The 57671-nt window shown below is 54.8% G+C and carries 56 protein-coding genes (2 of these 56 only partly in view); 27 read left to right on the top strand and 29 right to left on the bottom strand.

The genetic code is table 11. From position 1 onward, the window contains the following. The 7 genes from hsdR to LG198_RS01400 all read right to left on the bottom strand — a co-directional run. Window positions 1–255 carry the 5' end (the start) of an EcoAI/FtnUII family type I restriction enzme subunit R gene (gene hsdR, locus LG198_RS01430; protein ID WP_456085630.1) on the bottom strand. It extends 2139 nt beyond the left edge of the window, so 255 of the gene's 2394 nt are visible here — the first part of the coding sequence; it begins with the start codon at window positions 253–255; the stop codon falls past the left edge of the window. A gap of 106 nt (window positions 256–361) precedes the next feature. After that, window positions 362–1528: a pseudouridine synthase gene (locus tag LG198_RS01425; protein WP_230341389.1), complete on the bottom strand. Its 1167-nt coding sequence runs from the start codon at window positions 1526–1528 to the stop codon at window positions 362–364. 69 nt (window positions 1529–1597) lie between these two features. Next, on the bottom strand, window positions 1598–2152 hold the full coding sequence (gene scpB, locus LG198_RS01420; protein WP_230341388.1) for an SMC-Scp complex subunit ScpB: 555 nt from the start codon (window positions 2150–2152) through the stop codon (window positions 1598–1600). A 7-nt stretch (window positions 2153–2159) separates the two neighbouring features. Then, window positions 2160–2960, bottom strand: coding sequence for a segregation and condensation protein A (locus LG198_RS01415; RefSeq protein WP_230341387.1), 801 nt, complete (start codon window positions 2958–2960; stop codon window positions 2160–2162). A gap of 114 nt (window positions 2961–3074) precedes the next feature. Further along, the gene (locus LG198_RS01410; RefSeq protein ID WP_230342038.1) at window positions 3075–3716 is read right to left on the bottom strand and encodes a site-2 protease family protein; all 642 of its coding nucleotides are present in this window, start codon (window positions 3714–3716) and stop codon (window positions 3075–3077) included. Continuing rightward, the gene (locus LG198_RS01405; protein WP_230341386.1) at window positions 3716–4345 is read right to left on the bottom strand and encodes an L-threonylcarbamoyladenylate synthase; all 630 of its coding nucleotides are present in this window, start codon (window positions 4343–4345) and stop codon (window positions 3716–3718) included. The genes LG198_RS01410 and LG198_RS01405 overlap by 1 nt, the downstream gene beginning before the upstream one ends. Window positions 4346–4357: 12 nt before the next feature. Beyond that, the gene (locus LG198_RS01400) at window positions 4358–5212 is read right to left on the bottom strand and encodes a 3',5'-nucleoside bisphosphate phosphatase (RefSeq protein WP_230341385.1); all 855 of its coding nucleotides are present in this window, start codon (window positions 5210–5212) and stop codon (window positions 4358–4360) included. A gap of 113 nt (window positions 5213–5325) precedes the next feature. Here LG198_RS01400 and LG198_RS01395 point away from each other — a divergent pair, with 113 nt between their 5' ends. The 6 genes from LG198_RS01395 (at window position 5326) to LG198_RS01370 (ending at window position 11179) form a co-directional block, all read left to right on the top strand. Further along, window positions 5326–5865 carry a septation protein A gene (locus LG198_RS01395; protein ID WP_230341384.1) on the top strand — a complete coding sequence of 180 codons (540 nt, stop codon included), beginning with the start codon at window positions 5326–5328 and terminating at the stop codon, window positions 5863–5865. Next, window positions 5865–6167 (top strand): YciI family protein, encoded by a 303-nt coding sequence (locus LG198_RS01390; protein ID WP_230341383.1) that lies wholly within the window; start codon window positions 5865–5867, stop codon window positions 6165–6167. Before LG198_RS01395 ends, LG198_RS01390 begins: the two co-directional genes overlap by 1 nt. A 14-nt stretch (window positions 6168–6181) precedes the next feature. Next, window positions 6182–6460 carry a BolA family protein gene (locus LG198_RS01385; RefSeq protein ID WP_230341382.1) on the top strand — a complete coding sequence of 93 codons (279 nt, stop codon included), beginning with the start codon at window positions 6182–6184 and terminating at the stop codon, window positions 6458–6460. 19 nt (window positions 6461–6479) lie between these two features. Beyond that, window positions 6480–7334: a peptidylprolyl isomerase gene (locus LG198_RS01380; RefSeq protein WP_268866757.1), complete on the top strand. Its 855-nt coding sequence runs from the start codon at window positions 6480–6482 to the stop codon at window positions 7332–7334. 105 nt (window positions 7335–7439) lie between these two features. Beyond that, entirely contained in the window at window positions 7440–9197 is a 1758-nt protein-coding gene (locus LG198_RS01375) for a M61 family metallopeptidase (protein ID WP_230341380.1), read from the top strand. A gap of 44 nt (window positions 9198–9241) precedes the next feature. Then, the gene (locus LG198_RS01370; protein ID WP_230341379.1) at window positions 9242–11179 is read left to right on the top strand and encodes a cytochrome c/FTR1 family iron permease; all 1938 of its coding nucleotides are present in this window, start codon (window positions 9242–9244) and stop codon (window positions 11177–11179) included. A 64-nt stretch (window positions 11180–11243) separates the two neighbouring features. On the opposite strand, the gene LG198_RS01365 is transcribed toward LG198_RS01370, so the two are convergent. The 7 genes from LG198_RS01365 to sucC are packed head-to-tail and all read right to left on the bottom strand — an operon-like array spanning window position 11244 to window position 17094. Beyond that, window positions 11244–11624, bottom strand: coding sequence for a VOC family protein (locus LG198_RS01365; protein WP_230341378.1), 381 nt, complete (start codon window positions 11622–11624; stop codon window positions 11244–11246). 30 nt (window positions 11625–11654) lie between these two features. Then, window positions 11655–11999: a DMT family protein gene (locus LG198_RS01360; protein WP_230341377.1), complete on the bottom strand. Its 345-nt coding sequence runs from the start codon at window positions 11997–11999 to the stop codon at window positions 11655–11657. A 16-nt stretch (window positions 12000–12015) separates the two neighbouring features. After that, window positions 12016–12354 (bottom strand): P-II family nitrogen regulator, encoded by a 339-nt coding sequence (locus LG198_RS01355; RefSeq protein WP_230341376.1) that lies wholly within the window; start codon window positions 12352–12354, stop codon window positions 12016–12018. A 45-nt stretch (window positions 12355–12399) separates the two neighbouring features. Continuing rightward, window positions 12400–14007 carry an NAD+ synthase gene (locus LG198_RS01350; RefSeq protein ID WP_230341375.1) on the bottom strand — a complete coding sequence of 536 codons (1608 nt, stop codon included), beginning with the start codon at window positions 14005–14007 and terminating at the stop codon, window positions 12400–12402. Window positions 14008–14051: 44 nt separating this feature from the next. Beyond that, window positions 14052–15005, bottom strand: a complete 954-nt coding sequence (locus LG198_RS01345) for an ankyrin repeat domain-containing protein (RefSeq protein WP_407659116.1) — start codon at window positions 15003–15005, stop codon at window positions 14052–14054. 43 nt (window positions 15006–15048) lie between these two features. Beyond that, entirely contained in the window at window positions 15049–15927 is an 879-nt protein-coding gene (gene sucD, locus LG198_RS01340) for a succinate--CoA ligase subunit alpha (RefSeq protein WP_230341374.1), read from the bottom strand. Window positions 15928–15930: 3 nt separating this feature from the next. Then, window positions 15931–17094 carry an ADP-forming succinate--CoA ligase subunit beta gene (gene sucC, locus LG198_RS01335; RefSeq protein WP_230341373.1) on the bottom strand — a complete coding sequence of 388 codons (1164 nt, stop codon included), beginning with the start codon at window positions 17092–17094 and terminating at the stop codon, window positions 15931–15933. A 149-nt stretch (window positions 17095–17243) separates the two neighbouring features. Between sucC and serB the strand changes: the two genes are divergently transcribed. Beyond that, window positions 17244–18119, top strand: a complete 876-nt coding sequence (gene serB, locus LG198_RS01330; protein ID WP_230341372.1) for a phosphoserine phosphatase SerB — start codon at window positions 17244–17246, stop codon at window positions 18117–18119. 10 nt (window positions 18120–18129) lie between these two features. Next, entirely contained in the window at window positions 18130–18687 is a 558-nt protein-coding gene (locus tag LG198_RS01325; RefSeq protein ID WP_268866756.1) for a peptidylprolyl isomerase, read from the top strand. Between the two features lie 55 nt (window positions 18688–18742). Here the strand turns inward: LG198_RS01325 and LG198_RS01320 are convergent, their stop codons facing one another. From LG198_RS01320 to fabA, 3 genes are all read right to left on the bottom strand, one after another. Then, the gene (locus LG198_RS01320; RefSeq protein WP_230341371.1) at window positions 18743–20161 is read right to left on the bottom strand and encodes an aminotransferase-like domain-containing protein; all 1419 of its coding nucleotides are present in this window, start codon (window positions 20159–20161) and stop codon (window positions 18743–18745) included. Window positions 20162–20230: 69 nt separating this feature from the next. Beyond that, on the bottom strand, window positions 20231–21454 hold the full coding sequence (gene fabB, locus LG198_RS01315) for a beta-ketoacyl-ACP synthase I (protein ID WP_230341370.1): 1224 nt from the start codon (window positions 21452–21454) through the stop codon (window positions 20231–20233). A 58-nt stretch (window positions 21455–21512) separates the two neighbouring features. Further along, complete coding sequence (fabA, locus tag LG198_RS01310) at window positions 21513–22028, bottom strand: 3-hydroxyacyl-[acyl-carrier-protein] dehydratase FabA (RefSeq protein WP_230341369.1); 516 nt, start codon at window positions 22026–22028, stop codon at window positions 21513–21515. 249 nt (window positions 22029–22277) lie between these two features. Here fabA and LG198_RS01305 point away from each other — a divergent pair, with 249 nt between their 5' ends. From LG198_RS01305 to LG198_RS01265, 9 genes are all read left to right on the top strand, one after another. Further along, entirely contained in the window at window positions 22278–23294 is a 1017-nt protein-coding gene (locus tag LG198_RS01305; protein ID WP_230341368.1) for an AAA family ATPase, read from the top strand. 4 nt (window positions 23295–23298) lie between these two features. Beyond that, window positions 23299–24159 (top strand): DUF58 domain-containing protein, encoded by an 861-nt coding sequence (locus LG198_RS01300; protein ID WP_230341367.1) that lies wholly within the window; start codon window positions 23299–23301, stop codon window positions 24157–24159. A gap of 2 nt (window positions 24160–24161) precedes the next feature. Beyond that, complete coding sequence (locus LG198_RS01295; RefSeq protein WP_230341366.1) at window positions 24162–25109, top strand: hypothetical protein; 948 nt, start codon at window positions 24162–24164, stop codon at window positions 25107–25109. Further along, entirely contained in the window at window positions 25110–26090 is a 981-nt protein-coding gene (locus LG198_RS01290) for a vWA domain-containing protein (protein ID WP_230341365.1), read from the top strand. Then, a complete protein-coding gene (locus LG198_RS01285; RefSeq protein ID WP_230341364.1) occupies window positions 26081–26617 on the top strand; it encodes a hypothetical protein in 537 nt (178 codons plus the stop codon). Before LG198_RS01290 ends, LG198_RS01285 begins: the two co-directional genes overlap by 10 nt. A gap of 56 nt (window positions 26618–26673) precedes the next feature. After that, on the top strand, window positions 26674–27600 hold the full coding sequence (locus tag LG198_RS01280) for a vWA domain-containing protein (protein WP_230341363.1): 927 nt from the start codon (window positions 26674–26676) through the stop codon (window positions 27598–27600). 308 nt (window positions 27601–27908) lie between these two features. Next, on the top strand, window positions 27909–28910 hold the full coding sequence (locus tag LG198_RS01275) for a DnaJ C-terminal domain-containing protein (RefSeq protein ID WP_230341362.1): 1002 nt from the start codon (window positions 27909–27911) through the stop codon (window positions 28908–28910). A 22-nt stretch (window positions 28911–28932) separates the two neighbouring features. Continuing rightward, a complete protein-coding gene (locus LG198_RS01270) occupies window positions 28933–29253 on the top strand; it encodes a chaperone modulator CbpM (protein ID WP_230341361.1) in 321 nt (106 codons plus the stop codon). Between the two features lie 263 nt (window positions 29254–29516). After that, window positions 29517–29891, top strand: coding sequence for a hypothetical protein (locus LG198_RS01265; RefSeq protein ID WP_230341360.1), 375 nt, complete (start codon window positions 29517–29519; stop codon window positions 29889–29891). Between the two features lie 77 nt (window positions 29892–29968). Here LG198_RS01265 and LG198_RS01260 read toward each other — a convergent pair whose 3' ends face one another. The 3 genes from LG198_RS01260 to LG198_RS01250 all read right to left on the bottom strand — a co-directional run bounded on the left by LG198_RS01260 (window position 29969) and on the right by LG198_RS01250 (window position 32192). After that, on the bottom strand, window positions 29969–31213 hold the full coding sequence (locus tag LG198_RS01260) for a type II toxin-antitoxin system HipA family toxin (RefSeq protein WP_230341359.1): 1245 nt from the start codon (window positions 31211–31213) through the stop codon (window positions 29969–29971). Beyond that, the gene (locus LG198_RS01255) at window positions 31203–31547 is read right to left on the bottom strand and encodes a helix-turn-helix domain-containing protein (RefSeq protein ID WP_230341358.1); all 345 of its coding nucleotides are present in this window, start codon (window positions 31545–31547) and stop codon (window positions 31203–31205) included. Before LG198_RS01255 ends, LG198_RS01260 begins: the two co-directional genes overlap by 11 nt. A gap of 174 nt (window positions 31548–31721) precedes the next feature. Further along, window positions 31722–32192: a protein YgfX gene (locus tag LG198_RS01250; protein ID WP_230341357.1), complete on the bottom strand. Its 471-nt coding sequence runs from the start codon at window positions 32190–32192 to the stop codon at window positions 31722–31724. 26 nt (window positions 32193–32218) lie between these two features. On the opposite strand from LG198_RS01250, the gene ygfZ reads away from it, so the two are divergent. The 3 genes from ygfZ to LG198_RS01235 all read left to right on the top strand — a co-directional run bounded on the left by ygfZ (window position 32219) and on the right by LG198_RS01235 (window position 35937). Then, window positions 32219–33223: a CAF17-like 4Fe-4S cluster assembly/insertion protein YgfZ gene (gene ygfZ / locus LG198_RS01245; protein WP_230341356.1), complete on the top strand. Its 1005-nt coding sequence runs from the start codon at window positions 32219–32221 to the stop codon at window positions 33221–33223. A gap of 113 nt (window positions 33224–33336) precedes the next feature. Beyond that, on the top strand, window positions 33337–35475 hold the full coding sequence (locus tag LG198_RS01240) for a TonB-dependent receptor plug domain-containing protein (protein ID WP_230341355.1): 2139 nt from the start codon (window positions 33337–33339) through the stop codon (window positions 35473–35475). 3 nt (window positions 35476–35478) lie between these two features. Then, window positions 35479–35937, top strand: a complete 459-nt coding sequence (locus tag LG198_RS01235; protein WP_230341354.1) for a TlpA family protein disulfide reductase — start codon at window positions 35479–35481, stop codon at window positions 35935–35937. Here LG198_RS01235 and LG198_RS01230 read toward each other — a convergent pair. The 7 genes from LG198_RS01230 to mtnA form a co-directional block, all read right to left on the bottom strand. Continuing rightward, on the bottom strand, window positions 35934–37382 hold the full coding sequence (locus tag LG198_RS01230) for a sensor domain-containing diguanylate cyclase (protein ID WP_230341353.1): 1449 nt from the start codon (window positions 37380–37382) through the stop codon (window positions 35934–35936). The two genes, LG198_RS01235 and LG198_RS01230, sit on opposite strands and share 4 nt — an antisense overlap. 20 nt (window positions 37383–37402) lie before the next feature. Then, the gene (gene ftsB, locus LG198_RS01225) at window positions 37403–37729 is read right to left on the bottom strand and encodes a cell division protein FtsB (RefSeq protein WP_230341352.1); all 327 of its coding nucleotides are present in this window, start codon (window positions 37727–37729) and stop codon (window positions 37403–37405) included. After that, complete coding sequence (gene eno / locus LG198_RS01220; protein ID WP_230341351.1) at window positions 37726–39009, bottom strand: phosphopyruvate hydratase; 1284 nt, start codon at window positions 39007–39009, stop codon at window positions 37726–37728. Before eno ends, ftsB begins: the two co-directional genes overlap by 4 nt. Window positions 39010–39051: 42 nt before the next feature. Further along, on the bottom strand, window positions 39052–39891 hold the full coding sequence (gene kdsA, locus LG198_RS01215) for a 3-deoxy-8-phosphooctulonate synthase (RefSeq protein ID WP_230341350.1): 840 nt from the start codon (window positions 39889–39891) through the stop codon (window positions 39052–39054). Between the two features lie 2 nt (window positions 39892–39893). Continuing rightward, the gene (locus LG198_RS01210; RefSeq protein WP_230341349.1) at window positions 39894–41531 is read right to left on the bottom strand and encodes a CTP synthase; all 1638 of its coding nucleotides are present in this window, start codon (window positions 41529–41531) and stop codon (window positions 39894–39896) included. Window positions 41532–41713: 182 nt separating this feature from the next. Beyond that, entirely contained in the window at window positions 41714–43186 is a 1473-nt protein-coding gene (locus tag LG198_RS01205) for an NAD(P)H-hydrate dehydratase (protein ID WP_230341348.1), read from the bottom strand. A 12-nt stretch (window positions 43187–43198) separates the two neighbouring features. Continuing rightward, window positions 43199–44302: an S-methyl-5-thioribose-1-phosphate isomerase gene (gene mtnA / locus LG198_RS01200; protein WP_230341347.1), complete on the bottom strand. Its 1104-nt coding sequence runs from the start codon at window positions 44300–44302 to the stop codon at window positions 43199–43201. Between the two features lie 439 nt (window positions 44303–44741). On the opposite strand from mtnA, the gene LG198_RS01195 reads away from it, so the two are divergent. After that, entirely contained in the window at window positions 44742–45263 is a 522-nt protein-coding gene (locus tag LG198_RS01195) for an RNA polymerase sigma factor (RefSeq protein ID WP_230341346.1), read from the top strand. Window positions 45264–45299: 36 nt separating this feature from the next. Then, a complete protein-coding gene (locus LG198_RS01190) occupies window positions 45300–46346 on the top strand; it encodes a FecR family protein (protein ID WP_230341345.1) in 1047 nt (348 codons plus the stop codon). A gap of 65 nt (window positions 46347–46411) precedes the next feature. Here the strand turns inward: LG198_RS01190 and LG198_RS01185 are convergent, their stop codons facing one another. Further along, window positions 46412–46831, bottom strand: a complete 420-nt coding sequence (locus LG198_RS01185; protein WP_230341344.1) for a type II toxin-antitoxin system VapC family toxin — start codon at window positions 46829–46831, stop codon at window positions 46412–46414. Further along, entirely contained in the window at window positions 46828–47088 is a 261-nt protein-coding gene (locus LG198_RS01180; protein WP_230341343.1) for a type II toxin-antitoxin system Phd/YefM family antitoxin, read from the bottom strand. Before LG198_RS01180 ends, LG198_RS01185 begins: the two co-directional genes overlap by 4 nt. Before the next feature lie 298 nt (window positions 47089–47386). Between LG198_RS01180 and LG198_RS01175 the strand changes: the two genes are divergently transcribed. From LG198_RS01175 to LG198_RS01155, 5 genes are all read left to right on the top strand, one after another. Then, window positions 47387–50935: a TonB-dependent receptor domain-containing protein gene (locus LG198_RS01175; protein ID WP_230341342.1), complete on the top strand. Its 3549-nt coding sequence runs from the start codon at window positions 47387–47389 to the stop codon at window positions 50933–50935. A gap of 184 nt (window positions 50936–51119) precedes the next feature. Further along, a complete protein-coding gene (locus LG198_RS01170) occupies window positions 51120–52220 on the top strand; it encodes a hypothetical protein (protein ID WP_230341341.1) in 1101 nt (366 codons plus the stop codon). Between the two features lie 86 nt (window positions 52221–52306). Beyond that, entirely contained in the window at window positions 52307–54457 is a 2151-nt protein-coding gene (locus LG198_RS01165; RefSeq protein ID WP_230341340.1) for a calcium-binding protein, read from the top strand. 70 nt (window positions 54458–54527) lie between these two features. Next, window positions 54528–56243 carry a type I secretion system permease/ATPase gene (locus LG198_RS01160; RefSeq protein WP_230341339.1) on the top strand — a complete coding sequence of 572 codons (1716 nt, stop codon included), beginning with the start codon at window positions 54528–54530 and terminating at the stop codon, window positions 56241–56243. Then, window positions 56240–57671, top strand: partial view of a type I secretion system permease/ATPase gene (locus tag LG198_RS01155; RefSeq protein ID WP_230341338.1) — the 5' portion only. It continues 281 nt past the right edge of the window; the window shows 1432 of its 1713 coding nt (coding positions 1–1432); the start codon lies at window positions 56240–56242; its stop codon lies beyond the right edge, outside the window. The genes LG198_RS01160 and LG198_RS01155 overlap by 4 nt, the downstream gene beginning before the upstream one ends.

Here is a 57671-nt window from a genome sequence, read left to right as displayed (position 1 = left end):
GCCCGAACCGATGGCATGCTTGTTGTCCTTTGCTTCGATGACAGCAATGGGCAGGTTGGGCTTGTGGAACAGCACATAGTCGGCGCGCTTGTGCTGACCACGTATGTGCAGTTTGCCGCGCACGATGATGCGCCCCTTGGTTAGCTGGAACTCTTCTCGTACTTGGGTAAGAACATCCCATCCGGATTTTTCCAGAGCCGGCGTGATGAACTTGGTGCAAATATCTCTTTCAGAGAGATTTTTCTTGTTCATGATTTGAATATCACAGTTACCAATCCCAACTCACACTATGCAATAGATTCCCAGTAATTACTATCGGGACCAAAATCATGAGTTCTATAAAAATTAGAATTGCTACTGCTTATTTTTTACGGCGCGTTTTGCTGGGTACTGGTATATCTTCAGCCTGGCGGATACGGCGATTTGCCGGTTTGCGTGCTACTGGCTTGGCAGGCTGTCGTTTGGAGCGTCGCGCATCACCAGACTCCACCTCTATACCTTGCCTGCTGTTGACGTTACGCCCTGATGGACGCCCTTGAGATTGCCGGCCTAATTCCTGCCTGACGTTTTCCTCCCGTGTCTTGGTCACTCGACGTGGCCCGCGGCTTTCCAGCGTCGCTTCTACATCAAAGCGTGATCTGTGGGCTTTGGGAGTAAAGACTTGGCCCAACTTTTCCTTTTCGCGTGGACTTAGTTGGCGCAGCGGCCCTTTGGGCAGCTCCAGCTCCGCCCACTCCATCAGTCCGGTCACTTCCTTGGGATCCAGATGCAGCATCTGCCCGCGCTTGAGGCGCGGCGGCAGGTTGACCGGGCCGAAACGCACGCGGATCAGGCGGCTTACGGGTTTCTGGAATGCCTCGAACAGGCGGCGCACTTCGCGGTTGCGGCCTTCGCGCAGGATGACTTCGTACCAGTGGTTGGCGCCCTCGCCGCCTTGCGGGCGTATGCTATCGAAGTTGGCCGGGCCATCGTCCAACTCGATGCCATAGGTCAGTTGCGCCATCTCACCTTCGGTCAGCTCGCCGAAAATGCGCACGGCATACTCGCGCTCCACTTCATAGCGCGGATGCATGAAGCGGTTGGCAAGTTCGCCCGAGGTAGTAAAAATCAGCAGGCCAGAAGTGTTCATGTCCAGGCGGCCTATGGCAATCCATTTGCCGTTGCGGATGCGCGGCAGCTTGTCGAACACGGACGCGCGTTTTTCCGGGTCGTCCTGGCTCACAATTTCGCCTTCGGGTTTGTGATACAGCAAGACTTGCGGCAACTCAGGCTCAAACGGCAGGTTCAGGGGACGGCTATCCAGCCTGACCACGTCGCTGGGCACGACGCTTGCCCCCACTGCGGCGGTCTTGCCATTGATCGTGATGCGCCCGCCGGCAATCAGCGTTTCCATCTCGCGGCGTGACCCCAGCCCTGCCAGCGCCAGCAGCTTGTGCAGCCGCTGAGGCACGGCATTGGGATCGACCGCCACAACCTTGCTGGGACGGGGATTACGTGGATTTTGCTGTTGCTTGAATGGGCGTGCCATGAAGTAAACCTTGAGGATATTGCGCGTATTATAAGCCAGAGCGCCCCTGTTCCGCCGCGCTAGTTCAGATTATCCAATATCGAGTGGGATTTCCTGCTGAGTGAAATGCTGGATGGGCGGCAGCTCGGACAGGGAGCGCAGGCCCAGGTCGTCGAGGAAAGTCTTGGTGGTGGCATAGAGCGAAGGCCGGCCCGGCACGTCCCGCTGGCCCACGACATCTATCCAGTTGCGCTCGATGAACTGACGCATGATGTTGGGATTGACCGCGACGCCGCGTATTTCTTCAATATCGCCCCGCGTCACCGGCTGGCGGTAGGCGATGATCGCCAGCGTTTCCAGCGCCGCGCGCGAATAACGCGCGGGCCGCTCAGGAGTGAGTCGCGCAATGAAGGGGGCTAGGTCGGCGCGGGCCTGGAAGCGCCAACCGCTGGCCACCTGCACCAGCTCCATACTGCGGCCCTGCCACTCCTGGCGCAGTTCGTCGAGCAGCATGCGCAAGGTGGCGCGTTCCATGCGCCCGTCAAATGGCCGCAGCAGCATGTCCAATGACAAGGGCTCGCCTGCCGTGAGCAATACGGCTTCGAGCACCTGCTTTATTTCATCGATGTTTTGCATCTCGCTCATGGCAAACTCAGCTTGCTGCCAGCAGCGGCGCATCCGCCGCCTGCAGGTAAATCGGGCTGAACGGTTCCTGCTGGGTGATGCGTACCAGGCCCTCGCGCGCCAGTTCAAGAATGGCAAGAAAATACACCACCAGCTTGGGCAGGCCTTCATTTATCACATCGAACAGGCCGGTAAACTCCACGAGCGACTCCTGTTGCAACCTGCGCAGCACCAGGCTCATATGTTCGCGCACGGAAAGCTCGGCACGCCCCACCTTGTGATGCTGAAAATGGCTCGCGCGCTTGAGCACGGATTGCCAGGCCGCCATCAATTCATCAAAGCTGACCTCGGGCCAGCTCGTCTCGGCAATATGCTCGTAATACGCCCGCGCCACCTGGATTTCCCGCCCTGCTTGCGGCAAGGTGTCCAGCCGCTCTGCCGCGAGCTTGATCGCCTCGTACTCCATCAGGCGCCTGACCAGCTCTGCACGCGGGTCTTCCTCCTGCTCCATGGCCTCAGGCTTGGGCAGCAACATGCGGGACTTGATCTCGATCAGCATGGCCGACATGAGCAAATAGTCGGCAGCCAGCTCCAGCCTGCTTTCGCGCATTTTCTCCACATACACCATGTACTGGCTGGTCAGCTGCGCCATGGGAATATCGAGGATATCGAGATTGTGCTTGCGGATGAGGTAAAGCAACAGGTCCAGCGGGCCTTCAAAAGCTTCCAGGTACACTTCCAGCGCATCGGGCGGAATATAGAGATCCTGCGGGATGGTATCCAGCTGTTCACCATAGATGCGGACATCGAATGCAAGCTGGGTGGACATGGTTAGAGAACGGAATGCAGGCGCACTATCGCCACGAGAGATTGAGTCCGCACACGATTGACAACCTGCATTTTCATAGCCATATCCCCAGTAAAACCAGATATTAAAGTGAAGTCAGCTGAAAATGCCGGCAAACATCGCCAGCAGCAGCATGATGAACGGCATAATAATCTTGGACAAGACGCCGGTGAACATCAGTACCAGCAGAATGATAAAGCCATAACGCTCGACCTGGGCAAATTTGTACGCCATCTGGTTGGGCATCAAGCTGACGGCTATCCGGCCGCCATCCAATGGCGGCAATGGCAGCAGGTTGAGCACCATCAACACCACGTTGACGAGGATGCCCGCCTGCCCCATCAGGCTGAGTGGCATGGCAAAATCACCCGATAGCGTGGTGGAAAATTTATAAACCATCGCCCAGAAGATCGCCATGAGGAAATTGGAGGCAGGCCCTGCGGCCGCCACCCAGCGCATGTCCTGCTTGGGATTGCGCAAGCGCGCATAATCCACCGGCACCGGCTTGGCCCAACCGAACAGGAACCCGGTGCCGGACAGCACCAGCAGGGCCGGGACCAGGATGGTGCCTATCGGGTCAATGTGCTTGATCGGGTTGAGCGTGATGCGGCCCAAGCTTTCCGCCGTGGTATCGCCGAAATAGCGGGCAATGTAGCCGTGCGCTGCCTCATGCACGGTAATGGCGAAAATCACCGGCAAGGCGTAGATGGCAATTTTCTGGATCAGCGTCAGTTCCATCATGCCTCCAATCCGAACGGAGCGGGATCGCCCGCGCCTAGCCTGATCAGGCTAGGCGTGTCCCCTGTGAGGTCGATTACTGTCGTCGGCTCAATCGAGCAAGCGCCAGCATCAATGACCAAGTCCAGTTGGTGCTCCAACCGGTCGCGGATTTCCCACGCCTCGTTCAGAGGCGCTTCATCACCAGGCAGTTGCAGGGTCATGCTGAGCATGGGCTCATTGAGTTCTTCCAGCAATGCCAAGGTTACTGCATGCAGGGGTACACGCAGCCCGACAGTACTGCGCTTGGGATGCTGCAAACGGCGCGGCACCTCGCGCGTCGCCTTGAGGATGAAGGTGTATTGGCCCGGCGTATTGGCCTTCAGCAGGCGGAACTGGCTGTTATCCACCTGGGCATAAGTTGCCAGTTCCGCGAGATTGCGGCATACCAGGGTGAAATGGTGGTCGTCATCCACGCCGCGAATGGCACGAATGCGGTCCTGTGCGTCCTTGTTGCCCAACATGCAGCCCAATGCATAGCTGGAATCGGTTGGATACGCGATCACGCCGCCATTACGCAAAATAGCCGCCGCCTGATTAATCAGGCGTGTCTGCGGGTTTTCAGGATGAATAACAAAATATTGCGCCAAATTGACTCTACCTTAACTGTTAAGTAAGCGGACTTCCGGCCAGTCTTGCCACACTGGCGTACAGCCACGTGGCAAGTCGGGCAGTCGCCCCATTTCCATATAACCATGGCCCGGGCCATGGTAATCCGATCCCATGGAAGATTTCAGCCCGAACATATGCGCAAGCCGCGCATATTCCTGGAACTGCTCTACCGTATGGCTACCGGTCACTACTTCGATGGCGGCACCACCCAGGTTGCGGAACTCTTCCAGCAGCAACAGCATATTGCTGCGCCCGATATCGTAGCGGCCGGGATGCGCGAGCACCGCCACACCGCCGCTGCCATTGATCCAGGCAACCACTTCCTCGAGCGTGGCCCATTCATGTTCGAAATAACCGGGCTTGCCCTTGACCAGGTAACGCTTGAATATACTCTTGATATTCGAGGCGTAGCCCTTTTCCATGAGATAGCGCGCAAAATGCGCCCTGCTGATGATGCCCTGCTTGGCATGGGCATAGGCGCCTTCCAGGCTGCCTTCGATGCCGAATTTTTCCAGGCTTGCCGCGATGCCTTCAGCGCGTACATGGCGTCCCGCGCGGATTTTTTCAAGCCCGCTGCGCAGGGGCTCATAGTCCGTATCCACCCTCAGCCCCACCACATGGATGGTACGCCTGCGCCAGGTAACGGAAATTTCCACACCATTGATAAACTGCATGCCATGCTCTGCCGCCACCCTGGTTGCGGCTGCCAGGCCGGCCGTGTCATCATGGTCGGTCAGCGCCAGCATCTTGACGCCATGCGCGGCCGCATGCTGCACCAGGGCTTCTGGTGCCAGCAATCCATCGGAAACCGTGGAGTGACTATGCAGATCAATAAGGGAAGGCATAAAGGGTAAGGAAGAAGAACGGCTTGTTAGTCTTGCCGAATCATAGCAAAATACCGTATCAACTAAAACCTAACCCCCGGCGCAACCAAAGCGCGCGGTCTGCGGACATCAACATGAAGTTTCTTTACGACTTATTCCCGGTCATCCTGTTTTTCATCGTTTACAAGTTTTTCGGCATCTACGAGGCTACCGCCGCCGCCATTGTCGCCACCATAGGCCAGATCGTCTGGGCCAAGGTCACCAAGGGCAAGGTGGATGGCGCCCTGATCATGAGTGGCGTCATTATCGTGCTGTTCGGCGGCGCAACGCTCTGGCTGCATGACGAAAGCTTCATCAAATGGAAACCCACCATCCTCTACTGGCTGTTTACCATCGGCCTGCTCGTCAGCCCGTGGCTGTTCAAGCGCAACCTAATTCGCAGTTTCATGGAAAAACAGATTTCCCTGCCAGAGCCGATCTGGGGCCGTCTCAACCTGGCCTGGGCTATCTTCTTCCTGTTGCTTGGCTTTCTCAATCTTTATGTCGCGTTCAACTATTCCACCGACCTTTGGGTTGACTTCAAGCTGTTCGGCACCATGGGCCTGATGTTTATTTTTGTGATCGGCCAGACCCTGTTGCTCAACAAGCACATTGCCGAACAGGATAAACAATAATGTGGTACGCCATCATTGCCGAAGATCATCCCAACAGCCTGGAAAAACGCCTGGCAGCGCGGCCGCCTCATCTTGCACGCTTGCAGGCACTGCAGGAGGAAGGCCGGCTGTTGCTGGCAGGCCCGTTTCCCGCCATCGACAGTACCGACCCGGGCCCGGCAGGGTTCACTGGCAGCCTGATCGTAGCGGAGTTTACGAGTTTGGAAGCCGCACAAGCCTGGGCCAATGATGACCCTTTCGTGAACGCAGGCGTCTATTCTGCTGTCACAGTCAAACCTTTTCGCAAAACATTGCCAGCTTGACTGTTGAAAACCGCATGACCCTGATAGAAGAAATCCGCAACAGACTCTCGGTATTGGAGCCAGCCCAGCTGGATATCCGCGATGACAGCGCCTTGCACCGGGGCCATGCGGGCAATAATGGCGGTGGCCATTTTTTTCTGGCCATCACCAGCGCAACATTTTGCGGCAAGTCTCACATCATGCGTCACCGCCAGGTTTATGCGGCATTGGGCGACCTTATCCCGGGGAGGATACATGCGCTGAGCATTCAGGCTTTTGCCACGGATGAACCACGTCCTGTCACAATTGCCTGATACGTTAGCGCATGTTTTTATGACATCAATTTTAACCAGCCAAGGAATTCTCATGAAACTCACTACCAGCGCCCTGATTGCCACGGTCGCCTTCGGTGTTCTGCAACCAGCTTTCGCTGCTGGCGCAAATGGCGGCGTTGCCACAGTCAACGGCAAGCCCATCAAGCAATCCCTTTACGATTACATCGCAAAAGAAGCATCCTCGCGTGGCCAGACCGTGGATGACAACGTCAAGAATGTCATCATCAACAAGCTGATCGGCAGCGAGCTGATCTACCAGGAAGCCCAGCGCACCGGCCTGGACAAGCAACCTGACTACATCGCCAAGGAAGAGCTGACCCGCCGCGAACTGCTGGTCAATTCCTTCCTGCAGGACTACATCAAGAAACATCCCGTCAGCGAGGCCGACACCAAGCTGGCCTACGAGAAATACAAGCAGGAACTGGGCGACAAGGAATACAACGCCCGCCACATCCTGGTGCCGACAGAAGCTGAAGCCAAGGACATCATTGCCCAGCTCGGCAAGGGCGGCGACTTTGCCAAGCTCGCCAAGGAAAAATCCAAGGATCCAGGCTCACAGGAAAAAGGCGGCGACCTGGGCTGGTTTGCCCCCGCTGGCATGGTCAAGCCGTTCAGCGATGCCGTGAGCAAGCTGCAAAAGGGCAAATACACCACAGCCCCCGTGCAAACCCAGTTCGGCTGGCACGTCATCAAACTAGAAGACACCCGCAACACCCAGCCGCCATCCTATGACGACGTCAAGGAAGGCCTGCAAAAGCAATTGCAGCAACGCAACCTGGAAAAGCTCCTGACCGAGTTGCGCAGCAAGGCCAAGATCGAGGCGCCTGCCGGTACAGCCGCCGCTGGTAAATAAGATACTGGCTTGAGGAAAAAGCCCGTCCTGCGGCGGGCTTTTTTTCATGCGCCATCGCCATCCGCGTTACTGTTGCCGTTAACACCTGATTGAAGATACTTGCCGATGAAGCCACACCACATCCACTATGACGTGCGTTTCAATGCGCCGCAAACCCATGTGTTCGAGCTGGAATGCCATATTGCCAACCCAGCGAACGAAGGCCAGCATGTATCGCTTCCCGCCTGGCTGCCCGGCAGCTATCTCGTGCGGGATTTTGCGCGCCATATCGTCAGTATCAGTGCCAGCGCCAATGGCAAGCCGGTAACGCTGCAAAAGCTTGATAAAAGCAGCTGGCAGGCCGCCCCTTGCAAAGGGCCGCTGGCCATCCGCTACCAGGTCTATGCCTATGACCTCTCGGTGCGTACCGCCTATCTGGACCATACCCGTGCCTATTTCAACGGCAGCAGCCTGTTCCTGCAAGTGGCAGGGCAAGAGCATGCCGCTTGCAGCGTGGAAATCCACCATCCAGGCAAGGCCTACGCCGACTGGCAGATCGCCACTACCCTGCCGGCACGCAAGACCGGCAAACATGGTTTTAGCTTATATGAGGCAGAAAACTATCAGGCACTGATAGACTATCCTGTAGAAATCGGCACGCTGGCGATTGCAGAATTCAAGGCCATGGGCGTGCCGCACCGGCTGGTGATTTCCGGCAGTCATAACGCCGACGTCAAGGCTATAAGCCGCGACCTCAAGACTCTATGCGAACACCATATCCGCTTTTTCGGCACAGCCCCGTTCCAGCGTTACGACTTCCTGCTTTATGCCGCGGCAGACAACCAGTACGGCGGCCTGGAGCATAGCGACTCCACCAGCCTGATCTGCCCGCGCAGCTGGCTGCCGGTCAAGCATGAAAAACACGATAAGCAGCAATACCAGGACTTCCTCGGCCTGTGCAGCCATGAATATTTCCACGCTTGGCACGTCAAGCGCATCCGCCCCAGCGCCTTTGCCAGCCCGGACTTGAGCCGCGAGGCTTATACCCGTCTGCTCTGGGTTTTCGAGGGCTTCACCGCGTATTACGACACCCTTGCCCTGGTGCGTTGCGGCCTCATGAACGAACAGGAATATCTAGCTGCATTGAGCAAGGATATCAACCGCTTCCTGCGCACTCCGGGCCGGCAGGTGCAGGCACTGGAAGAATCCAGCTTCGATGCCTGGATCAAGCTCTACAAGCCGGATGAAAACACACCCAATAGCCAGATCAGCTACTACCTCAAGGGCTCATTGGTTGCATTGGCAATGGATTTGAGCCTGCGTCTCAAGGGCCGCTCGCTGGATGAAGTCATGCATGCATTATGGCAACGCTACAGCGATCATGGACAACTGGTTGATGAAGGCAGCATGCAAGCCCTAATCAAGGAGGTTTGCGGAGAAAGGCTTGCGAACCTCTTCCGCGATTGCGTGCAAGGCAGCGATGATCCTCCCTTGAAAAAACTGCTGTCTAGTTTTGGTATTGACCTTGCGCCCTCAGCGACAGGCGATGCCGACCTGGTGCGTCAATGGCTGGGCTTGCAACTCGCGAATGACGAAACCCGCATCGCCCATGTTTTCAATGGCAGCGCCGCTGAGCAGGCAGGCCTGGCCGCGGGAGACGTGATTGTTGCCCATGATAGCCTCAAGGCCAGTGCCAAGAGCCTGAAGCAGCAGCTAAAGCGCGGACGCAAGACCATGGCCTTGCATTTCTTCCGGCGCGATGAGCTCATGACAGCCGAAATCCAGCCGCGTGACCACGACCTTGCAAGCTATGCGCTGACTACCAGCGCCAGGCGCAAGCCGGAACAAGATGCATTGCGGCAGGACTGGCTGGCCGCAAATTGATAAAATAGACAATCGCAATTGCACCGCACAAGGTTCTGACACCCATGACGCCAACTTCCCTGTCCCGCCTGCTCACGCCCGTACGCGCAATTGCGCTGGGCAGCCTCATATGGCTGGCTGGTTTCACCCCTGCCTTCGCCGTTACAGACGAGGAAAAAGCCCAGACCGCCGTGCACATGCTGGACTATGTCAGCGTGGACTATCCCGAATTTGTGCAGAATGGCGAGGTGCTCAACCCCGAGGAGTATGAGGAACAGCTTGAGTTTGCCACCCAGTCAGCCAGCCTGATTGCGGAACTGCCCGCCGTTGACCAGCAAGCAGAACTTTTAAAACAGGCGGAGAAACTGCGGCAACAGATATTGGCCAAGGCAGCAGGCGAAGCCGTATCCGCGACCGCCAACAGCCTGCGCCTCGCTGTCATCCAGGCATACAAGATCACCGTGGCGCCCAAGGACATCCCCGACCTCAACCGCGGCGCCCAGCTTTTCGGCGAAACCTGCGCCGCCTGCCACGGCGCCACTGGCCATGGCGACGGCCCGCTGGCAAAAGGGCTGGAACCTGAACCCAGCAACTTCCACGACCAGGACCGCATGCGCATGCGCAGCATCTATGGCCTTTACAACACCATCACGCTGGGCGTGAATGGCACTCCTATGCAGTCCTATGCGCAACTGCCCGAAACCGACCGCTGGAGCCTGGCTTTTTACGTCAGCACCCTGCGTGCCACCGGAGAGCAGAAAACCGCCGGCGAGCAATTATGGCAACAGGGCCGGGGCAAGGCAGAACTTGGCAATCTAAAGCAACTGGTCATGCAGGCGCCTGCCGAACTGGAAACAGCAGGCCTTGCCGATGTGCAAACTTATCTCGCTGCACAGCCTTCTGCATTACAGGCCTTGGCAGGCAATCCGCTCAATATTTCACGCAGCAAGCTTACCGCCACGCTGGAATCCTACCGCGAAGGCGACTATGCCAGCGCGCGCCAGCATGCGATCAGCGCCTATCTTGAAGGCTTTGAACTAGTGGAAAACAGCCTCAACAATGTAGACAAGGCGTTGCGCCTGGAAGTTGAGCGCGAAATGATGGACCTGCGCAGCGCAATTGCCAAGAACGCCAGCACAGACGAAATCACGGCACAGATCGCCAAGATCAATGACCTGCTGGACGAGGCCGATGAGAAGCTTGGCGCAGGCAGTCTTACCGGCGCTACTGCGTTTGTCAGCTCACTCCTGATCCTGCTGCGCGAAGGCCTGGAAGCCATCCTGATTCTCGCAGCGTTAAGCGCCTTTATCAGCAAGACCGGCAGGCGCGATGCCCTGCCCTATTTCCACCTGGGCTGGATTTTTGCCGTAGTGCTGGGCGGTGTCACCTGGTTTGTGGCGAGCTACCTGCTCACCATCTCCGGCGCAGGCCGCGAAATGACCGAAGGCATCACCGCATTGGTTGCCGCAGCCATGCTGCTTTACGTGGGCTACTGGCTGCACAGCAAATCGCACGCCCACGCCTGGCAGCAATTCATCAGCAGCCATGTAACGGCAGCCCTAAACAAGCGTACCTGGTGGGCCATTGCCGGCGTTTCATTCCTCGCGGTTTACCGCGAACTGTTTGAAGTCATCCTGTTCTACCAGGCGCTCTGGGCGCAAGCGGGACCTGAAGGCCAGGGAGCCGTGGTTGCAGGCATTGTGGCTGCAGCGGTACTGCTGGCTATTCTGTCCTGGGCCATCCTCAAGTACAGCGTCCGGTTGCCATTAGGCAAGTTCTTTGCCACTACCGCAGGTTTGCTGGCGCTGCTGGCCGTTATCTTTGCGGGCAATGGCATTGCCGCGCTGCAAGAGGCCGGCGTGATTACGGCGGAGCGCGTCCATTTCATCAGCGCGCCTTTGCTGGGCATACACCCAACCATCCAGACGCTGACTGCGCAAGGCATTGTGATTGCCCTTATCCTGGCTGGCATGTTGCTAAGCAGGGAACAAGAAAAACGCTAGCACTCGCAAACGAAAAGCCTGGCAGTGCCAGGCTTTTCTGTTTACTTGTCGGTTTACTTGATCCCTAATCCATCTTGACCGCAGAGAATTCCAGCGCATTCCCATCCGGGTCACGGCAGAACAAGGCGGCGCGGCCAGACATGCTCATGGTGTATTCCACGCCGGCCGCATCAAACGCCTGCTTGATTTCCATCACGTCATCGACGGAAAACGCCACATGGTAATCACGACCGCCATGTTCGGGAAGCACCGCGTCAGAATATGGGTTGGGCACTACCATCAGGTGCAATTGATTGGCGCCAATGTCGTACCAAACCCCTTCAAAACTCAGGGGAGGACGTTTGTCGCTAGGCACAAAACCAAGCAGGCCTTCGTAAAAAGCGCGTGAACGCTGGATATCAGCAACGATGATGCCAGTGTGCAGCATCCGGTTGACCTTGATCATATTAGCCTCCTGTCAAGCAACCATTCCGGTTTAAATCGTACGGAACATGAAATAGACAGCACCCACCAAGCATAATCCGGCCCAGAGAAAGTCGAGCTTGACTGGCTGCTGCATATAAAATATCGCAAACGGCAGGAACACCGTCAGCGAAATCACTTCCTGCAATATTTTGAGCTGCGGCAAAGATAAAGCCGTATAGCCAATGCGGTTGGCAGGCACCTGAAAAAGATACTCCACTAGCGCAATGCCCCAGCTTAATAAAGCTGCGATATACCAGGGCTTGTCGTTAAGGTTCTTCAGGTGGGCATACCAGGCAAATGTCATGAAGACATTGGAAACGCTCAGCAGCAACACTGTCTTCAACACCACCGGCATATGGCAGGCTCAGCGGCTAGATTGCCGCTTCGTCAGTCTCGCCGGTACGGATACGGATGATCTGTTCCACTGGCGTCACAAAAATCTTGCCATCGCCGATCTTGCCAGTGCGGGCAGCCTTGATAATGGACTCTACCGCGGTATCGACAATATCGTCAGTCACCACGAGTTCGACCTTGATCTTGGGCAGGAAGTCCACCACATATTCCGCACCGCGATAAAGCTCGGTATGGCCTTTCTGCCGGCCAAATCCCTTGACCTCGGTCACAGTCAAGCCGTTGGCGCCGATCTCGGAAAGCGCTTCACGCACTTCATCGAGCTTGAATGGTTTGATGACAGCCTCGATTTTTTTCATAACTTGATCCTTCTCCTGTTTACTTTCCGTCTTGAAGTGCACTTGCTATTCATTGAACACATACTTATTGGTCAATGGATAGCGCCTATCCTTGCCAAAACCGCGCTGGGTCACCCTTACGCCCACGGGTGCCTGGCGCCGCTTGTACTCATTTCTGTCAATCAGCCTGGTGACCCGTATGACATCCTGCTCGCGGTATCCCAGACCAATAATTTCTTCCCAGCCATAATCATGCTCGACGTACGCCTCCATGATTGCATCCAGCACGGCATAGTCTGGCAGGCTGTCCTGATCGGTCTGCCCGTGGCGCAATTCTGCTGATGGCGGACGCAGGATGATGCGCTCGGGAATCACCCGGCTGATCGTATTGCGGTAATTGGCAAGTTGATAAACCAGCGTCTTGGACACATCCTTGAGCAGGGAAAAACCACCCGCCATATCACCATACAAGGTGGAATATCCAACCGCAATCTCACTCTTGTTACCGGTCGTCAGCACAATACCGCCAAACTTGTTGGAAAGCGCCATCAACAGCGTGCCGCGAATGCGTGCCTGCAGGTTTTCCTCGGCAGTGTCGAATGGCTTGCCTGCAAACGCAGGGGCTAATGTAGCGCAAAACGCTTCAAATAATGTGTCTATCTCCATTTCGCTATAGCGAATATTGAGATTGGCCGCCATGGTACGGGCATCATCCAGGCTGATGGGTGCAGTAAACTCTGAAGGCATCATCACTGCCTGCACCCTGTCTGCGCCAAGCGCATCCACGGCAACGGCAAGCGTCAGGGCAGAATCGATTCCGCCGGACAGGCCCAGCAGCACGCCAGGAAAATTATTCTTCAACACATAATCCCGCAAGCCCAGGCTCAACGCCTGGTAAACCGCGGGTTCCAATTCAGGCACCAGGCTGATTTGAGCGGGCTCGGGAGCGCCATTGCTGAAAGTCACAATGCCTAATGCCTCTGCAAAAGACGGCAACTGCTGGGTCAATGCGCCCTCATCATTCATGACGAAGGAAGCACCATCAAACACCAATTCATCCTGCCCACCCACCAGGTTGGCATAGATAACAGGCAAGCCGGTTTCCTTGATGCGGTCGCGCACAACCTCGTAACGCTCTTTCTGTTTGTCGATATGATAAGGCGAGGCATTCAGCACTAACAGCAACTTTGCCCCGGCATCGCGCGCGCGCCGCGCCGGCTCCGGCCCCCAGACATCGGCGCAGATCACAATACCCAGTTTGTGTCCCTGGTGCTCAATGACCAGGGCTTCGCTGCCCTCACTGAAATAGCGCACTTCATCAAATACGCTGTCATTGGGCAACAGTTCCTTGTGGTAGGTATGAGAGACCTTGCCCCCTTCAATTACCGAGGCTGCGTTATAACAATTGCCAAGATGTTTGCGCGGATGGCCAACCACTACGGTTAGCTGCGGAGGAAGCGCAAGCGCCAATGCTTGCAGTGCACGCTCACAGGACAGGTTGAAATCATTGCGCAGCAAAAGATCCTCAGGCGAATAACCGGACAACACCAGTTCCGGGCAAAGCAGCAAGCTGGCCCCCGCAGCCTCGGCACGCCTGGCATAGTCGATGATCTTGGCACAGTTACCTGCAAGATCACCTGCCGTGGCATTGATTTGAGCAATCGCAATCTTCATTTCAGGCTTGCCACTCAGTAGGTACAAATGAAAAGCTGCTGCGCTTAATAGCTGCCACCCGCATCCTTGATCAGCTGCACAATTTCAGGCTTCTTGCCTTTCAAGGCATACACCAGGGCGGTCAGACCATATTGATCCCGCACCTTGACATCCGCCCCACTGGTGAGCAGCAACTTGACCAGTTCAACATTGCCATCGCTCACCGCGTATTGCAGGATAGGCGTGCCCTCGGAATCCTTGTGATTGACATTGGCCCCCCTGTCAAGCAACAGCTTGGCAACATTGGTTTGGGATTTCTTCACCGCCCAGGCCAGCGCCGTCCATTTTGTCTTGTCCTGGTCATCCACCTTGGCACCTTTATCGAGCAATAACCCTGTTGCCTCGGTATTGCCCTCACGCGCAGCATACATCAGCGCAGTCAGGCCGAAACGATCGCGTGCCGCGATATCGGCACCCTCTGTCAACAGGGTATTGATCGTGCCAAGATCGCCATTTCTTGCGGCATACATGAGAATGCTCTTGCCGTCATCACTCTTGCTGCTTGGGTCAATGCCATGTTGCACCAGCAGGCCGACCATTTCGCTATAGCCTGACGTCGCCGCCATGCCGAGCGCGCTCCAACCGGATTCGTCGCGCACTCTGGCATCGGCGCCATGCTCAAGCAGCACCTTGGCCGTGGCAACAAAATTCTTCTTGGCTGCAAACATCAGGGCCGTCCAGCCGCCTTCATCCTTGGCGTTGATATCGGCACCCTTCTCCAGCAAGGCCCGCGCCACATCTGCCTTATCCTTGCGCGCCGCATACATCAGGGCGGTGATACCCTCTGCATCCCGGGTGTTGGGGTTCACGCCGCTGTTGAGGAGCGACTTGACGGTTGCCACGTCCCCCTTTGACGAAACCGTCAGCAGATAAGGCACCTGGTCCTGCGCAACGGCTGGCATGCCAGCCATACCCAGTAAGGCACTACAGAGCACCACAGCAGTTAAATGACGCAACATAATGTTTCCATGGCTGATAAAGATTGAACCCGCATTGTCCTGCTTACTGCTTGGCCTTGATGGCGGCCTGCACTGCCTCGCCCAGTCCTGCCGGCGAGCTTGCCACCACGACCCCGGCCTGCTCCAGCGCCCTGATCTTGTCTGCCGCCTTGCCGCTACCGCCGGAAATAATCGCACCAGCATGGCCCATGCGCTTACCTGCAGGCGCAGTCTGCCCGGCAATATAACCTGCCACCGGCTTGGTGACATGCTGCTTGATGTATTCAGCCGCCGCCTCTTCATCGCTGCCGCCGATCTCGCCCACCATGATGATGGCCTCGGTTTCCGCATCAGCCTCGAACAATTCCAGGCAGTCGATGAAATTCATGCCGCGAATCGGGTCGCCGCCAATACCGACGCAGGTGGATTGCCCCAGGCCCAGCGCTGTCGTCTGGTGCACAGCTTCATAAGTCAACGTGCCGGAACGGGACACGATGCCGACCTTGCCACGCAAGTGGATGCTGCCGGGCATGATGCCGATCTTGCATTCATCCGGTGTGATCACGCCTGGGCAATTGGGCCCTACCAGGCGCGCACCGTTGGCCTTGAGCGCCGCCTTGACGTTGAGCATGTCCAGCACCGGAATGCCTTCCGTGATACAGACAATCAGTTCAATGCCTGCATCACAGGCTTCCAGGATGGAATCCGCCGCAAATGCAGGCGGTACATAAATCACCGAGGCATTGGCACCGGTTTCACTCACCGCTGCCCGCATGGTATTGAAAACGGGCAAGTCGAGATGGCGTTGACCGCCCTTGCCCGGCGTGACGCCGCCCACCATCTTGGTGCCATAGGCCAGCGCCTGTTCGGAGTGGAATGTGCCCTGCTTGCCGGTAAAGCCCTGGCACAGCACCTTGGTATTGTTATTGACCAGTATTGCCATTATTTACGCCTTTACTGCTGCAACTGCCTGCTGGGCAGCATCGGTCAGCCCGGCAGCAGAGATAATCGATAAACCGCTTTCACTCAGCATCTTGCGGCCAAGTTCAACATTGGTGCCTTCCAGGCGCACCACGACAGGAATCTGGATGCCGACTTCCCTGACCGCAGTAATGATGCCTTCGGCAATGATGTCGCAGCGCATAATGCCGCCGAAGATATTGACCAGGATGGCCTTGACATTGGGATCGGCGAGAATGATCTTGAATGCGCGCGCTACTGTGGTCGCGGTCGCGCCACCTCCCACATCGAGGAAGTTGGCTGGCGCGCCACCATGCAATTTGATGAGGTCCATGGTCGCCATCGCCAGACCGGCGCCATTCACCATACAGCCGATATTACCGTTGAGTGCGATATAGTTGAGCCCGGCGTTGTGAGCCTCTGCCTCCTTGGCATCATCCTGGCTCCAGTCGCGCTGCTCCGCAAGCTCGCGGCGACGGTAGAGCGCGTTGTCGTCCACGCTCATCTTGCAATCCAGCGCCACCAATGCGCCTTCCGCGGTCACGATCAAGGGATTGATCTCAAGCAAGGCCAGGTCATTTTCCTTGAACAAACGGTACAGCCCCTTAGCAAGACGGGTGAATGCTGCAATCTGGTCGCCTGCCAGGCCAAGTGCAAAAGCGATATTGCGCGCCTGGTAATCCACCAGCCCATTGAGCGGATCACAGACCTCCTGCAGAATTTTCTCAGGGCTGTCCTTGGCAATCTCCTCGATCTCCATGCCGCCGGCCGCAGAGGCCACCAGCACCACGCGTTCCAGAGAACGGTCGACCAGCATGGATACATAAAGCTCACGTGCAATCGGCAGGGTTTCCTCCACCAGCACTTTCTCTACAGGTTGGCCATCCGGAGCATTTTGATAGGTGACCAAACGCTTGCCAAGCAAACTGACGGCAATATCCTGCACCTCATCCAGATTGCGTACCAGCTTGACCCCACCCGCCTTGCCGCGCCCGCCGGCATGCACCTGGGCCTTGACCACCCAGGCATCCCCTTCCAGGGCTCTTGCAGCTTCCACCGCTGCCTGGGCCGTTTCCGCCACCTGGCTGCGCGGCACGGTAACACCGTAACGCTGCAATAAAGCCTTGGCCTGATACTCATGCAGATTCATGTTTCTACTTTTGTGATGGACTAATAGCGTATTTTCGCGCAAATCCCCTTATTGCGCCAGCTTGGCTGGCCGGCAGCAAGATGAAGTCCGGCAATACGCCAGGCCATGTATAATTAAGTCCAACTTTTTCCATCCCGACAGTTTCTCATATGCGCCTCGTCATTCAGGGCCCAGTTATCAGCTTCCAGCAGCTAGCCCACATTCACCAGCTTACAAGCGCCAGCCACCACCAGCAGTTCATCCAGACCGGCGAGCATGCCTACACCCTGCCCAACCAGCAGGAAATTCCCCGGGAACTGCATGCTTTCTGCCTGGAACAAAATATCGATATAGCCCTGGTGGACGACAGGCACACGCTGAATAACCTGGGCCTGGCCGTGATGGACATGGATTCCACCCTGATCACCATAGAATGCATAGACGAGATTGCCGACATGCAGGGCCTCAAGCCGCAAGTCGCTGCGATTACTGAAAGCGCCATGCGTGGCGAGATCGAATTTGCCGAGAGCCTACGCCGCCGCGTGGCACTGCTACAGGGGCTGGATGCATCGGCATTGCAACACGTGATTGATGAACGCCTTCAATTGACCCCCGGCGCCCAGGCCTGGATTGCCGCCTGCAAGCAGCACAATATCAAGACCATGCTGGTCTCAGGCGGCTTTGACTTCTTTGCCGATCGCGTCAAGGCAATGCTGGGCCTGGACGTTGCCCGGGCCAACTCACTTGAGATCGTAGATGACAAGCTGACTGGCCGTTTACTCGGCAATATCGTCGATGCCCAGGCCAAGGCCGATTACCTGGAACGCTTCCGCCAGGAACTCGGTCTCAGGCATGACCAGGTGGTCGCCATCGGCGACGGGGCCAACGACCTCAAGATGATGTCAGCCGCAGGCTGCGGGGTTGCCTATCATGCCAAGCCCGTTGTCCAGCAACAGGCTACCTATGCCCTCAATCATGTCAACCTGGAAGGACTGGTGTATTTGTTTACTCCATTGTCCGCGTCTTCAGCTCAAACTTGTCATTAAGGAATTGTCTATGTTGTCAAAACTACTGCGCCTGCCAACACTCTTGATGCTGCTGGCGGGTTCCATCTCCGCCATGGCGCAACCGCTAGCCGAAATCCAGACCAATCAGGGATTGATTGTGGTAGACCTCAATAGCGAGAAAGCCCCCAACAGCGTTGCGAACTTCATCCGCTATGCCAAGGAGGGCCACTACGAAGGCACCATCTTCCACCGCGTGATTGCAGGCTTCATGATCCAGGGCGGCGGCATGGATACCAACTTCGAACTCAAGCCTACCCACCCGCCGATCAGGAACGAGGCCGACAACGGCCTTACCCATGCCACCGGCACAATTGCCATGGCGCGTACTGGCGACCCGCACTCGGCTACAGACCAGTTCTTCATCAATGTTTCCAACAATGCGTCGCTCAATTTCAGCGAACGTTCGGAAACCGGCTGGGGCTACACGGTATTCGGCCGCGTGGTCAAGGGCATGGATGTGGTGCAGCGTATCGCGCTGATGCCGACCGATGGCGGCGATGCGCCCTTCCAGAACATCATCATCGAATCGGTCACGATCAAGGAATAACCCGTCCGCTTGCCTGCAACAAACAAGAGCAAGCATTTCATTACCTGAACAGGCTTTAGGGCTGCATTGTGGCTATCAGGCGCCCCAGGGTCCTGAATGCCTGTTCCACGTCTGCATCAACCGGCTTGCTGTAATTGATGCGAATGCAATGGCAGCATTGGTGCCTGGCAGAGAAAATCGGGCCTGGCGCAATGCTGACTCCCTGCTCCAACGCCTGCTGGAACAAGGCTAGCGCATCGACATAGTCCGGTAATGCCACCCAGAGGAAATAACCGCCATTGGGACGCGTCACCTGCGTTTCCGGCGGGAAATATTGCGCAACCAAGTGCAAATATTGGTGCTGCTGCAACTCAAAGCGCGTGCGCAGCTTGCGCAAATGGCGGTCATAGCCGCCATGCTGCAGGAAATCGGCAATCGCCGCCTGGGCAATCGTGCTGGTCGACAATGAGGTGATTACCTTGAGCCGCTCGACTTCACGCTCAAAGCGCTGCGGCAGCAATGTCCAGCCTATGCGGTAACCCGGCGCCAGGGTTTTGGAGAATGAACTGCAATGCATGACATAGCCTTCGCTGTCATAGGCTTTGGCGGGCTTATGCTCCTGGGTGCCAAAATACAGCTCGCCATAGACGTCATCCTCGATCAACGGAATCTGGTAGCGCGTCACCAGTTCGACCAGCGTCTGTTTACGTTCAGCCGGCATGGAAACCCCCATGGGGTTCTGGAAGCTGGTCATGCTCCAGCAGGCGCGTATCGGGCATTTCTCCAGCATTTGCTGCAAATAATCCAGGTCCATGCCTAACACCGGGTCCACCGGAATTTCCACAGCCTTGAGCTGCAAGCGTTCCAGCGCCTGTAAGCAGCCATAGAATGCCGGCGACTCTATTGCCACCAAGTCACCTGGCTTGGTCACCGCCTCCAGGCACAAATTCAGCGCCTCGAATGCACCATTGGTAATGACGATGCTATCAATATCAGCCTCGATACCCTGCATGAGATAGCGCCGTGCAATCTGCCTGCGCAGGTCGTGGTTGCCAGGCGGCAGGGACTCGACAATAGCGGCCGGCCCCATATCCCGCGTGACATGCGCCAACGAGCGCGAGAGGCGTTCAAGTGGGAACAATGCAGGCCAGGGGAAGGCTGAACCCAGCGGTACGGTATCGGGGTCCTTGATCGAGCCCAGGATGGAGAACACCAAGTCAGAAATACTGACCGCGGTACTTTCCTGTTCTGGCAAAGGGGTGCTTTTTGATGCCAGCTGCCTGATCGCATGATTGCTGACGTAATAGCCGGATTTGGGCTGGGCGCGGATAAGGCCGAGGTTTTCCAGTTCGTAATAAGCCCTGAAGACAGTTGCCGGACTCAGCTTGTGGTTGAGGCAGGCCTGACGCACAGAAGGTAGTTTTTCTCCAGGTGCCAACACGCCGGAGCGAATGGCAGTCGCAACGTCATGCACCAGTTTTTCATAAAGTTTCATGCCGGCTGCCATTCGTACATTGTTCCAGAAGCCAAAACGACAACGGGGCACCAGGCCCCGTTTTTCAGATCAATCAAGCTGCCGGCGCGAGAACGTCAGCGTGGCATTGGTACCGCCAAAACCGAAACTGTTGGAAACAGCGGTCTGGATATTGGCATTATCAATGCGCTCGCGCACTATATTGAGCCCTTCGGCTGCGGGGTCGAGATTCTCGATATTGGCTGAAGCCGCAATGAAATTGTGCTCCATCATCAGCAAGGTATAAATTGCTTCATTGACGCCAGCCGCCCCCAGCGCATGGCCGGATAGCGACTTGGTCGAAGCAATCGCAACATCGCTACCGCCAAACACGGCACGAATCGCCTCCAGCTCCTTCACATCGCCGACAGGTGTGCTGGTGCCATGGGTATTGATGTAATCCACCGGGCCCTCAACATCCTGCAAGGCCAAGCGCATGCAACGCTCTGCGCCTTCTCCGCTAGGCGCTACCATATCGTAGCCATCAGAGGTGGCGCCATAACCGACGATTTCGGCATAGATCTTTGCACCACGCGCCTTGGCATGCTCGTACTCCTCAACCACCACAATGCCGCCACCGCCAGAAATCACGAAACCATCGCGATCCACATCGTAAGTACGCGAGGCTTTTTCAGGCGCGTCATTGTACTTGCTCGACAATGCGCCCATCGCATCGAACATGAAGGACAAGGTCCAATGCTCTTCTTCACCACCACCGGCAAAGACAATATCCTGCTTACCAAGCTGGATCTGCTCCACGGCAGCACCAATACAGTGGGCACTGGTAGCGCAGGCAGAGCTGATGCCATAGTTGATACCCTTGATTTTGGCACCGGTCGCGAGACATGCGGAAACACCGCTTGCCATCGCCTTGGTCACCATATAGGGGCCGACACGGCGCACGCCTTTGGCACGCAGAGTATCAACTCCAGACAGGATATTCTCATGTGAAGCGCCGCCCTGGCCCACGATCAGGCCAGTGCGCACATTCGAGACCAGTTCGGGCGGCAAGTTGGCATCTGCAATGGCTTCCTGCATGGCCAGCCAGGCATAGGCATGCCCATTGCCCATAAAGCGCAACAGCTTGCGGTCAATGAGGGCTTCCAGGTCAAGGTTCTCAATCGAGCCAGCGACATGCGAGCGCAGGCCCTGATCAACATATTCCTGTTGAAAGCGAATGCCTGAACGGCCTGTTTTCAGGCTATCCAGGACTTCAGATTTGTTGTTACCAAGACTGGACACCACGCCCATCCCGGTGACGACGACACGACGCATTGCGTGCTCTCCTACATTAATTCATCAATACCAATATGCTATCAGCAGAATATGACTGCTAGAAATTATCGGTGCGTGTAAACAGGCCAACCCGTAGATCATTGGCAGCGTAAATCTCACGCCCGTCAATTTCCATATGGGCATCGGCAATACCCATTACCAGTTTGCGCATGATCACGCGTTTCAAATCGATGCGGTAGGTAATCAGCTTGCCGGTTGGCAATACCTGGCCGGTAAATTTTACCTCGCCCGAGCCCAATGCGCGTCCACGGCCCTTACCGCCCATCCAGCCCAGATAGAAACCTACCAGTTGCCACATAGCGTCAAGACCCAGGCAACCCGGCATCACGGGGTCGCCCTCGAAATGACAGTTAAAGAACCAGAGATCCGGCCTGACATCAAGCTCAGCCACGATCTGCCCGTGACCATATTGGCCTCCATCTTCTGTAATGGAGACGATACGGTCAAACATCAACATCGGTGGCAAGGGCAATTGCGCATTACCTTCGCCGAACATTTCGCCACGCCCACAGGAAAGCAACTCTTCAAAGGTAAAACTATTCTGTTTTTGCATTTAGTTATTCTGTACTTATCAATCCCGTTATTTTCGCCTGAATTGCTATTTAACAAAAGCCCTAAGCAAAGAAAGTGTTAAGAAATCTCGCCAAGTTCACCCCTATTTCCATGATTGTAGTATGCCTTTAATGCTAATACATCAGACCTGCACTCAAACTATACAGATCTGTTTACACTATGAATTAAAACCCATACCATACGGGAAATTTTCCCCACCAACCCAACCTTAACTACTGGAATCGACCACATGAGTGACCGTCAACTGGACGACTGGCGTGCGCAGGCATTGCAACTGGAAAATGAAGTCAATCAGGTTGTTGTCGGCCAGGCTGGCGCGGTACGCCTGATCACCACGGCCATCTTTGCGCGTGGCCATGTACTGCTGGAAGGCGATGTCGGCGTGGGCAAGACCACACTGTTACGCGCATTCACGCGCGGCATCGGTGGCGGTTACCAGCGGGTGGAAGGCACCATAGACCTGATGCCCAACGACCTGGTCTACCATACCTACCTCGGCGATGACGGACGCCCGCATGTGAGCCCAGGGCCATTGTTGTCACACGGCACCAACCTGTCGGTATTTTTCTTCAACGAAATCAACCGCGCCCGTCCGCAAGTACACTCGCTGCTACTGCGCGTGATGGCTGAACGCACGCTATCGGCCTTCAACCGTGAACATCATTTTCCGCATATGCTGGTGTTTGCAGACCGCAACCAGGTGGAAAAAGAAGAAACCTTTGAAATTCCTTCAGCAGCGCGCGACCGCTTCATGATGGAAATCCCCATCGTGGTGCCTGCCAATATCGACACGATGGAATCCCTGATTTTTGATACCCGCTTCCATGACGTGGATGCCCTGGTGGACAAGGTTGCGCCTGGGATCCTGCAGTTTGACGGCCTCAACGAAGTAGCCGCTCTGATCCAGTCCAGCATCCAGGCCAGCCCCACCTTGCGCCGCTACACACTGGATTTGTGGCTGGCAACCCGCAGCCCGGCCGATTACGGGCTCAAGGTGGAAGGCGTGGACATCAAGCGCCTGGTGATTGCAGGCGCCAGCCCGCGCGGCATTGCCATGATGATGCGTGCCGCGCGCGTGAACGCCTGGCTCAACGGGCGCGAGGCAGTACTGCCGGAGGATATTCATACCGTGTTCCACGAAACCATTGCGCACCGCATGGTATTCAATCCCATCTATGAAATGCGCCGTACCGAAATCGCGCGCGAGCTGCTCAGCCAGACCATCCGCACCATCAGTGCGGCCTGACCCCATGAATGCGCTTGCCAAGGAATTCACCTACCAGATCGGCTGGCGCTCACGCGGCCGCCATCCTGGCCGCCATGCCAGCTCCCAGCGCGGGCTGGGGATGGATTTTGTCGGGCACGCCCCCTTGATCGCTTACCCCGACCCGCGCCGTATCGATATGCGTCTCAGCCTGCGCGACCCGATGGAGCAGGTCTATGTGCGCATCTACAACCAGCGCAGTGCCGTTCCCATTTTTGTCGCCTGTGACTTGTCAGGCTCCATGGGATTTTCCGGCCACTTCAACAAACTGGCGATTGCCGCAGAAATCACTGCATCTGCTGCACAGTCTGCTTCACGCGTCCACGATCCGTTCGGTTTTATCGGCTTTGACGAGGATATCCTCGAGGAATGGCTGAGCCCCTCCAGTGTCAGGGTTCAAAGTGCCTACATGCTGGCAGAAAGGCTGCAACACTATCGCCCCCCGCATGTTGGCGGCAACGGCATCCTCCAAATCAGCCATCACCTGCCCCGCGAACGTTCCCTGGTGCTGCTGGTGTCGGATTTCCACATGCCGCTGGACATTCTGGAAGAAGCGCTGATCTCCCTGCAACGGCACCACGTGGTGCCGGTTGTGCTGTGGGATACAGCTGAATACAAAGCCATCCCTGAATTCGGCCTGACCCATGTCACCGATAGCGAAAGCGGCGAGAAACGCACCTTGTTATTGCGCAAAGCCACCCATGCCCGCATCCAGGCTGCATTTGCAGAACGCCATGAAGCGCTCAACCAACTGTTCATGCGCTACGACCTGCCGCCATTCTTCATTGAGCAAGGCTTCGATGCGGATGCCCTGACCGAATATTTCTACCAGTTTGTCAGGAAATGATCATGCTTGGATACCATAGATTGAACATATTGCTGCTGGTACTCTGCCTGGCCAGTCCCCTGGCATGGTCTGCCGATGAAACCGGCAAGGCCGCAGAACTGCCGCCAGTCACTATCACCGCGAACAACCCGGCGCGCGAGGTTGGCTACCACATCGGCGACATCCTGACGCGCACAGTCACGCTCAAGGTCTCCGACCAATACCAGATTTTGCCGACCTCCCTGCCCATCCCCGGCAACCAGAAGCGCTACCGCAACAAGGAGCAAGGCATAGAGATCTATGCCAGCAAGCTCAGCGAGTCGCACCGCGACGGCCAGAATATCTACACGCTGGAACTGAGCTACCAGGTATTTACCTCCAGCATCGTCGCCAAACCGGCCGCGCTGCCTCCCGAATTCGTGAAATTTTCAGGCAATGGCAAACAGTTCCAGGTGCGCATCCCCAGCTGGAATTTCCGCATCTCGCCGCTTGCGGTCTATGGCTCAGTCAATGTCAGCAAAGACATGAGCCCACTACGCGGCCCATTACTCATCAGCGCTGACAAGCACCGCCAGACCATGGTTGCAGCACTTGCCATACTAAGTCTCAGCCTGCTGGGCTTGTTATATATTCTGGGCAACCGTGCATGGCTGCCGCGCATGGGCGGGCCGTTTGCCAGAGCCTACCGGGAGGTCAGGAAAACCAGCGCGGATAACACTGGCCTGGAAACAGCAATCAGCAGGCTACACCAGGCCTTCAAGCAAAGCTGCGGTCAAAGCGTATTCAGCGCCGACGAGATCATCCAACTCAAGCCTGCATTCACTCCACTCAAGGATGATATCGAACGCTTCTTCCGGCTGTCGCGGGCAGTGTTTTTCGATAGCGCCGAACAAGGCACGCCAGACAATCCTAATCCATGGTTACGCCAGTTCAGCCGCCGCTGCCGCGACATTGAGCGAGGGATGAAGTAAGTGAACTTCACGCATGCCTGGCTGCTTATGCTGCTACCACTCAGCCTGGTGCCTTTGCTGCTGGACCGTCGGCATAGCCGCAGTTACTCATGGCTCGGCCTGCTGCCACGCGACCGGCTTTCGGAATGGCTGGGCATATTGCTCAAGATACTCGCGGCGCTGGCCTTGTGCTTCATGCTGCTGGGTGCTGCCGGACCGGCCACCGATGCCCAATACATCGAGCGCATCGGCCAGGGTGCCCAACTGGTGCTGGTCATAGACCGCAGCGCCAGTATGGACGACCCGTTCGCGGGCGCGGAAACCAGCGGCGTCGCCGGTGAATCGAAGGCAGCAGCGGCAGAGCGTCTCATCACGCGATTTGTGCAAGAGCGCAGCAACGACATGTTCGGCATGGTCACCTTCAGCAACTCGGCCATGCATGCGCTGCCGCTCACGGACAACCGTGAGGCCATCCTTGCCGCAATCCGTGCGGCAGGCGGATCCGCCCTGTTCCAGACCAATATCGGCAGCGGCCTCACCACAGGTTTAGCGCAATTCGACAAAACGCCGGACTCAGGCTCGCGTGCCATCATCCTGCTTTCCGATGGCGGTGGACGCATTGGCGCCAATACCCAGCAGAAAATCCGCGACTGGCTTGAACGCATGAACGTGACCTTGTACTGGATCGTGCTGCGCCAGCCTGGCGCAACCAGTATCTTCGATACAAGCTACAAACCGCCTGAAGACCAACCGCTGCCCGCAGCCCTTGAGCTTAACGATTTCTTCAAGACGCTGCGTACCGGTTACCAGGCCTATGAAGCCGAAGACCCGAAATCGCTGGCTGCTGCAATTGAAGATATCAACCGCAAGGAAAAGAAACCCATCCGCTATCAAGAGGAAATTCCCGGACGTGATTTCTCACCCTATTGCTATCTGCTTGCAGCAGCGCTGCTGTCATTGCTGTTGTTGGCAAAACTCATTGAGGTAAGAACATGGCACTGAGCACCAAGAAACTGACCCAGGGGCTGGCACTCCTGGCGCTTGCCTCTGCCGGAGTTGCCGCATGGCAGGCCTATCAAATCCAGGACATCCGCGCTTTCAACCAGGCAATCCAGGAAGGCAAGACACCCGCCACGCGCCAGGACAGTTATGAAGCGAAATTTTCCGTGGCCTACTGGCAAGCGCACAATGGGCGATACCAGGAGGCAACACAGCTATTCGGCCAATTGCTGGAGAAAGGTGATGACGCGCAGAAATCCGCGGTGCAATTCAACACCGGCAATATCTTCTTCCTGCGAGGGCTGGCAGTCAACGGCCGCGACATCACGGTGCGCGACGAGACCGAATATCTCCTGAATCAGGCGCGCACGGCCTACGAGCAATCCCTGCGTCTGGACAACAGCTTCTGGGATGCGCGCCACAATCTGGACCGCGTGCTGAGCATGCTGCCTGCCAGCCCCACGCCTGGCGTTGGCGAGTCAGATTCTCCCGGCCTGATCATGGGCAACATTCCAGTCGGGCTGCCATAAACATCATCATGCGCCTACTCACGCGACTACGGCCCTTCCTCCACCGTGACACCCTAATGCCAGCGCTGGCGCTGCTACTGTTGCTGATTGCAGCCTTCAAGCCGTCCATCCCCGTGCCACGCAATATCTACAGCACCATGCTGGTCATCGACATCAGCCAGAGCATGAATACCAAGGGCATGGTGTGGCGCGGTGAGGATATTTCACGCCTGGAATATACCAAGCACCTGGCACATCAGCTTGTTGCCAGCATGCCTTGCGGCAGCCGTGTCAGCCTGGCCTTTTTCTCCGGCCTCAGTGTCGCCGCGCTTTACACCCCGATCGAAGTCTGCGAGAACTATGCCGCCATCCAGGACACCATCGCCCGCACAGAATGGCGCCAAGCCTGGTCCGGCAATACCCGCCTGCGCGAAGGCGTGGACTCGCTGGGACGCTTGTTGCGCACCATGCCCGAACCCACCCAGGCCATCTTCTTCACCGACGGCGAAGAAGCCCCGCGCCTGCATGCCTTCAACACCCGCGAACTCAGCAACTTCCAGAAAGTCGGCGACTGGCTGCTGGTCGGCATCGGCAGCAAGCAACCGCACCCCATCCCGAAATACGATGAAAACAACAAACTATTGGGCTACTGGTCAGCAGAAAATTTCGTACTACAACCTGGTGTTGCCCAGATTTCACAACAAAACCTCGGCACGCGCGACAAGGGCACGGCGACCACAGAAAACGACCGTTACCAGTCCACGCTGGATGAGGAATACCTGCTCGAGCTGAGCGATGAAATCGGTGCTGCCTATGTCAACGGCGACCGCTTCGAGGATGTCAAAGCCGCCATGCACAAACTCAAGCCCAGCCGACGCGACTTCGCCCCCATGCACATCGACTGGCTGCTTGCGCTTGTCGCTGGAGGATTGGTGCTTGCCTCTTATACCCCGCAACGGTTGAGGAAGCTGCTCCAGCGCGTCTTGCATCGCAAGGCGGCATAATAAGCCGCCAACTGCGCCCAAGCCTCGACAAACACATCCTCGGCCAGTATGCTACCGGCAGCGATCCAGAAGTGACACATCCTTACGGCAAGCGCGGCGCACAGGCGCGAAACTGGAAGTCAGGGCTGGCCTAAAGCAAAGGCGACGAATTGTATGCATTGCAGGCCAATGCCATGCTATTGAGGTAACAGCCAGATCCATGAATAGGTATTTGGGTGTTCCTTGATTAGGCCAGGCTGTTTTCCGCGCAACGCATGTTGCCGTGTGGCTGGAAAGCCATCCACCGCAGCGCATCGAGGCAAGTTTTTATGGAATTCAAGGACTACTACCAGATCCTGGGCGTGGACAAATCAGCCAGCGCCGACGACATCAAGAAAGCCTTCCGCAGGCTGGCCCGCAAATACCATCCCGACGTGAGCAAGGAACCCGATGCCACGGAGCGCATGGCCGAGGTGAACGAGGCCAACACCGTACTGTCCGACCCCGAGAAGCGTGCGGCCTACGACAGCGTGGGCGCGCAGAACTGGGCGGCTGGCGCCCGCTCAGGTGACGATGTGCGGCCGCCCCCGGGCTGGAACGAGGGCTTCGAGTTCTCCGGCGGCGATGGGAATGCCGAGGCCTTCCGCCACGCCTTTCATGGCCAGTTCGGCAGCGAAGCCGGCGAATACAGCGATTTCTTCGAGCAGTTATTCGGCCGCGCCGGCCGCTTCCAAGCCGGCCGCCGTCATGGCCAAGGCTCAACCCAGATGCGCGGCGAGGACCGCCACGCCCGTATTGAACTGGAGTTGATCGACGCCTACAAGGGCACCGAGCGCAGCATCACGCTGCACGGCGTACGGCTGGACGAACAGGGCCAGCCCCCCGTACCCGAGGAGCGAACGCTGCAAGTCAAGATTCCGAAGGGCGTGAAGGAAGGCCAACTCATCCGCTTGACGGGCCAAGGCAGTCCCGGCTTCGGCGGTGGCGCTGCGGGCGACTTGTTCCTGGAGGTACATTTCCGTCCTGACACGCACTGGCGCATCGATGGCCGCGACGTCACGAGAAATTTATACGTCACGCCCTGGGAAGCTTCGCTGGGCGGCAGCGTACAGGTCACTACACCCGACGGTGCCGTGGTCGAGGTCACCGTGCCCGCCGGCTCCGGCAGCGGCCGCAAGTTGCGCCTGAAAGGGCGCGGCATTCCTTCGGCCAGTGCCCCGGGCGATTTGTACCTGGAGCTGGACATCGCCGTGCCTGGCACCATCACTGATGCGCAGAAGGCAGCCTGGAGCGCCCTGGCCGCCGCCTACCCCGGCTTCGATCCGCGCTGAACCTTACCTGTGGAGCTATCCCATGACCACCAACATCCCTACTACCTCCGTACCCGCTGAACTGACCGAACTGCTGGACGACGCCGCACTGACACTGGAACAACTGGCCCGCGGCGTGCGCCAGGCACCCGAATGGGTGCTTACCCACGTCAAAGCCGGCGTGCTCCACCCCGCCCACGGCCAGGCTGCCGCCGAATGGCGGTTTGCCAGCGCCACCCTGCTGCGTGCCCGCCGCATTGCCAACCTGGAGCACAGCTTCGATGCCGACCCGCAACTGGCCGCTCTCACCGTCGATCTAATGGAAGAAGTGGCGGCGCTGCGCCGGCAACTGACGCAGTTTTGAGTTTCCAATCCGGTAGCAATAATCAATGAGCATTGCACCGCAAATACATAGAGGACATCCTGCTCAGGCATAGACTATGACTATGCTCTCAATGGAGATTCGATCTGTCCTCAGCCTGCGTAGGACACAAGAGATTAATGTGCTTTATAAGAGATGCGGCGCAATGCCTGTTGGTGCGCCCTACTTGGTAGGAACACCAGGCAACCAAGCTACCTCCTCAATGCATTACAATCCATCCCCTATTCTTATTGCCAGGAAATAGTATGAAGTTAGTTGCAGTTGTCCTATCAATATGGCTGATGGCATTCCAAGGCCAAGCCAATGCAAACTCATATACGGATAAAAAAATATTCGAAGAGGATGCCAAGCAAGATATATTGAAAGAACAGTCCAGCCGTGAAGATATCCAATTCAGGGGGCTGCTTGTAACTGAATTCAGCGATAGCCTAAACCTCTGCGGCGAGGTCAATAAGTCAGGTGAACCAGAATGGGTTCGCTTCGTCAAAATTTACGATAAAGAAACTGAAAATCTTAATTCGATATGGATAGAGCCGGGTGAGGCCCTATCAGAAGTAGAAGAGTTCAAAAAGAACCAATTCGAAAACTATTGGGATCGCCGCTGCTCAAGTATAAGATGATCCTCGGAAATGACTAAGCCCTATTGCGAGGGCTTTGTTTTAGCTATTGTGTGTCCTTGACATTACGTAATCCTAACCTACACCACGCCATGAATAATCTCACGCTGCCGTTTCAGGCATTGCCCAATTGTTGATTGAAATTCGGGTGTTGCGCCAAAGGATGCAGCGATCGAAGTGAGATGCTGCTGTACGGTAGTTTCAATCTCTTGAATGATGGTTGCGGCATCCTGTTGATTGATGCCGAAGGCTGGTGATACTTCCAATGCCAGGCGAATGCTGGAGTGCTGTTGACCGGGTGTGATGGCAAGTTCCTGGTAACCGAGGTTCCTGAGTTGCATTTCGATATCGAATGCCGGAGCAAGGCGATATTGCCCATGGCCGACATGCAGCATGCCATGATTCTTGACGTGATCGTCTGTATTGTCCACCACCAGATTGAATATCATTCTACGATAGAGTTGGTGCAGATCTTCGCGTGGATTGATGGATAGCCTGCGAATCACTTGCGCAAATTCTTCATAGCTGCCCAGGCCAGTCTCATAAGATACATTCAGCAACGCCGCAGCCGACAGATAATGCTGTCGGCTTTCTTGCCCGATTGCCCCATGGCGATCAAAGCGCTGGATGAGGATGGCATGCCCATGGGGAATGGGTACCAGGTGTGCAGGAGATACCTCTATGCCACACATGGATGCCAGTTTCAGCAGGCCGATTTCCAGCAACTCAACATCGTGTGTGTCTGCTGCTGAAGGGAACTTGGCAATCCATCGACGTTGATCATGAATGAAGGTTGCCTTGGGTCGGGCACCTCCCAGCGTACCGCCCCTGTGCAGCAGCCTGCGCATCTGGGGGGGCACTTCCATGCCAAGCTCAAGACTTCTCACGGAGTCGGCTAGTGCCTCCAGTGATACCAGAGCAGCTTCGTCATGCTCGAGTGAGATCGGCAGTGCTTCACTGAACACCAGGGCGCCTACCCGGTCCTCATTGGTCATTAGCAGTACATCAAGATCATCCAGAGGACCGCCATGCTGAGCTTCAAGCACTCGTCGCCCCCAGCTATCAGGTAATGCATCTTTAAATGTCAGGGGCAAGACGCCCCCATCACGCAGACGCTGCCCGGGCAATGGTAATATCCCCGATGTTAAAGGCAGATAGTCATGGTTGAGTGCAATGGCGGATGGCGAAGCAAGGTATTGTTTGCCATAGGCGTATTCCCCCGATTCGATATTGCCGCGGCGTAACATCTTCAGCAACCCAACGGCCACTGGCGGCTGCTTGGCAGCGGTAGCAAGCCCCACATACAGTTTGTGCTCAGAACTCACGTTCGTCTTCGCTGATAGTGCCAGGTGCAGCCTGGCTGCCTGGTTTTCTGACGCGCTTGGCAGCCGTTGCCGGATAGGGAAGAGGCGCAAGATGATTGAGAGAATCGATTTGACCAAACAGCCATAATACATTGGCAATAATGCCGATACTGGCAGTGGGCTTGCCGGCCTCAATGGCGCGATAGGTATTCTGCGAGCAAAACAAACGCTCAGCCATATCCTTGATTGTCCAGCCTTGCGCAACGCGATGCGCATGTATTCTCTGGCCGAGCAACGCCAGGGAAGCCAATACTTCATCATGGGTGCCTAGAATAGAGTTTGAGCGTTTTGACATCAATAAATTAAATTTAATACCATATAAAAATTATTATATTGATTTTATTTAAATATGCAATTAATTGAATATATTTGATTGGTTATCAATCAAAAATTGAAAAGTAGTGATGGTGAGCCACCCACGTAGCGCGTAATACCCAACGAGCATTGCGCCGCACATTTGCTATGCTGATCAGACCCGGCTCCCATCCATATCCTCATGCACACCCCAGCGCAACCAGACGCGCAAACGCCGAAACTCATCCGGGTCAACAGAATCCGGCACAATCAGGCACGTGGCTTTGCCATGATCCAGCTTGAGGTTGAGCACGGTCAGGCTGGGGGTGACCAGGCTACTGCTCCGCACTTCAGCGGTATGGCGGGTATCGTTACGCATGGTCAGCCACAGCTTGCCTTCATGATTCAGCTCGATCATCACGGGAGAAGCCGGATGCCTGCGCCTGGCATCGCGCCAGATATGCCAAGCGGTAACAGCAATAATGCATGGCAGCAGCATGGCCTTGAGCCACCAGGGCCAGGGCAACAACATAATTGCAAAACCTGCGACCATGCCCATCAATACAAACAGGCATGCAAGCCAACGTGATGGCTCCAGAATCAGGGTGGCTGTCTTCACGCTATAATGGTACTGAGTTTTTTGCATACTATTCATTCATGAGAGGATGATTCATGAGTCCGTGGCACCAATTCTTGTCCGCGCAAGGCGCTGAAGTGCAGGATGGCAATATCCGCTTTCCCAATGCTGTCCAGGCTGAAGACAGCATCATTACCGACCTGTCGCATTATGGCCTGTTGTCACTGGAGGGAGAAGATGTCGTCACTTTCCTGCAAGGCCAGGTGACCAATGATGTTAAGAAGCTGGATGGCACCAGCAGCCATTATTCTGGCTATTGCTCGCCCAAGGGCCGCCTGCTGACGCTGTTCTTTGCCTTCGCCAGTAACGGCAAGCTTTACCTGCAATTTGACCGCGGCCTGGTAGAAGCCATCGCCAAGCGCCTGCGCATGTATGTCCTGCGCTCCAAGGTGGTGGTTACCGACCTCAGCGATGAAACCGTGCGCATCGGCGTAGCGGGCAATAAGACTGAAGCAGCGCTCAGCACCTTTTTCAAAGCAATACCGGCAGCCGAGTACCAACTGGTGCAGGAAAATAATATTAGCCTGATCCGCCTGCCTGGCGGCCTGCCACGCTACGAGATCATCGTCCCGGCGCAACAGGCAACCGAGCTCTGGACAGCATTGAGCCAGCATCTTACCCCTGCCAACAAGGCAGATTGGGACTGGCGCGAAATCCAGGCAGGCATTCCCGAGATTGTGGCCGCCACGCAGGAAGCATTTGTCCCGCAAATGGTCAATCTTGACCTGCTGAACGGCATCAACTTCAAGAAAGGCTGCTACACCGGCCAGGAAATCGTCGCGCGCACCCATTATCTCGGCAAGGTCAAACGCCGCACTCACCTTGCCCATATCAGCAGCGACACTACGCCGGCAGCAGGCGATGATATCCTGGATGCTAGTGGTACTGCGGCAGGCCAGGTGGTGCGTAGCGCTCCTAATCCCAATGGTGGCCAGGATATACTTGCCGAGCTACGGCTTGAAAGTGTAGAGGCTGGCACTCTGAGCTGGCAGGACAAACCACTGACGATTACGCCACTGCCTTATGCCTTGGAAAAATAAATTGTACGCAAGATTCAGTACAAGACCATATCTTGACCAAGGTATTGCATTAATAAAAGATAATGATTATCATTTACAAAATATCTTATTAATCTTATCTGTGGTGAATACCAATGACGCTCACTAAACTCTATGCTGCATGGCCCGCCACCTTTTGCCTGGGCCTGCTTCCGCTCTCAAACCTGCAGGCAGAGGAAGAAAATACCCAGATACAACTGGCCCCTATCACCATCAAGAGCCGCACGAACCAGGGCTCGACCAGGCCCGGCGCCCTGCGCGACGACATTGTCAAAACCGAATCCATCAGCGAGCGCCGCATCGAGCAATCCGGTGCCATCAATCTGACCGAGGCACTGGAAAAACAGCCCGGCATTTCGGTGCAAGTGGAATGTTCCATCTGTAACGTGCGCAACATATTGCTCAACAACCTGCCAGGCCGCTATACCACATTGATGATAGACGGCATCCCCATCTACTCTTCGGTATCGTCCGCCTATGGGCTGGACAGCATCAGCGTATGGGGCATAGAACGCATTGATGTCGCGCGTGGCGCCGGGGCCAGCCTGATTGCGCCGGAAGCGCTCGCTGGCTCGGTGAATATCGTCAGCAAACGCCCCCAGGAGGATGCGGCCAAGCTACGTATCCAGGGAGGCAGCTTTGGTTCTAGGCTGTATGAAGGTTATCTGGCAAAAGCATTGGAAACCGGCGCATTGACCGCCACCTTCAGCCAGAACCGGCATGATGCCGTGGATGCAAGCGGCGAGGGCGTTTCGGAATATACCGGTTTTGACCGCAAGATGCTGGGCATAGGCTGGTTTGCCGATGACCTGGGCGGCTTCAAGGTTCGCGGACGGCTGGATATCGTGGATGAAAAGCGTAACGGCGGCGCCCTGGGCAAAAGCTACAGCGCCATCAAGGCTGACCAGAGCGGCAACCCTTTCGATTTCAGTCGCGGGCGGCATGGTTCGGCGGTCAGCAACGGCTGGTTTGCACCCGATGATGGCAGCTTTGTCGCATATAACGATGGCCGCGCAGGCCTGTCTGAAATCATCTTCACCGACCGGGTGCAACTGACAACCTCGGCAGAAAAACAGATAGGCGAAGGGAAACTGCGCTTGGCATTGGGCGCGGCGGAACACAAGCAGGACAGCTTTTACGAAATCACCACCTACAAGGCCAAACAGCAGCAATACTACCTGGAAGCCTCTTACCAGTTTCCGCTGGCAGACTGGCTGCTGACCGGCGGCCTCAACTACCGCTACGAAGACCTGCGCAGCCATGGCTATTCGGCGGCGCAGGATGAATACGTAAGAGGCGTGGACAATTACCGTTACCGCACCCCTGCCCTGTTCCTGCAGGCCTACCGCACATTTCTTGAAGAAAAGCTGGAGCTCAACGCCTCGGTACGTGCGGATGACCACAATGTGTTCGGCACTATCATCTCGCCACGGCTGAACCTGCTCTACCACCACACCGATGAAATCGCGAGCCGCTTCAGTGTGGGTCGTGGCTTTCGCGCTCCCACCAGCTTTTTCGAGCAGGATCACGGCATCCTCGATGATATCCGCATCATCCGCCTGCTGAGCAAGCCGGAAAAATCCGACAACCTGAGCTATGCATTGAGCTATGCAGATGAACGGCTGGCTGTCGTTGGCTCCTATAACTACAACCGCATCCACGACATGGCGATCTTGACGCCAGGCGTGGCTGACCCTGCCGGTGGCACTGGAACGGTTACCTTGTTCGAGAACTCACCCGACAAGGTCGTAGTTCAGGGAGTGGATATCAATCTCTCCTACCAACTTACTCCCAGCACCGTGGTCAGTGTGGGTGGAGAGCGCTTCCATTACGACTTCACGCCCGGCACGCTGGTGTTCTCGCGTCCCAAGGCGCGCGCCTTCTTCACCGTGGATTACGAACAAGGCCCATGGACGGCCTACCTGCGCGTCAACTGGACTGGCCCGCACGATCTCGCCAAGTTCTATGATTACGCCAACAACCCGCGCTACAACTTTGATGGCAGCCGCAAGCTGGATCGCAGCCCGTCCTACGCCACCACAGACGTGCGCACGGAATACCAGATCAACAAGACCGTGGCGTTTTATGCCGGAGCGGACAATCTGTTCGATTACCAGCAGATAAACAAGGAGAACTTTCTTTGGATAGACGGCGCAGGCAATGTGGACTTCACCCATTTATGGGGTCCGGGCCGTGGCCGCTACCTTTATGCCGGGCTCAAGTTTACGTTCTGACATATGCGTATCCTGGGCCCTATCCTCTTATTGATCAGCAGCAACCTGGCTGCCGAGCCGGGCTGGGATTTCCGGCTGCCGGCATTGGACGGCAGCGGCTTCGTAGCCTTACGGGAGGTAGCAAAACCTGCTTTGGTAAACTTCTGGGGTGTCGACTGCCCGCCATGCGTCGCCGAACTGCCGATGCTGGATCAATTTTCCCGCACGCATCCTGACTGGAGCGTGCTGCTGGTCAATACCGACAGCGCAGCACTGGCACAACGCTTTATCGAGCAGTACCCGGTGCAATCCACCGTGCTAAGGCCGGGCTTGAATGTAGCGGGACTCATGCGCAAGGCGGGAAACACATTAGGCGCCCTGCCCTTTACCGTCGTGCTGGACCGGCGTGAAGAAATCTGTTTTCGCAAGCTTGGCGCGCTTGCCAAAGAAGACCTGGGCAGGATCGAAAAAGATTGCCGCTAAACTTCCTTGGCATGGCCAAGGTTGACGCGGTTACGCCCACCCCTCTTGGCCTCGTACAAGGCGGCATCGGCGCGCTCTATGCCACGCTCGGGCTCTTCCTCTGCACTGATCAAGGCCACCCCGAGGCTGGCCGTCACATGGATATTCTGGTTTTTATAGTCGATATTTTCACTCTCTATCGCCAGGCGGATTTTTTCAGCAAGCAATAAGGCGCCATCCTCATCAGATCCCTTGACCACAATGAGAAACTCTTCGCCGCCCCAGCGGCAGACAAAGTCGGCCGCTCGCATGCAGCCTTTGATGGTTTTGGCCGTCACAGCCAGCACATGATCGCCACCCAAGTGGCCGTATTGGTCGTTGACGGCCTTGAAATGATCCAGGTCCAGTATAATGAAGGCGATATTGCTGCGCATGCGCGAGCTTTCATTCTGGAACAGCGGCATGACAATATCAAACGCCCGCCTGTTGGGAAGTCCTGTCAAAGTATCGGTCACTGCCATGGTCTCGAGCTCGGACTGGTAATGCCTCAGGGCGAGGTGCGTCAACAAGACCACCAGGCCGGTAACCAGCAGGGACAATAGGATATTTGCATATAATGCCTGCCTGATATCCGTGGTTGCCTCTTGCGTTTCCTGCTCAACGAATAAATACCATTTCAACTCGGGAATGAACCTGACATTGATCAGGCGGTGTATTTCGTCATGCGTATATTCGTACGAGCCGCCGTTATTGTTCACGATCCCCGGGAAAATCCTTCCCAGGCCGCGAGCCTGCTTGATATGGCTGCCATCCCGATGTTCGGAAGTACCCGACAGCATGATTTGGCCTTGCTCATTGACGAAATAGACATGGCGCCGGTATTTTTCTTGGTATTGTGAGATAAGCGACAGGACAGAGGCCACATCCAGTCCTACCCCGACCGCGCCCAGGTATTTCTTTTCGTAGTCCAGAACACGGTAGTTGACGAAGATGGTCAACGCATCCCCATTCATCACGTCGCGGTCGACATTGATCTCATACGGCTGCTTGAGGCTGCGAACCCGGTAATACCAGGCATCGCGGTTTTCATGCACATTGATCCGCCTCAGTATTCCCTGCGCGGAATAATAATTACTAGTCTTTTCGGAAACCAGGAAGCTGACAAAAAAGCCATGATCATCCTGGATTTCTTGCAAATAGCGGCTGATAGGCTCCAGGTCTGCCTCATCGTTAATCAGCCAGTCCCGCAAAAAGGTATCCGACGCCATCATGGACGAGACGACGATGGGATGCACCAGGTCTTTCTGTATTTCGGAATAGATATTGTCGGATGTCAGCGGCAGCGTCGTATCGATGATGGCCTGATGAATGGACTTGCGGGAAACATGATAGCTGAGCAGGGAAGCGGCCATGAACCCTGTGGTCAGGATAACGGTAATCATCAGAATGAGTTTGTATCGATTCATCAGACCCTTGACCGTCGATATTAATGGGGAGGCGAAGCAGGAGCTCCTTCACCTGGAGGTGGAGGTGTGGAACCTTCCTGATCAATGACTTGATAGAATACCTCGTCTTGCTTGATCATGCCTAGCTCGCTGCGCGCACGCTCTTCAATCGCAGTATTGCCCTGCTTGAGATCGCGCACTTCAGCATCCAGGGTATCGTTGCGCAGCTTGAGCTCAGCATTGGTGCTCTTCTGCGCGACGATTTTCTGGTTGATATCCCAAACCCTCAACCAGCTGCCCTTGCCCAGCCACAACGGATACTGCAGCAAGGCAATCAGGGCAACAAAGATGAGGGTGAGGAATTTCACTTCAGATTATAGAAGGCGTCTTTACCTGCGTAGCTGGTGGCATCGCCCAGTTCTTCTTCAATACGCAGCAACTGGTTGTACTTGGCAATACGCTCGGAACGGGACAGGGAGCCGGTCTTGATCTGCAGCGCGTTGGTGGCAACCGAGATATCCGCAATGGTGGTGTCTTCAGTCTCGCCGGAGCGGTGCGAAATCACGGCAGTGTAACCCGCGCGCTTGGCAGTCTCGATGGTAGTGAAAGTCTCGGTCAGCGTACCGATCTGGTTGACCTTGATCAACACCGAATTGCCCACGCCCTTCTGGATGCCTTCGCGCAGGATCTTGGCGTTGGTCACGAACAAGTCATCACCCACCAGCTGCACCTTTTTGCCGAGACGGTCGGTCAACAGCTTCCAGCCGTCCCAGTCGTGCTCGGACATGCCGTCTTCAATGCTGATGATAGGGTACTTGTCCACCCAGGTCGCCAGGTAGTCGGTGAACTGCGCTGAAGTCAGTTGCAGGCCTTCGGATTCCAGGTGGTAGAGGCCATCCTTGTAGAACTCGGAACTAGCGCAATCCAGGCCCAGCAGGATGTCGCGGCCTGGCTCGTAGCCTGCAGCCGTGATCGCTTGCAGGATGTATTGAATCGCGGCTTCGTTGGACGGCAGGTCAGGGGCAAAACCGCCTTCGTCACCCACGGTAGTCGCCAATCCTTCGTTATGCAGGATTTTTTTCAATGCATGGAATACTTCGGCGCCGGCACGCAATGCCTCGCGGAAAGTCGGCAGGCCAGCCGGAATGATCATGAACTCTTGCATGTCCACGCTGTTTTCAGCATGCGCGCCACCGTTGATGATGTTCATCATGGGGGTTGGCAATTGCATGAAGCCGGAACCACCCAGGTAGCGATAGAGCGGCAGGCCGGATTCTTCAGCGGCAGCACGTGCGCAAGCCATGGATACCGCGAGGATCGCATTGGCGCCCAGGCGGCTCTTGTTCTCGGTGCCATCCAGGTCGATCAGGGTCTGGTCGATGAAGCTCTGCTCTTCAACATCCAGGCCGATGATGGCTTCGGTGATTTCAGTATTGACGTTCTCGACTGCCTGCAATACACCCTTGCCCAGGTAACGCGCCGCATCGCCATCACGCAACTCAACCGCTTCCTTGGTGCCGGTAGAAGCGCCAGAAGGCACAGCCGCACGGCCGATCACGCCGGACTCAAGCAGGACATCAGCCTCGACGGTAGGGTTACCGCGTGAATCAATAATCTCGCGGGCAATAATATCAACAATTGCACTCATGCTTTATTTCCTCAATTTTAGATTTGGATTTTTTGTTCCGGCTTACACAGTATGTTCAATGAACCCGGCTTTTTTCACCACGCGGTCGAGGTCGACCAATACTTCCAGCAAGGCCTTCATCTTGGACAATGGCCAGGCGTTCGGTCCATCGGACAGCGCCTTGGCCGGGTCTGGGTGAGTTTCCATGAACACCCCTGCCACGCCGCTTGCTACTGCGGCACGCGCCAGCACAGGCACGAACTCACGCTGGCCGCCGCTCTTGTCCCCCTGGCCGCCAGGTTGCTGGACCGAATGCGTGGCATCGAACACCACCGGGCAATTCGTCTCGCGCATAATGGCGAGTCCACGCATATCCGATACAAGCGTATTGTAGCCAAAAGAAGCGCCGCGCTCGCACACCATGATGGTATCCGCGCCGCCGTTGGCTTCTTTCGCCTTTTGTACTACCTGCTTCATATCGCCAGGTGCCAGGAACTGGCCCTTCTTGATATTCACCGGCTTGCCGGATTTCGCACACGCGATGATGAAGTCAGTCTGGCGGCAGAGAAATGCCGGCGTCTGCAATACATCCACCACCGCAGCCACGTGCGGCACCTGCTCTTCAGTATGCACATCAGTGAGGATAGGCACGCCGATCTGGCGACGCACTTCGTCAAGGATCTTCAGGCCCTCTTCCATGCCAAAACCGCGGAAGGTCTTGTTGGAACTGCGGTTGGCCTTGTCATAGGATGACTTGTAGATGAAGTTGATGCCCAAGGCCGTGGTCAGCTCTTTCAACTGTCCAGCCGTCTCGATCGCCATTTCCTGCGACTCGATCACACAGGGGCCGGCAATCAGGAACAAGGGTTGGTCGATGCCAACCTCAAAACCGCAAAGCTGCATGGTTATGCCTTTCTAGCCGCTTGGTTTGCCAGGGCAGCCTCAATATAAGCCTTGAACAAGGGGTGTCCGCTGCGTGGGTTGGAAGTAAACTCGGGGTGGAACTGGCAAGCGACAAACCAGGGATGCACATCGGCAGGCAGCTCGATGATTTCACAGAGCTGCTCGGTAGGCGTGCGTGCTGAAACAACCAGGCCGGCCTTCTCAAGCTGTCCAACGTAGTTGTTGTTGACCTCATAGCGGTGACGATGGCGCTCGTTGACTTCGGCACCGTAAATGGCATAGGCCTTGGTATCAGGCACGATTGGACACTTTTGCGCGCCCAGGCGCATGGTGCCGCCCAGGTCGGAATCCTCGCTGCGCTGCTCCACCTTGCCGTCGGCGTTCTTCCACTCGGTGATCAGGCCAACCAGGGGGTGCGGGGTATTGGGGTTGAACTCGGTGCTATTGGCATCCTTGAGGTTGGCGACATTGCGCGCAAATTCAATCACGGCCAATTGCATGCCCAAACAGATGCCCAGGTAAGGCGTCTTGCTTTCACGCGCATAGCGGATGGCGGCAATCTTGCCTTCCGTCCCGCGCTTGCCAAAGCCGCCGGGCACCAGGATGGCATCCATCTTTTCAAGTTCGCCAGTGCCCTGCTTTTCCACATCCTCGGAATCGATATAGTGGATATTGACCTTGGACTCATTATGAATCCCGGCATGAATCAGCGCCTCAGTGAGGGACTTGTAGGACTCGGTCAGGTCGACATATTTGCCGACGAAGGCGATATTGACCTCATGCTTGGGATTATTCAGTGCATGGACGATATGGTTCCAGCTCGACAGGTCAGCCGCACGTGCCAGCAGGTTGAGCTTGTGACAGACAATCTCATCCAGCATCTGGTCGTGCAGCATGCGGGGAATACTGTAGATACTGTCAGCATCGATCACCGAAATCACCGCTTCATGCGGCACATTGGTGAACAACGCGATCTTGCGTTTTTCATCCTCTGGGATAGCGCGATCCGCACGGCAGAGCAGGATGTCGGGCTGGATACCGATCTCGCGCAGCTCTTTCACGGAATGCTGGGTAGGCTTGGTCTTCAGCTCGCCAGCGGTGGGAATCCATGGCAACAGCGTCAGGTGCATGAAACAAGTATTGGTACGGCCTTCCTCGATGCCCATCTGGCGGATGGCTTCCAGGAAAGGCAGGGACTCGATGTCGCCCACCGTGCCGCCCACCTCGACAATCGCGACATCCGCGCCTTCGGCACCACGCTTGACGTGCGCCTTGATTTCGTCGGTGATATGCGGAATCACCTGCACGGTCTTGCCCAAGTATTCGCCGCGACGCTCTTTCTTGATCACGGTTTCATAAATCTGGCCGGTAGTGAAATTATTGCGCTTGCCCATGCGGGCACTGATGAAGCGCTCGTAATGGCCGAGATCCAGGTCGGTCTCGGCGCCGTCGTCGGTGACGAACACCTCGCCGTGCTGGAACGGGCTCATGGTGCCCGGGTCAACGTTGATGTAGGGGTCAAGCTTGAGCATGGTCACCTTGATGCCACGCGACTCTAGAATTGCGCCTAAGCTGGCAGCTGCAATGCCTTTACCTAATGAGGAAACAACCCCGCCGGTAACGAATACATATTTGGTCATGGAATAAAAACTTTGGGACATTGCGGACGGGGTTAGATTTTACTGTAAACGCCTATTGGCGACAAATGGGAAATCAGCGTAGAAAAAGGTGGAGAAAGCCTTGTAATTAATATTCAACCATTAAGGACGGACTCTTGAATGATCGCTTCAGGAGACTGCATACCTCATGCCAATGGCAGACCCTAGCCATAGACCCAGCGGTTCAACAGTTCCCGCGCAGACACCGCCACCTCGGATGCCGTCAGGCCAATCGGTCCAGTACCCTGTTCAACAAGCAAATCGGCTGCTGCGCCATGCAGATAGACGGCTAATAGCACCGCCTCTTCCATGGTCATGGATTGTGCAAGCAAGGCCGCAATCATGCCGCACAAGGTATCGCCCATGCCGGCACTCGCCAGTCCCGGATTGCCACTATGATTGATGAACCAGCGCCCGTCAGGCATGGCCACAATGCTGCCACAGCCCTTGAGCACAATCACAGCCTGATATTCCTGGGCCAGCTTCAAGGCGTTGCCGATCCTGTCTGCCTGCAACTCTGCATTGCTACACACCAGCAAGCTCGCCGCCTCGCCAGGATGCGGCGTCAGCACGGTACTGCCCGGGATGCGCTGACGCAACAGCTGCTTCAATCCAGCATGTGCAGCAACCAGGTTAAGCGCATCCGCATCCAGCACCATGGGCTGCGGCAACGCGAGCACTTCGCGCAAGACATCCAGCGAACGGTTGGACTGTCCCATGCCCGGCCCGACCGCCAACACGGTGGACAATTCCGGTACGCCGGCAACATCGCGCAACATCAGCTCAGCCTGTCCGGCATCCAATCCAGGCGCATCGTTGGCAAGCAACCCGCAATAAACCCGCCCGGCCCCGAGCAGCAAGGCAGCCCTGGAGGTGAGTATCGCGGCACCGACCATATGCTCCGCCCCGCCAATCACCCCGACGCTGCCATGGCTACCTTTGTGGCTGTTCAATTTTCTTGGCAATGGCAAAACAGGCGGATGATCGACCAGCTGTCCAGCCGCATGTCCGAGCGCTTCGCCCTCCAGCCCCAATGCATCCAGATGGACTTCTCCGGCATGATCCGGCCCATCCAGGGTAAACAGCCCGGGCTTCAGGCCAATAAAGCTTAATGTATGCGTCGCCTTGATGGCAGCGCCCAATACACGTCCTGTTGCCATGCATAGCCCGCTGGGAATATCCAGCGCCAGCACGGGCAAGCCCAGCGCATTCACGTCGTCAATCAAAGTACGGTAGCGCGCATCCAGGTCGCGCGTCAGGCCGATACCGAACAAACCATCTACGACAAGCTGCCAATGTCCGTGTACTGGGTGTGAAACCGGTACCTCGGCATAAACTTCACCGCCATCGGCAATCCACGCATCGTAGGCAGCAGCGGCATCCGGCGGCAAGCTGGCGCGTTCCCCGGTGAACACCACAGTGACCTGATGCCAGCCCGCCTTGAGATGACGTGCAGCCACCAGCGCATCACCGCCATTATTGCCAGGGCCTGCCAACACCAGCACGGCATACTCATGCTCCCGCAACAGGTCGCGCACCATGCGGGCTGCAGCCAGGCCCGCTTTTTCCATCAAGCCATCGGCAGCATGCGCCTGCTCGATTTCACGCAACTGCGCCAGATCATATAGAGGTTTCATGGGCTAAGGTTTTCAAAGGTTAGCAGTTTGCAGGATATCGCCAAGACGATCTGGTGCATAGCAGCCATGCTCGGTAATGATGCCCGTCACCAAGCGGGCAGGCGTAACATCAAAAGCCGGGTTTGCCGCTGCACTGCCTTCTGGCGTCACCCGCACCCGCTCCACCCGCCCATCGGACGTCAGCCCGCTGACCACGGTCACCTCATTGGCATCACGCTCTTCAATGGGAATGTCCTGCAAGCCATGAGTAATCTGCCAATCAATCGTCGGAGTCGGTACAGCGGCATAAAACGGCACCTGGTTATCAAGCGCCGCCAGTGCCTTGAGGTAAGTGCCTATCTTGTTGCACACATCGCCGGTGCGCGTCACCCGGTCGGCCCCCACAATCACGCAGTCCACCTCGCCATGCTGCATCAAGTGCCCGCCTGCGTTATCGCAGATCACGGTATAAGGCACGCCATGCTGCTTCAACTCCCAGGCCGTCAGGCTGGCCCCCTGGTTGCGCGGGCGGGTTTCATCCACCCACACATGCACATCGAGCCCTGCATCAAACGCTGCATACACTGGTGCCAATGCGGTTCCCCAATCCACTGTCGCCAGCCAGCCCGCATTGCAATGCGTGAGGATATTCAGCCTGCCTGGTTTATTTGCGGCCAGCGCTTGCAGCAATGCCAGCCCATGCCGCCCGATCGACCGGTTGATTTGCACATCCTCATCCGCAATCTTCCCCGCTTCCTGCCAGGCGCGTTCACCACGCTGTGGCTCAGGCACTGGCGTCAACACACGCAGCATGCGTTCCACCGCCCAACGCAAATTCACCGCGGTCGGACGGCTAGCCAGCAAGCTGGATGCAGCAGCCTGCAAATCCGCATCATTTGCAGCCTGCTGGCTCGCAAGCGCAATGCCGTAAGCTGCCGCCGCGCCGATCAGCGGAGCGCCACGGACTTGCATGGTACGGATCGCATCTGCCATCTGCTGCACCGAATCCAGCGTCACAATGCGCCACTCATGTGGAATCACCGTCTGGTCAATAATAGAAACACTATAGGTATTGCCTCCGTCACTCTCTATCGCGACAGGCCAGATCGTGCGGAATTGCTGTTGACCGATTTTCATTTTTTTAGATGTAAAAAAAAAGGTGAAAACAAGAAATATTACTATCCACAAAATCTGTGGATAATTGTGTGGATAGCTGTGACTTAAAATTGTAACTATTGTAATTGAAAGGGATTTTTCAATTTGCCCATTTTTTACACCAATATTTAACTTATTGATTTTTAAGTAAAAATTCTATGTCATTGGATTTCTTGAAATTCTCGTGAAAATCTAATGTATCACTTGAGGTTGTGTGTACAACTAGCGTATTTATGCGACAGCCGACCAAGTGGTGGTTGTATGCAGCCAATTGGCTGCATACAACCACCACCTACAACCTCAAGCTTAGCGCCAGCAATATTATTGACTTTAAAATCACTGCCTTACATAAAGCTGACAGATCAGGCCTGTTTATTGCTAATCATTCCAGGTGATAACTTAATTGACGTGGTGGATCAACATGAGACTAAACCCCACATGGCACGGCATCGATCTTCATTGGGCCTATGTTGACCTGCTACCCACCATTTATCGCCAAACCAGGCATAGATGCACCGCCTGCGATATTCTCCACGATGCCCTGATCCGGTTTGCCATTTCCTCCAATCCAAACCGTCTGTTACAACCGCAGGCATATCTGCACACCATCGTGCGCAACCTGCTGATCGACGGCCACAAGGAACAATCGCGCTTCCTGCCTTTGCTGGATGAGGACATGGAGTCTGGGATTGCCTACGAGTTGGATCAGCCCCTGGTGCCATCCACTGAACACCTGATGGACATCCAGCAACGCCTGGCGATCCTGCAAAACATCATCGACCACCTGCCGCCACGCTGCAAGGAAACATTCTGGCTGTTCCGCATCGAGAATCTGTCGCAGCAGGAAATCGCCGACAAACTGGGCATCTCGCTAAATATGGTACAAAAGCATATTATGCGGGCCATGCTGGACCTACTGGAAGCAAAAGACCTGATTAACTAAGCAGCCTTTGGCCAGAAGCGCGGCCCGACCAACACCATGAGCAGTCACACCATACAACGCACCGCCCGCCAAGCCGCGATCAAGTGGTTTGTCATCATGCAGGATGCCGATGCCGAGCATCCGCAGCGTAGCCTTTTTGAGCAATGGCTGCTATCCCACCCCGCACATCAGCAGGCCTATCAAGAAGTCTGCGCACTATGGGAAGACCTGGACTCCCCAGTCCAGCTCCTGAGCCTGGAAAGCGCCATGCAGCAAAAGGCCTTTATCGAAAAAACCGACCGCAACAAAAAAGTCAGCACCATCATCAACCGTACCCTCAGTGTCTTATTCTTTGCCGTGATCGGGGCAAGCGGGTATTACGGTTATGAATCCTGGCAAAACCAGCCCACCATGCACCTGCTCGCCAGCGCCGATATCGGTCAAATCCGCTCGCAAGTGCTTGAAGACGGCAGCAAAATCATGGTAAATGCCAACAGCGATGTCGAAATCACCTATTACCGCCACCAGCGCGTCGTCAAACTCAAGCGCGGCGAGATCAGCTTCGACGTGGCAAGAAATCCTGATCGCCCCTTTATTGTAGAAAGCGGGTTGGCCAGGATCACCGTATTGGGCACCCGCTTCGCGGTCAACCGCTTTAGCAGCAAAGTCAGGGTGAGCGTAGATAACGGCACCGTGCGCGTTGAGCCCCAGCAATACCTGGAAAAAGACCTCACCTCGCAAAACCGCAACGCCGAACACGTATTGACCTTGCGTGATAATGAAGTGGCGGAAATCAGCATAGACGGCAAGGCAAAACGCATACAACGCCCTGCAGCCGATGCCTTCAGCTTTGAAAACGGCACCATCACGTTCGACCAGGCAGGCCTTGAAGAAATTGCCGAAACCTTGTCACGCTACCGCAAACCACCCATCAGCGCCAAAACCACTCCCGGGCAAGATGCCAGCATTACTGCCGTGATCAAGGCCAGAAACGTAGAAAGCTTTATCAACCAGTTGCCTAACATCGCCCTGGTTAAAGTGGAGGCCAGCCCTACTGAAACCATATTGACCGTCAAGCAGAGCAAGAATAAGCACGGAAGATAAATCCGGTGTTATGAGGTAACAGGGCCAGGGTTTATGAAAACACTACCGCCCCAAGCAAGGTAACATCACACCCCGGCTTTTAATGTCCTGAGATGCCCCGCCAAGCTGTAATCGAGCAGCAAACGGTCCTCCGTCACCAATATAGCCCCAAGGTGCCTTGCAGTCGCAACGATGATCCTGTCTGCCGGATCGGAATGAATATCACCGGGCAGTCGCGTACTGGCAACCGCCACCTGTGGAGAAAGAGGTTCCAGCCTGATGCCCGGCAGCGCCAATGCCTCGTGAACCCATTCACCCACATCACGATCCAATACCAACCGTTCTTTACTCACCAGCATGGAAATTTCCCATGGAGAAATGGCAGAGATATATAAAGCGTCTTCTGCAACAGCCTGCTGAATAGCCCCACGCGCCCCCTTCCCCAAACGATTGCTGCCAACCAGAAGCCATACCAACGCGTGCGTATCCAGCAGTGTCACACTCACCGGCACGCCTCCCAGTCGTTTTCCAAAGGTGAAACAATATCCCTCTCCTGCTTTACACTCTGCGCCATTACGCCGAAGAGTTCTGGCTCCAAGGGCATGGGCACCAGTTTTGCCACGGCCTTGCCATGCTTGGTAATGATTAACGGTTCACGTGAATTGGCAACATCATCCAGTAATTTCAGACATTTAGCCTTGAAGTCGCCGGCACCAATCGTAGTTTGCATAATAACAGTCCCATGGTCATGATCTATAGTCATATAATAATCCCATCACCATTTTCTTGTACAGCCTCTACTCCACTGAAGCCTCAAATCACGCAGACTAAAATAAACCTGAATTTCAGACGGCTCTGTATTCTGTCTAGCCTCAAGCTTGGCAAACCAGGCCAAGGATTAACCTTACTAAACCGCTGACAACATTTTCACGCTGCAAGTCACTTTTCCAACTCCGTAAAAAAATTTCTGATTTTTTTCAAAATCGACGTCAGGGTTTTTCTTCCCCAAAAGTTATATCGGTATAACAAGATAGTTTTATTGGGGGAGAAGTAGGTTGGATATGTTGAAGTTCATGTACCGCATGGTGATCGTGTCGGCAGCCCTGTTGATGATCATCTTACTGGTGGTTGCCTCGCTTGCATCAGAAGCCGCAGAGCTGGATACCAGCCTGCCCGCTGCCAATGAAAACACCGGCACCCTCGCCCCCATCAATATCGACCTGCCCAGCCAGCCACTGGATGCCGCGCTCAAACAACTTGCCCGCACCACAGGCATGAGCGTCGCCTTTGACAGCAACCTTACCACCGGCAAAACCGCTCCCGCCGTCAAGGGCCGTATGAAGGCGAACGAAGCCCTCCGCATGCTATTAGCCGGCAGTGGTCTCGAATCCACTATCAACAAAGACAGCGCAATCATCAAACCTGTAATTGAGAAAGAAAATATCGACTTCAAAGTCGACGCCGTCGAGGTCCGTGCCAAACGCTTCTATGAAATTGGTCCTCTGCCTGGATTAGGTTTAACCAAGGAACAAATTCCAGGGAATGTTCAAAGTATTACTGCTCAGGAAATTAAAGAGTCTCACTCATTAAGCATTACTGACTTGATGAACCGAAAATTGCAATCCGTTAATGTCAACGATTATCAAGGCAATCCTTTCCAAATGGATGTGCAGTATCGAGGATTTACTGCAGGCCCTCAAATTGGCACCCCGCAAGGGTTATCAGTGTTTTTCGATGGCATTCGGGTGAATGAACCTTTCGGTGATGTGGTGAACTGGGACATGATTCCCATGAACGCCTTGGAAAGTTTCGATGTATTCCCAGGGTCAAATCCGATTTTCGGATTGAATACATTGGGTGGCGCGCTCACCATGAAAACCAAGGATGGCTTCAATCATACCGGTGTCAGCGCAGAAGTACTAACTGGATCATTTGGTAGAAAATATCTTCAAGCTGAGGCTGGCTGGAATAATGGGACAGTCGCCTTATTCGGCGCAGGCAACTTTTTCATGGAAGATGGCTGGCGCGAGAATTCACCAAGTCGGGTAAATCAGTTTTTTGGTAAAGCCAGCTATCGTGGAGACCAACTTGATCTTAACCTAAGCACGCTATGGGTTGGGACAGACTTGGTGGGCAATGGCTTGATTCCCAATCAAATGTATCAGCAAGACCGCAATGCCTCATTCACCTCAGAAGATACCACCGAAAACAGACTCACTCAATTCCAACTCTCCAGCAGCTATTTCGTAAGTGAAAGTTTCACCATCACTGGTCAGGTATATAGGAGAAATAGTGATCGGCGTGCATTGGGCGCAGATGCATATACAGATGGATTTCCTAGTACACAAGAATTACAGCGTAATTTAGCACCGGGTGAAGAAATCAGTTGCCAGTTTCTCAGTACCAATTCTTACGGTATTCCTGACTATTATGTATTTGCACTATCTGACCAATGGGATACCAGCTCACACCCATTTCTCCAAGACTTTTTTGCTAATAGTGGCAACCCTGGTTATGACCTAGATGCTGCGCTTGCACAATATGCCCCTGATGCTTTCAATGGAGAGTTATCCGCGGAATATGCCAAGGCAGCTAGAGAGGGATTTAATTACTGGAAAAATACGTTAGATCAAGCATTGTTCCAAGAAAATAATATCCCAGTACCAGCACAATGGGGAGATCCAACAGATTACTCCAATGGTGATTTTTCATACCTAACATTAGGTCCTTTGTATGATGTTTTTAGATCTAATGTATTAAATATTGACAATACAGGTTTTGAACCATCCCAAAATTACTTTTACACCGAAGATGGTGTGAAGCATGTGGTGCTTACTCGGTCTCCACTCAACAAAGACGTATGTCAAGGATCTCAAGCTGATTTAACTGATTACACTAGAAGTAATAATGGATTGCCAGTTAGCGCAGATGGCGCAGGACATGGCGGTACAGGTCAAATAGATGGCATACCGGTTGCAGTATTAACTGACAACAAAATTAAGCAACAAGTAGACGGTGCTTCACTACAGCTCAACTGGAATTTCGAGAAACATAAATTCATGGTTGGAGCTTCGATTGACATAGCCAAGGCGAGCTACTCCAATAGCCAACGTTTTGGGTTGTTCGATGAAGATCGCAAGGCTTATCTATCGCCAGAAAGCATACTCGATATGTATGTGGCAGCAGACTCACCCATTTCCAATAATAATTTTAGTGGTACTTCGACAACTAAAAGTATTTATGCCAGCGAAACCTGGAGTCCAATTGAAACGCTGCACCTTACCGGCTCAGCACGTTATAACGCTACCCATGTCAAAAACACTATCGCAACTAGAACAGCATTTACCTATTACCAATTAGCAGCGTATGTTGCAACACCTGATGCATTCAATCTTTGCTTAGGTAGTGCAGATAACTGCCCAAGCACAGGATATAAGCGTAGTGACGGTAGCAATTTATTAAAACCAGCAGAAACCGAGAAATTCAGTTTTTATTCTCTCAATCCTTCACTCGGTTTAACTTGGGATGCCAAGAAAGACCTCAATTTCTATGTTAATTGGGCGCAAGGCACACGCACACCCAGCGTTGTAGAACTTGGCTGCGCATTCGATGGCAGGCCTAGTGGTGGTAAAACCTGGGGAGGAGATGCTAATGGCAATGGCCTCCCTGATCCTGAAGAAATGGTGGATATACCTAATAGTCTTGCCCAGAATCGTTCGTGCACTTTACCCACTACCTTATCTGGTGACCCTTATCTGCCGCAAATCAAGGCAACGACTTATGACATAGGCCTGCGCGGTACCATCGGTGAAAACTTGCGTTGGAATATCGGTGCTTACCAGACAGATTTAAAAGACGATATTTACTTGGTCACGATTGGAGCTGCCAACAGCTTTTTCGACACAATTGGCAAAACCCGCCGTCGGGGCATCGAGGCAGGAATTTCAGGCAAGTGGAATAAGCTCAGCTTTGGTGTGAACTACGCGCTAACCGATGCCACTTTCCAAAATACCTTCGACATGATTTCAGACCATAACAGCAGTGCTGTTGTGAATCTTGCCAATGGGCTGGCAGGAATTCGTGGAGGAGAGTCTTTCAAATCCATTACGATCAAGCCAGGCGACCGCATGCCGGGGGTTCCTCTACATAACCTGAATGCCAACATGAGTTACGAAGTGACGGATAAATGGCGAGTAGGTTTCAGTGCTGTATTGCATTCTGAAAGCTTCATTCGCGGGAATGAAAATAACAAGCATCAACCCAATGTGACTGAATATTATGCCAACAATGTAGGGGACCTCGTTGCACGTCAACCATTCAGCAATCCTGGCAAGGTGGACGGTTATGCGATATTTAATTTCCAGACTAGTTATCAAATCAATTCTGAATGGTCAGCCTCCTTGTTGGTGAACAATCTGTTCGACAAAGAATATTTCACAGCAGGACGTTTAGGACGTAATCCATTCTCACCAAGCATCAATGGTGCCATTGGCCCTGGTGGCTACAACCATAATTCAGATGACTGGCTAAGTGCCAATTTCCTGGCACCGGGTGCACCTAGGGCAGCATGGTTCAGCCTGAGATATGAATTTTCACCAACCAAAAGGTAGTTAATCGCTACTGAATATGAATAGCTTCACTGAAATAAATCTAGGAAAGATTAAAGGGCATTATGGCTGCCCTTCAGCGTTCGACCTGATCAACTAAAGCACTCGCAAAGACTTGAACTGATTAGGAGAACTGGTGGTGCGGGCAACCATAATGCCCGCTAATTGTACCGTAAAGGAAATACCAATGAAAAACGCTACATTGAAATTAGCTGTTCTTGGAGTTTTCAGTATTGCATCTACTCAAGCAATTTCTGCCTTTGTCAATATCCCCACTACTGGATTTCCATCAAGTGCCTATACACGCTGCATGGCGCAACCCACTACAATTGGAGGAAGTGCTACGACGGTTGGCAACTTTGGCTCAGGTAGTGTTGGTAATGGCAACCCCACCCCAGCACCTACAACTACGGCTAATAATACTTGTGCGATTGTTCCTGCACCCGCAAATGACTCAACCTCTCCTGAAACGAACTATACGTTTGTAACATCTGCAAACCGACCCATAGTAGTCAATAATATTTATACCTCAGGGAATGTCACTGTCGGTGCTCTTCTCGAAGTTATTTGGCGAAAACCAGCCGCATCAGCACCAGTGACACCAACTCCTGTGTGCATCGTAGGAACAAGAGTTTCGTTAACTAACGTTGCTTACAGCAGTGTTCCCGCTTTATCTGGAGTTCGATTTGAAGTCAACGATTTAGCTCGTGGCGGTTTAAATGGTTTAACAGTAGATGCGGCATATGCTTTAACCACATCAACAGCATCACCTGTGTACCGAATAGGTCGAACTTACTCATCAGTTCAACACCGAGCATTAGCATTTGCTCCAAACTATGGTGACCAAGGAGGAGCACTCCCTGGGGTAGGCTATTTGGATTTGCCAGGATTAGGGTCATTTCCAGGCTCAATCAATGGTGTTAATCGCTTTACAGGAACAGCCGCTAACACCTTACCCCTAGCAAACCCTGCTACTGCTCAGCAGGAAGCAAGTGTAAATGATGCTTGGATTAATTTTACATTTGATGCAAACGCAGTCGATGATGATGGCAGCTCCAACCCAATTTCAGCCATGACATATGTAAAGTTCGCTTGCAACACTGATAATGCGGCGACAATTAACTCTGCTTACAACCCAACCACTAATCCCGGTGGCTGGACAAGATCAGATGTAATTCGTCTTCGCCAAACAGCCCAAGAATTTTCGCCCTTTATATCAGTAGGAACAAGTGGATATGTATTACCAGGTCAACCTGCAATAACACCTTCAAGCGTTGCACCATTTTAAGTAATAGTTAAGACGTTATTGAGTCGAAATACCGCAGCGAGATGACTAAACACTCGCTGCGAATTAAATCATTTTAGGAGAATAAAATGGCTATCAAGATTTTCAATGCGACGGAAACTGAATATACCGGCACAGCAAATGCTGATTTGATCATTGGCAATAATTTAGGCAACTTTATTGATAGTGCTGGTGGCAATGACCTCATTTTTGGAGGCAACGGCAATGATGCCATCTTTGCTGGCGATGGCAATGATATTGTATTTGGTGGTGGAGGCGATGACTTAATTGATTTAGGTTCTGGCAACGATATAGCGTTTGGCGGTAGTGGCTCAGACAACATATTTGGCGGAGCTGGAAATGACATCATATTTGGCGGTAGTGGTGATGACATCATTTTTGGCGATGATGGCGATGACATCTTAAGCGGTGGTGAAGGCTTTGACATTGTTTATGGTGGCGCAAGCACGCTAGGTGATGAAAATGTTGTCGGTAATCTGTATTTAGTTACCGACAATGATATTTTGATTGGTGAAAGTGGAAACGATACTTTCAGAATTGGTGCAGAAGCTGAAAATGTTATCATCACGGGCGGCGTATCAGGACTTGATAACTCTGGAAATCAAGCTCGTTATGTAGATGTTACAGAAAACGAAGAAACTGAAGAGCTATTCGCCTATGATACGGTCACAGGCCAAGTTGTTCTTCTTGATGATATTGATATTGCCGAGCAAACTGAAACAGATGCTCGTATTAATATTGTTACTCGCCCTGGTTCAAGTCAAATCAGCACAGCAGCTAGCACAATTGCTGGTTATAACGCGGTAGACACTCTTGAATTTACTCAGTCCGGCGACTTCTCAGAGTCATTGGTATTTTCTGGAATCGAACGCATTGAACTAGCCAGCGGTGTCAATATCGTTTTATCAGCCGAGCAGTTGGAAGAAAATGGGGAGTCTTTAAGCCGTGGGGAGCTCAACCCCGGCACCCATATCTACGGCGTTGCTGGCGGCCCAACGGAGTCTGTCACCATCAAGCTGGAATTCGAGGAAGAAGAGTTCGAGCCTGATGAAGATATTATTGGTGCTGAAGAAGTCGAGTACGAAGCTGCCGAGTTTGAGGTAGATGACTATTCGGTTGCCGAGCTATTCCACAACGTGGACATCATCTACGATGCTACAGAAGGTGAAGAAGGCAGCTATGTCCGCATCGATGGTGCCAATGAGTCTGCTGGTGCTCGCGAAATCGTGCTGGGCAGCGATGGCGTGGATTATGTTACCGCACGCTTGGGTGACGATGTAGTCTACGGCAATGGCGGCAATGACCTGCTGGTTGGCCATGGTGGCGCTGATTACCTCGACGGGGGCGAAGGTGACGATATCTTCCTGATCGGTGGTTTTGGCAGCGGCGTGCAAGGCACCACTTCCAAGGCTGACGACGGCAACCCAGAGTGGATCGCCACTGGCGACAAGCACGATGTGATCATTGGTGGCGAAGGCACAGATACCCTGCGCATTACTACAGGTATCGGCGCCAATACCCAGGCTGCCGGTACCATTGTGCTCAACGATGCCAATTTCCAGGAAGTGGAAGTGGTGCAGGTGGGCGGCACAGTAGGCCGCCTGAATGTGGAAAACACTGCCCTGCAACTGCTGAACGACCATTACTATTTCAGCGCCAACGGCACGGTAGCAGACCTTTCCAATAGCCGCGGTAACAATGGTGGCACTATCGACAACGTTGTGATTGATGCCTCCGGCGTGACGGCCAACGGCCTGACTTTTGAAGGTAACGGCAACACGCAGACCTTCATCGGCACGACGCAGGACGACCGCTTTATCGGCAACGGCGGCAACGATACGTTGACTGGCGGCGCAGGTTCCGACACCTTTGTCTTCGGCAAGGTGTGGGAGCAGATCGTCACGGGCGCTTCCAACGAGGTGCAGACCTACGTCAACACTGCCTTTGACCTCACAGGTGTAGATACCATCACCGACTTCGGCAGCGGCGTGGACAAGATCGAGCTCAACACTGATCAGTTCGCTTCCCTGGTCGGCTTCAATGCTGGTAACTTGGTGGTCGGTTCGGGTCCGCTCGATGCAGATGACTATCTTGTCTTCAACACTTCCACCAACACCCTGCAGTATTACGCAGATGGTAATGGCGGAAGCGCAGCGTTCGATATCGCTATCCTCACCGGCGTGACCTCGATTACAGCAGCAGACATCGTGGTTGTTTAATTAGGCGGCTGGGCCGGTCTTGTACCGGCCCGTTCAATCTCCTAATTTTATTTCCAGGAAAACTGTTTGCGTGGCCATTAACAATAACAAAGCAATACTGAAGAAAGCCCTGGCGGGAATAATCCCTCTTTCCCGCAAGGTGGTTTTCTTTGGTCTTTTTACCAACCTCATGGTGTTGGCACCATCGTGGTACATGCTCGAAGTCTATGATCGCGTGATTTTCAGTCGCAATCTCAGCACTTTGCTCATGCTGACCATGATGGTGATCTTTATTTACTTGGTCATGGAAAGCCTGGAATGGGTGCGCCGCGGCATGATGCTGCAGGCTGCCGACCAGCTTGACCAAACCCTGAGCACTCAGCTATTCAACGCAGCATTCGCTGCCAAGCTCGACTCAGCCAGCTTCCCGGCACAGCGCGTTTTTAACGACTATCGCAGCTTGCGGGAAATACTCTACTCCCCCGCCCTGATGGGCCTGATTGATATCCCGTTCATCCTGATTTTTATCACGGCGATTTTCCTGATTCATAGCAGCCTGGGCTACCTGACCTTGTTCGGGCTTGCCATCCAGACGCTCATCGCCTGCCTGAACCAGGTACGTGTGCAGCCGGCATTGCAAAAGGCCAATCAATACGCATTGGCGGCACAGCGTTATTTCACCAATATCCAGCAGCACTCTGAAGCAGTGCGCGCCATGGGCATGCAGGCGCCGCTGGAAACGCGCTGGCAAGATAAACAGCAGGCCTTCCTTGACAAGCAATCCGCTGCCTCCGAGATCGCTGGCAAGCATGCGGCCTATTCGAAATTCCTGCAAATCTCCCAGACTTCGCTGGTGCTTGGGCTGGGTTGCTATCTGGTGATCAATCAATCCCTGACCCATGGCGCCGCGATGATGATCGTGGCTTCCATCCTCGCTGCAAGGGTGCTGGCCCCGTTCAGCCAGTTGATTGCGCAATGGAGCAGCCTGGGCAACGCCTTGCAAGCCTACGGCAGGCTCAGCGACTTGCTGGATCAATACCCGACACCCGGACCAGGCATGCCATTGCCCGCCCCTACTGGCCAAATCTCGGTAGAAAACCTCAGCTACGCCCTGGCGGACAACCCCCGCGAGCCCTTGCTGCGCAACATCCATTTCCGCATGGCGCCGGGAGAAGTCCTGCTAGTCACCGGACCGTCTGCCTCCGGCAAGACAACCTTGTCGAAACTGCTGGTAGGCTTGCTGCAACCGAGCACAGGCAAGGTGCGGCTCGATGGGGTGGACGCTTTCCAGTGGAATAAGGAAGAGCTCGGGCAATACCTCGGCTACCTGCCGCAGGAAATCGAATTGCTCGACGGCACGATTGCCGACAATATCTGCCGCTTTGGCAGCCCTGACCCCGAGAAGCTCGCTAGCGTAATCGAACTGCTGCAACTGCACCCCTGGATAACGTCATTGCCCGAAGGGATCGACACCCGTATCGGCCATGAAGGTTATTTGCTCTCGGGCGGGCGTAGGCAGTTGGTCGGCCTGGCCCGTGCGCTTTATGGCAAGCCTGCCATCGTGGTGCTGGACGAGCCTAATGCCAATCTCGATGAAGCTAGCGAGCAGCGCCTGCAACAGGCGGTACGCATATTGAAGGCTCAGAACACGACGTTTGTCATCATCAGCCACCTGCAGGGCATCAAGGATATTTCCGACAGCATGATGGTGATGATGAAAGGCCAGGTGCTGCGCTACGGCAAGCCTGACGAAGTAATTGCCTCATTGCAGCAGCAACCAGGCAATGCGCCGAGGATACAGCCATGAGCAAGCTCCAACGCCCTGCATCCCTGCGTGGCTATCTTGCGCTGTTCAAGCCGGAAATCTGGGCGATTGCCATTTTCAGCATGGTCACCAATGTGCTGATGCTCGCTCCTACCCTTTATCTGCTGCAACTCTATGACCGTGTGCTGCTGAGCCGCAGCGAAATGACGCTGCTCGCGGTGACGCTGATCACCGTGTTCCTGTTCATGGTCATGGCATTTTCCGACTGGATACGTTCACTGGTGGCCATCAGGGCCGGTGTACGCTTTGACAAACTACTGACATCCAGGCTGTTCAACCTTGGCCTGGCGCATCGTGATGGAACATCCAACGGCACGCACCAAGCAATGCAGGACCTGACCTTTATCCGCCAGTTTGTTACCAGCAACGGCTTGTTTGCCTTCTTCGACCTGCCGTGGACACTTTTATATGTCGCCGTGTTGTTCATCCTCAGCCCGGTTCTCGGCGTATTGGCAGTTGTCTTGTGCATGGTCCAGTTTGGGCTGGCCCTGTGGAACCAGAAAACCACGGCCCAGCCACTGGACAAAGTAGCAGAAGCGCGCAACCACGGGCTGCAATTCCTCGACAGCAAGCTGCATAGTATCGAAACGCTGCACGTGCTGGGCATGATGCCCCAGTTAAGGCAGCGCTGGCTTGCCATCCAGTCCCGCTGGCATTGGCTGGATGCACTCGCCAGCCAGGTGCAGAACCGCAACCAGCGGGTCAACAAATTCGCACGCTATACCATGCAGTCCGGCATGCTCGGCGTCGCCGCACTGCTGGCGGTGAAAGGCGATATCTCGATCGGCGCCATGATCGCCTCCAATGTGCTGATTGCGCGTGCCCTGCAACCCTTTGACATTATCGTGGGCACTTGGAAGCAGTTCATCCAGGCAAAGACATCTGCAGCGAATGTCGACCTGTTGCTCGCCAGCGATGCCAGTGAGGATGAACCGTTGCACGACATACAGCCCGTCCAGCCGATCAAGGGCAAGCTGACGCTGGAACAGTTAAGCGTGCAAGCACCGAATGGCAAGCCTATCCTCAATCCATTGAGCCTGGGCATAGAACCAGGCGAAATTCTCGGCATCCTCGGCCCTTCCGGCTCTGGCAAGACCACGCTGGTACGCTGCCTGGTCAATACCTGCGACACCCGGCAAGGCGAACTGTTGGTGGACGGCGTTCCCCTGAAACAGATTCCAAACGCGGCATATGCGCAATCGCTGGGCTACCTGCCGCAGGAGGTGGCCTTGCTGGAAGGCAGCATCGCCGAAAATATCGCCCGCTTCATGCAGCCGGAGCCTGAAAAAGTAATCCAGGCAGCACAGGCAGCGGGAATTCATGAAGCCATCCTGCGCTTGCCCAAAGGCTACGACACCCGCATCAGCCCTGAATCGCCCGCACTATCAGGCGGACAGCGCCAGTTGGTGG

This window comes from Methylobacillus arboreus, assembly GCF_020532725.1.
In the GTDB taxonomy this organism is placed as follows: domain Bacteria; phylum Pseudomonadota; class Gammaproteobacteria; order Burkholderiales; family Methylophilaceae; genus Methylobacillus; species Methylobacillus arboreus.
The sequence above is the reverse complement of the archived record's forward strand: the minus strand, read 5'-3'. Positions and strand labels throughout refer to the sequence as shown.

Coding starts and splice junctions, on each gene's coding strand:
- LG198_RS01425 (WP_230341389.1), bottom strand. CDS start 1,528: ATGGCACGCCCATTCAAGCAACAGCAAAATCCACGTAATCCCCGTCCC.
- scpB (WP_230341388.1), bottom strand. CDS start 2,152: ATGAGCGAGATGCAAAACATCGATGAAATAAAGCAGGTGCTCGAAGCC.
- LG198_RS01415 (WP_230341387.1), bottom strand. CDS start 2,960: ATGTCCACCCAGCTTGCATTCGATGTCCGCATCTATGGTGAACAGCTG.
- LG198_RS01410 (WP_230342038.1), bottom strand. CDS start 3,716: ATGGAACTGACGCTGATCCAGAAAATTGCCATCTACGCCTTGCCGGTG.
- LG198_RS01400 (WP_230341385.1), bottom strand. CDS start 5,212: ATGCCTTCCCTTATTGATCTGCATAGTCACTCCACGGTTTCCGATGGA.
- LG198_RS01395 (WP_230341384.1), top strand. CDS start 5,326: ATGAAGTTTCTTTACGACTTATTCCCGGTCATCCTGTTTTTCATCGTT.
- LG198_RS01390 (WP_230341383.1), top strand. CDS start 5,865: ATGTGGTACGCCATCATTGCCGAAGATCATCCCAACAGCCTGGAAAAA.
- LG198_RS01385 (WP_230341382.1), top strand. CDS start 6,182: ATGACCCTGATAGAAGAAATCCGCAACAGACTCTCGGTATTGGAGCCA.
- LG198_RS01380 (WP_268866757.1), top strand. CDS start 6,480: ATGACATCAATTTTAACCAGCCAAGGAATTCTCATGAAACTCACTACC.
- LG198_RS01375 (WP_230341380.1), top strand. CDS start 7,440: ATGAAGCCACACCACATCCACTATGACGTGCGTTTCAATGCGCCGCAA.
- LG198_RS01370 (WP_230341379.1), top strand. CDS start 9,242: ATGACGCCAACTTCCCTGTCCCGCCTGCTCACGCCCGTACGCGCAATT.
- LG198_RS01365 (WP_230341378.1), bottom strand. CDS start 11,624: ATGATCAAGGTCAACCGGATGCTGCACACTGGCATCATCGTTGCTGAT.
- LG198_RS01360 (WP_230341377.1), bottom strand. CDS start 11,999: ATGCCGGTGGTGTTGAAGACAGTGTTGCTGCTGAGCGTTTCCAATGTC.
- LG198_RS01355 (WP_230341376.1), bottom strand. CDS start 12,354: ATGAAAAAAATCGAGGCTGTCATCAAACCATTCAAGCTCGATGAAGTG.
- LG198_RS01350 (WP_230341375.1), bottom strand. CDS start 14,007: ATGAAGATTGCGATTGCTCAAATCAATGCCACGGCAGGTGATCTTGCA.
- LG198_RS01345 (WP_407659116.1), bottom strand. CDS start 15,005: ATGTTGCGTCATTTAACTGCTGTGGTGCTCTGTAGTGCCTTACTGGGT.
- sucD (WP_230341374.1), bottom strand. CDS start 15,927: ATGGCAATACTGGTCAATAACAATACCAAGGTGCTGTGCCAGGGCTTT.
- sucC (WP_230341373.1), bottom strand. CDS start 17,094: ATGAATCTGCATGAGTATCAGGCCAAGGCTTTATTGCAGCGTTACGGT.
- serB (WP_230341372.1), top strand. CDS start 17,244: ATGCGCCTCGTCATTCAGGGCCCAGTTATCAGCTTCCAGCAGCTAGCC.
- LG198_RS01325 (WP_268866756.1), top strand. CDS start 18,130: ATGTTGTCAAAACTACTGCGCCTGCCAACACTCTTGATGCTGCTGGCG.
- LG198_RS01320 (WP_230341371.1), bottom strand. CDS start 20,161: ATGAAACTTTATGAAAAACTGGTGCATGACGTTGCGACTGCCATTCGC.
- fabB (WP_230341370.1), bottom strand. CDS start 21,454: ATGCGTCGTGTCGTCGTCACCGGGATGGGCGTGGTGTCCAGTCTTGGT.
- fabA (WP_230341369.1), bottom strand. CDS start 22,028: ATGCAAAAACAGAATAGTTTTACCTTTGAAGAGTTGCTTTCCTGTGGG.
- LG198_RS01305 (WP_230341368.1), top strand. CDS start 22,278: ATGAGTGACCGTCAACTGGACGACTGGCGTGCGCAGGCATTGCAACTG.
- LG198_RS01300 (WP_230341367.1), top strand. CDS start 23,299: ATGAATGCGCTTGCCAAGGAATTCACCTACCAGATCGGCTGGCGCTCA.
- LG198_RS01295 (WP_230341366.1), top strand. CDS start 24,162: ATGCTTGGATACCATAGATTGAACATATTGCTGCTGGTACTCTGCCTG.
- LG198_RS01285 (WP_230341364.1), top strand. CDS start 26,081: ATGGCACTGAGCACCAAGAAACTGACCCAGGGGCTGGCACTCCTGGCG.
- LG198_RS01280 (WP_230341363.1), top strand. CDS start 26,674: ATGCCAGCGCTGGCGCTGCTACTGTTGCTGATTGCAGCCTTCAAGCCG.
- LG198_RS01275 (WP_230341362.1), top strand. CDS start 27,909: ATGGAATTCAAGGACTACTACCAGATCCTGGGCGTGGACAAATCAGCC.
- LG198_RS01270 (WP_230341361.1), top strand. CDS start 28,933: ATGACCACCAACATCCCTACTACCTCCGTACCCGCTGAACTGACCGAA.
- LG198_RS01265 (WP_230341360.1), top strand. CDS start 29,517: ATGAAGTTAGTTGCAGTTGTCCTATCAATATGGCTGATGGCATTCCAA.
- LG198_RS01255 (WP_230341358.1), bottom strand. CDS start 31,547: ATGTCAAAACGCTCAAACTCTATTCTAGGCACCCATGATGAAGTATTG.
- LG198_RS01250 (WP_230341357.1), bottom strand. CDS start 32,192: ATGCAAAAAACTCAGTACCATTATAGCGTGAAGACAGCCACCCTGATT.
- ygfZ (WP_230341356.1), top strand. CDS start 32,219: ATGAGTCCGTGGCACCAATTCTTGTCCGCGCAAGGCGCTGAAGTGCAG.
- LG198_RS01240 (WP_230341355.1), top strand. CDS start 33,337: ATGACGCTCACTAAACTCTATGCTGCATGGCCCGCCACCTTTTGCCTG.
- LG198_RS01235 (WP_230341354.1), top strand. CDS start 35,479: ATGCGTATCCTGGGCCCTATCCTCTTATTGATCAGCAGCAACCTGGCT.
- LG198_RS01230 (WP_230341353.1), bottom strand. CDS start 37,382: ATGAATCGATACAAACTCATTCTGATGATTACCGTTATCCTGACCACA.
- eno (WP_230341351.1), bottom strand. CDS start 39,009: ATGAGTGCAATTGTTGATATTATTGCCCGCGAGATTATTGATTCACGC.
- kdsA (WP_230341350.1), bottom strand. CDS start 39,891: ATGCAGCTTTGCGGTTTTGAGGTTGGCATCGACCAACCCTTGTTCCTG.
- LG198_RS01210 (WP_230341349.1), bottom strand. CDS start 41,531: ATGACCAAATATGTATTCGTTACCGGCGGGGTTGTTTCCTCATTAGGT.
- LG198_RS01205 (WP_230341348.1), bottom strand. CDS start 43,186: ATGAAACCTCTATATGATCTGGCGCAGTTGCGTGAAATCGAGCAGGCG.
- mtnA (WP_230341347.1), bottom strand. CDS start 44,302: ATGAAAATCGGTCAACAGCAATTCCGCACGATCTGGCCTGTCGCGATA.
- LG198_RS01195 (WP_230341346.1), top strand. CDS start 44,742: ATGAGACTAAACCCCACATGGCACGGCATCGATCTTCATTGGGCCTAT.
- LG198_RS01190 (WP_230341345.1), top strand. CDS start 45,300: ATGAGCAGTCACACCATACAACGCACCGCCCGCCAAGCCGCGATCAAG.
- LG198_RS01180 (WP_230341343.1), bottom strand. CDS start 47,088: ATGACTATAGATCATGACCATGGGACTGTTATTATGCAAACTACGATT.
- LG198_RS01175 (WP_230341342.1), top strand. CDS start 47,387: ATGTTGAAGTTCATGTACCGCATGGTGATCGTGTCGGCAGCCCTGTTG.
- LG198_RS01170 (WP_230341341.1), top strand. CDS start 51,120: ATGAAAAACGCTACATTGAAATTAGCTGTTCTTGGAGTTTTCAGTATT.
- LG198_RS01165 (WP_230341340.1), top strand. CDS start 52,307: ATGGCTATCAAGATTTTCAATGCGACGGAAACTGAATATACCGGCACA.